The sequence below is a fragment of the Planotetraspora mira genome, from assembly GCF_016863275.1.
In the GTDB taxonomy this organism is placed as follows: domain Bacteria; phylum Actinomycetota; class Actinomycetes; order Streptosporangiales; family Streptosporangiaceae; genus Planotetraspora; species Planotetraspora mira.
The window spans coordinates 57,672-101,404 of sequence record NZ_BOOO01000047.1 but is presented as its reverse complement, the minus strand read 5'-3'; the positions used below and the strand labels follow the sequence as shown (position 1 = coordinate 101,404).

Sequence of the window (43,733 nt, the reverse complement as noted above, 5' to 3'; positions counted from 1 at the left end):
GGGCCACCTCAGGACTCTCGCTCAGGTGTCAGTGTCCCAGCGCTTCTTAGTTATCTCGATTCTTAGGCGCTTGCGGAGAGCATCAACTGCGGGGACGAGCGAGATCAGCATCCCGACCACGAGAGTGACCGCTGTGGCGATACCGGTGTCGTCAGCGGTTTCTACGCCTGCCCACAGAGACCCCGGGGCGGCGTGAGCTGCCAGGCGATGGCCGCTCCGGGGTCTCTACCAGGCGGTAGTCGCGCTGGCAGCTGGGGCCGGTCTGCGCTGGGGTGAGTGTGCGGGCCTGCGCTGGGATGCGCTCGACCTCGATACCGGGACGGTGAGAGTGCTCCAGGTCGCTGTAGAGGTCAACGGTCACGTCACCATCAAGCCATACCCCAAGTCCCGCGCAGGACGGAGGGAAGTGCCGCTTCCCGGGTTCGTCGTCGATCTCCTTAGCGCGCATAAGGGCACCTATCCCGCGGGGCCGCTCGGAGAGGTCTTCACTACGTCCCGTGGCGGCGCGCTTAGCCGACACACCTTCCGCGCTCGTGTCTGGCGGCCGTCCCTCGTCCGTGCGGGACTCCTCGGCGCCGTCATGCAGATGAGTCCGGATGCATTCCTCGGCGTCTGGCCAGACAAGCAAGGCATTCAGCAGAGGAAGGCGTTTTGACCAAGGAGGAAGCGGTCTCACAGGTTGCAAAACACGCCGGCGAAGGACTCCGGTTCCACGACCTCCGGCACTGCTACGCGACCTGGCTCGTCTCAGAAGGCGTCCCGGTGAACGATGTTGTGGGCCTTGTTGGGCATGAGCAGAACTCGACCACGCTCAACCGCTACACGCACGCATCGCGGGACCGAAGCAGCAGAGCTCGTGCAATCTTCGCTGACTTTTCGCTGACTCCAGAGACCACAGGGCCGGCGCAAGATCTACCGTCCACCCCGGAAGAAGATCGGCCCGAGGCTCCCTGAACGGCTCCTGAGCAGCAAAAAGGCCCGCCAGGCGTTCACCTGGCGGGCCTTTCGTCATGGTGGAGCTATGGGGATTTGAACCCCAGACCCCTTCGATGCGAACGAAGTGCGCTACCGGACTGCGCTATAGCCCCAATGACTCGACTAGATTAGCAAACTCTTGGGGCTCCCCGCGCCATCCGGATCAGTCTCCGACCGCACGGCGGCCATCGGCGTACTGGTCGAAGACCTGGTTGCGCCTGCGGGCCTCAAGCTGGATGATCTCCGCCTCGCGCGCCATCTCCTCCATGGCACGGTGGTGTTCCCGCTGCCGGCGCAGATGTTCCGCCCGTGCCCGCGCGGCCCTCTCGCGCTGCTCGGCATCGGCCTTGACGGCCACGCGGAGCACGGCGAGATAGCCCACGAGCAGCAGGCCCGAGGGCGCCACGCCCCACCAGGGCATCACTCGGACGGCAGCCGTGACCACGGACGCCAGGACGAGCAGCAGGCTCCACAGCAGGCGCCTGCGCCTGCGGGCGACGATGCTCGCGCGCCGCTGCCCCTCCGTACGGCGTGGCCGTACCGGAGCGGGAGCCTCGGCGGTGTCGGCCTCCACCGCATCGCGCGAAGGCTCCACAGGAGCAGGAGCAGAAACGGCAGCGGGAGCAGGCACCGGGGCAGGAGCCGGCTCGACATTGGAGCGGTCCGGAGCCGGCGCCTCGATGATCGTGTCGGCTTCGGCCTGCAGGTCGTCATATATCTCGACATGCCGGTCCCTGCGGAGCCACATGGGCAGCAGGACGCTGAGCCACATCACGACGATGGCGAGGTAGAGGAGGGCGCTACCCATCCGGCCACCTCCAGGCATGGCGAACACATCCGGGGACTCGAGTCGTCGGAGATGTGCTCACGTCACGCACCGTAAGACGGTGTGTCACTGATTGACGAGCATTCGGTCCGGTGTGTCGCGAGATCGTCAAAGCTGTTCATGTAATTCGATCCCGAGCGCACCTTCCCGGAGATCGTTTGAGCTAACCCGGGCTGGGCTCGCTCCGCCGGGCGTTGGAACCCTCCACCGTCCGGCGCCACTGGACCAGAAGGCCTCGTGGCACGTCCTCCACCGTCAGCGCGTAACAGATGTGATCACGCCACGCACCGTCGATGTGGAGCTGGCGCCTGCGGACCCCCTCCTCCCGGAAGCCAAGTTTCTCCACCACCCTGCGGCTGGCGTGGTTCTCTGGCCGAATGTTTGCCTCCAGCCGATGCAACCCTGTGGTGAAGAAACAGTGGTCCACGGCCATGGCCAGCGCGGTGGGGATGATGCCCCGGCCGGCGAGGGCGCCGTCGATCCAGTACCCCACCTGAGCCGAGCGGGCGGAGCCCCAGACGACCGCGCCGACGGTGAGCTGCCCCGCGAACTTGCCCTCGTGGGTGACCACCCAGGGCAGCGCGAGGCCCTGGCGAGCCTCACGGCGAAGGGTCCCGACCATCGAGACGTACGGCCCGAGCCCCGTCCTGAACAGGGGCGTCTCGGGGTTGCTCGGCTCCCACGGGCGCAGCCAGTCGGCATTGCGCAACCGGGTCTCCCGCCAGTCTCTGACGTCACGCATGCGCAGCGGCCGGAGCTCGATGGGCCCCTCCGCCAGGATGGCCGGCCAGCCGCGAAGTCGATCCATTAGTCAATCATCCACCTGAGGACGGTCAACGCGCCACGCGAGGCTCAGTCTCCCTCACGCCCCATGGTCACCGCCGTGAATCTGGTCGACGATGTGACCGAGAATCGGGCCGAGGATCGCCATGCCGTCCCGGACCCCACCCGTGGATCCGGGCAGATTGACGATCAGCGTCGAGCCCGCCTGCCCGGCGAGCCCCCGGGACAGGATCGAGGTCGGGACCCTCTCCCGGTTCGCCTGCCGTACGGCTTCGGCGATCCCCGGGATCTCCCGATCGAGGACGCGGCGGGTGTACTCGGGCGTGAGGTCCTGCGGGGTCACGCCGGTGCCGCCCGTCGAGACGATCACGTCGTATCCCTCGGCGACACCGGTGCGGAGCGCCGATTCCACGGGTTCGCCGTCGGGGACGACACGCGGCCCGTCGACGGGCTCACATCCGGCCTCGGCGAGCAGAGCGGCCAGGAGAGCGCCCGAGCTGTCCTGGTAGACCCCCGCGGAGACCCTGTTGGAGACTGTGATCACCAAAGCGCGCAAAGTCATTCCCCTCCCACGTTCGGTCAGTCCCGGGTCCAGACGCCGGTCTTGCCGCCGGTCTTCTCCTCGACCCGCACGTCGCCGATGACGGCCGCCGGATCGACCGCCTTGACCATGTCGACCAGGGCGAGCGCGGCGACCGTGACGGAAGTCAGCGCCTCCATCTCGACACCGGTCCGGTCGGCCGTACGGACCCGGGCGGTGATCTCCACGCCGGAGTCGACGACGGACAACTCGACCTCTACGCCGTGCAGCGCGATCGGGTGGCAGAGCGGCACCAGGTCGGGTGTGCGCTTGGCGCCCATGATCCCCGCGACCCTGGCCACGCCGAGCGCATCCCCCTTCGGGACGTTCCCCGAGCGCAGTGCGGCCACGGCCTCGGGCGAGAGGGCGACCCGCCCTGTCGCGGTGGCCGTTCGGACGCTGACGTCCTTGGCCGAGACGTCGACCATGCGGGCGGCGCCGGACTCGTCGATGTGGGTCAGACCGTTCACAGCGGGATCACCTCCACCTCGGCCCCCGCGGGGAGCTCCGTAACATCTTCCGGCACCACGACGAGCGCGTTCGCGGAGGCCAGCGCCGCGAGCTGATGGGATCCCTGACCTCGGACGGTGTCGACCGTCGTGCCGGACAGCACGCCCCTCAGGTAGGACCGCCTGCCTGACGGCGAGCGCAGAGCGGCGGTCGTGGTCGCCCGCACGGTCTCCGGCAGGTTCGCGGGCAGGCCCTGCATCCTGCGCAGCGCGGGCCGCACGAACAGGATGAAGGACACGAACGACGAGACCGGGTTCCCCGGCAACGCGAAGATCGGCACTTCGTCCGGTCCGACCACGCCGAAGCCTTGGGGCATGCCGGGCTGCATCGCCACCTTCTCGAACGAGACGGTCCCCAGCGGCGACAGGGCCTCCTTGACGGGCTCGTAGGCGCCCATAGAGACGCCCCCGCTGGTGATCACCGCGTCGGCGCGCACGAGCTGGGCGTCCAGCCTGTCGAGGAACACCTGCGGGTCGTCGGTCACGGCACCGGCCCGGAAGCCCTCTCCCCCGGCCTCCCGTACGGCCGCCGCCAGCATGAAGCTGTTGGACTCCCAGATCTGCCCGGGGGCCAGCGGCGAGCCCGGCTCGGCCAGCTCCGCCCCGGTGGACAGCACGACGACGCGCGGGCGGGGCCGTACCGTCACGCGCCGCCGGCCGACACCGGCGAGGATGCCCAGCTGGGCCGCGCCGATCCTGGTGCCCTCGCGGAGCACGACGTCTCCGCCCTTCACGTCCTCACCGGCACGCCGGACCGCATGGCCCGGGCCCGCCGGCTTGTGGATCGTGACCCTGGTGGTGCCGCCGTCGGTCCACTCCACCGGGACCACGGCGTCCGCGCCCGCGGGGAGCGGCGCGCCGGTCATGATGCGAGTGACCAGTCCCGGCCCGATGGCCCGCAGTTCGCCGTCGCCGGCGGCGATGTCCTCGATCACCGGCAACGAGACCGGCGCGGCCGCCACATCCTCGGCTCGTACGGCATAGCCGTCCATGGCGGAGTTGTCGAACGGCGGCAGCGGCACGGGCGAGGACACGTCCTCGGCCAGCACGCAGCCGAGCGCCCGCTCCAACTCGACCTCGAGAGGCGCGAGAGGCTGGACGGTGGCGAGGATGTCGGCGAGGTGGCGGTCGACGGGCTTCATGACTCTAGGATCCGGCCTGGTCGAGGAACTCTCGCAGCCAGGGCAGGAAGTCGGGCGCCAGGTCGTCGCGTGCGGCGGCGAACTGGACGACGGTGCGGAGATAGTCGAGCTTGTTCCCGGTGTCGTAGCGGCGGCCGCGGAACAGCACTCCGTGGACGGGACCGCCCTCGTCGGGCGATCGGGAGGCCAGGGTCCGCAGGGCGTCGGTCAGCTGGATCTCCCCGCCGCGCCCGGGCGGAGTGTTCTCCAGCACCTCGAACACCGCGGGATCGATCACGTAACGGCCGATGATCGCCCAGTTGGACGGCGCCTCGTCCGCGGGCGGCTTCTCCACCAGGTCGGTGACGCGGACCACGTCGTCCTCCCCTGTCGCGACGATCGCGGCCGCGCCGTACAGCGAGACCTGCTCGTTCGGGACCTCCATGAGGGCGATGACGCTGCCGCCGTAGGTGGCGCGGACCTCGATCATGCGCTTCAGCAGCGGGTCACGCGGGTCGATGAGGTCGTCGCCGAGCAGGCAGGCGAACGGCTCGTCGCCGACGTGCTGCTTGGCGCACAGAACGGCATGACCGAGTCCCTTCGGCTCGCCCTGCCGTACGTAGTGCATGGTCGCGAGATCGACGAGATCCTGGACCTGCGACAGCCGCTCCTCGTCGCCCTTGGCGCGCAGGGCGTCCTCGAGCTCGTACGCCACGTCGAAATGATCCTCGATGGAGCGCTTGTTGCGGCCGGTCACCATGAGGACGTCGAGCAGTCCGGCGGAGACGGCCTCCTCCACGACATACTGAATGGCCGGTTTATCGACGATCGGGAGCATTTCCTTGGGGGTGGCCTTCGTCGCGGGGAGGAACCTGGTTCCGAGACCCGCGGCCGGCATTACAGCTTTGGTCACAGGATCGAAGTCAGCCATGGTTGAACATTAACGGAGCAGGCTATGGACAAGGCGAACCTGCGTCAGCGGATCTTGCGCAGCCGGGCCGAACTCAGCGAGGAGACCCTCAAGAAGTCCTCGGCCGCGGTGCGCGAACTGCTGCTCGACCAGCCATGGGTGCAGATGGCGGGACTCGTCGCCTGCTACTGGTCGTTCGGCAGCGAGCCGTCGACACACGGTTTGATCTTCGCGTTGTGGAAGCACGGCACGACCGTGATCCTCCCGGTACAACGCGCGGACGGCGACCTGGACTGGGCGGTCTACGACGGCCCGGACTCCCTCGCGCCGGGACCACTCGGGATCATGGAGCCGGTGGACACCCGCCGGGGCGTGGACACCATCCGCACCGCGGGCCTCGTGCTGGTCCCGGCGCTGGCGGTGGACAGGTCGACAGGAGTACGGCTCGGCAGGGGCCGCGGGTTCTACGACCGGGCGCTCGCCCGCGTGGGGCCGAACGTGCCGACGGTCGCGCTGCTCCATGACGGCGAGTTGGTCGACGGCGTGCCCGCCGAGCCGCACGACCAGCGGGTACGGTTCTCCGCCCTCCCCGCAGGAATCATTGAGTTGGTGCAAATGTGAAAAGATTGGCGTAGCGCGAGGAAGGGGGGCAGGTGGGTCTGAACGTCTGGCTTCTCCTGTCCGCCACCGTCGTCATCGCGGCAATCGCGTCCGTCCGGATCGCCCATCGCACCGGCCTTCCCAGCCTGCTGATCTACCTCGGCCTCGGCCTTCTCCTCGGGGAGTCGGGCCTGGGCGGCATCCACTTCGAGAACGCCGAGATCGCCCAGCAACTCGGCCTCATCGCGCTCGCCGTCATCCTCGCCGAGGGCGGCCTGACCACCAACTGGAACCACGTCCGCACCGCCGTCCCCCTGGCTCTGGTCCTCGCGACGGCGGGCATCGCGGTCAGCATCGTCGCACTCGCGGTGGCCGTGCACGCGCTGCTGGGCATGGACTGGCGGTTCGCCCTGCTGCTCGGCGCGGTCCTCGCCTCGACCGACGCGGCGGCGGTGTTCTCGGTGTTGCGGCGCCTGCCCCTGCCTCCGCGCCTGGCCGGCATCCTCGAGGCGGAGTCGGGCTTCAACGACGCACCCACGGTCATCGTCGTGATGATGCTGAGCACGGTCACGCAGCCGATGCCGGCGGTGTCGTCCGTACTGATCGAGACCGCCTACGAGCTCGTCGTCGGAGCGGCGGTGGGCCTCGTGGTCGCGCCCGCGGCGGCCTACGCGCTGCGCCGGGTGGCGCTGCCCGCCTCGGGCCTGTACCCCATCGCGGTGCTCGCCCTGGCGTTCGTGGCCTACAGCGGCGCGACGCTGCTGCACGGCAGCGGATTCCTCGCCGTCTACATCGCGACGCTGATCCTCGGCAACTCCCGGCTGCCTCACCGGGCGGCGACCAGGGGCTTCGCCGAGGGGGCGGCCTGGCTCTCGCAGATCGGGCTGTTCGTCATGCTGGGCATCCTCGCCAGCCCGTCGGAGCTTCCCGGCGTGGTCATCCCGGCCATCGTCTCGGGGCTGGTGCTCGTGCTGATCGCCCGGCCGGTGTCCGTCGTGGTGTGTGCCGCACTCGCCCGGTTGGTGGGGATCGGCAGCGTCTCGTGGCGCGAGCAGGTGTTCCTGTCGTGGGCCGGGCTCCGCGGCGCGGTGCCCATCGTGCTGGCCACGATCCCCTGGGCCGCCGGGATGCCCGACGCCAAGGGGCTGTTCAACGACGTCTTCATCATCGTCGTCGTGTTCACGGTGCTCCAGGGCCCGACATTGCCCTATCTCGCGCGCATCCTCGATCTGTCGGCGGAGGGCGAGGCCCGCGATCTCGACGTGGAGGCCGCGCCCCTCGAGGAGCTCAACGCCGACCTGCTCCAGGTCCGCATCCCGCCGGGATCGAAGATGCACGGCGTGGAGATCTTCGAGCTCCGCCTCCCCGCGAACACGCTCGTGACGATGGTCGTGCGGGGCGACCGGTCGTTCGTGCCGTCGGACACGACAAGACTGCGGGTGGAGGACCAGCTTCTGGTCGTCACGACCGCTCCCCAGCGGGAAGCCGTGGAGCGCCGCCTGCGCGCGGTCAGCCGGCGCGGCAAGCTGGCCGGCTGGTACGGCGAACGCGGCGGTTAGCCGTACTCGGCCGGCCTGTTGATCGATCGTGGATCGGCCACGGAGCATGGGCGTGCTGATCGGTTTCGAGGGGCACTGTGGGGCGGTGGAGTGCTGTGGGACGGTACGGTGCGGTGTGCGCGGCTTGATGCGGCGGCGCAATAAACCGGGCTTGAGTGGCGTTTCAGCTCGTTGACTGCTTACCATTAGCAGTCGAACGGGTCGAGTGCCAGTTTCAGGAGGAGCGCGTGCCCACCTACCAGTACGCCTGTACCGTCTGCGGTGAGCAGCTGGAGGCCGTCCAGAAGTTCACCGACGACCCGCTCACGGAGTGCCCGCAGTGCCAGGGCAAGCTGCGCAAGGTCTTCTCCCCGGTCGGCATCGTGTTCAAGGGTTCGGGCTTCTACCGCACCGACAGCCGGTCGTCGAGCTCGTCCACCGCGCCCGCGTCGACCTCCACGAGCGACTCCAAGAAGCCGGCGGCCGACGCGAGCAAGACGTCGAGCGACACGGCCAAGAAGGAGCCCGCGGCCGCCTCCGGGAGCTCCTCGTCCACCACGTCGACGACGAGCTCTTCCACCACCTCCGCCGCGTGACGACGGGCCCGGCATCGACCGGGCCCGCACGGGTTATCCACAGCCTGCAATCGCAGCCGATACGGATTCGTTAAGGTCGGCCGCATGACGAATCGCGCGGAGATCGGGGTCATCGGCGGCTCGGGTCTCTACTCCCTGCTCGATGACGCCGAAGAGATCAGCGTGGCGACGCCGTATGGCCCGCCGAGTGACACCGTGACGTTGGGCCGGATCGGGGACCGTTCCGTGGCCTTCATCCCTCGCCACGGGCGAGAGCACGTCTTTCCCCCTCATCGCATCCCTTACCGGGCAAATCTGTGGGCCCTGCGCTCTCTTGGCGTCCGACAGGTGCTCGCCCCGAGTGCCGTCGGATCCCTGCGCCCCGAGATCGGGCCGGGCGCCCTGGTCGTTCCCGACCAGCTTGTGGACCGTACGACCAGCCGTGTGCAGACCTACTACGACGCCGGCGGCGCCGTCCACGTGTCGTTCGCGGACCCCTACTGCCCCTCAGGCCGGGCCGTCGCCGTGGCGAAGGCGCAGGAGACGGAGTGGAACACCGTCGACGGAGGCACGCTCGTCGTGATCGAGGGCCCTCGGTTCTCCACCCGGGCGGAATCGAGGTGGTTCTCCGACGCCGGCTGGTCGATCATCGGCATGACCGGCCACCCCGAGGCGGTGCTCGCTCGCGAGTTGGCCCTCTGCTACACGTCCCTGTGCCTGGTGACCGACCACGACGCCGGTGTCGAGGCCGGTGAGGGGGTCACGCACGAGGAGGTGCTCGCCTTCTTCGCCGCCAACGTCGAGCGGATGCGCACGCTGGTCAGCGAGGCCGTCGAGGGCCTTCCCCTCGACCGTCCCTGCTCGTGCGGAGACGCCCTGGACGGCCTCAAGCTCCCCTTCGACCTTCCGTAGCCCGCCGCGCGTGCCTTCCGGACCGGGGGCCCATATGCGGCCTTCGGCGGGTCGGCATGGATCGGCGGCGCACTGAGCCCGACCCACGGCGGGCAGCCATGCATGTGATCTCGAGGATCGGAGGGCCACGATGCCCGCGATGAGGCGCGTCCTCGCACGACGCCGCCGTTTGATCGCCGCGCTACTGGCAGGCCTCGCGATGGCGTGCGTGCTGATGGCCGTCCGGCAGCCTCAGGGCGTGCCGGTCCTCGCCGCGGCTCGCGATCTGAGTGGCGGCCGCCTGGCCGCCACCGACGTCATGACCGTACGGCTCCCGCCGGACGCCGTGCCCGACGGCGCGTTCCCGGCGGGGTCGGCGGTGACGGGACGGGTGGTCGCGGGGCCGGTGCGCCGGGGCGAGCCGCTCACGGACGCCCGGCTGCTCGGCCAGGGCCTGCTCGCGGCGCGGGAGCCGGGGATGATGGCCACTCCCGTGCGGATCGCCGACCCCGACGCGGCGAGGTTGCTCTCCCCCGGCGACGTGATCGACGTGCTGGCCGCCTTCGAAGGGGACGCCCAGCAGGCGCTCGCCGTAGCGCACGAGGTGAGGGTGCTGGCCCGTCCGGTGGAGGAGACGACGGAGGGGTCGGAGTCCGGCGCGCTGCTCGTGCTGGCGACGAGCCCGTCAGAGGCGGCTCAGCTCGCCCAAGCACAGGCCCAAGCCCGGCTCTCCGTCACCATCCATCCACGATGAAAGGCCGTGTCCTCCACGGGGGTTCTTCACGGGGCGATCTCTGTTCTTGGCGGGGCGATCTCTGTGATCAGACGCGGGCACCGAGCTTGGGGTCGTACTCCCAGTGCCACGGCTCGAAGGGGTTGCTGTAGGCCCACGACGGGTGGATGAACCCGAAGCGCTTGCTGTTGGCCTCCAGCCAGTTGAACTGGGCCGACCCGGAGTTCTGCACACCGCCGCAGAGGTCGACGGCCAGGCCCAGACCGTGGTTGCTCCGGCCGGGAACGGCGGCGAACCCGGGGCGCGAATAGTAGACAGCCTGTTGCGAGGCGAGACTGCGGTAGCTGTCGGTCACGCACATCTGCCTGCCGAACTGCTTCTGGTAGGACAGGTTGAGGTCGGCGAAGGCGATCGCCGCGTCGGCCCGCAGTTCCCTTCCCGCCTGGGGCAGGGGGCAGAGGCTGCTCTTGGGGAGCAGGCCGTTGGGGTACTGCGCCGCGGTGGAGATCCGAGTGGGGTCGCAGGCGCCCGCTCCACGATGGCCCTGGTTCACCTTGACGCCCATCTTGGTCAGCGTCTGCGTCAGCGACTTCACCAGATCGGATGACTTCGCCCGCAAGCTGTCGACCTGGTGGTCGAGCTGGGCCTCTTCCAGGAGGTTGGCCGATCGAAGATCCTGAGCCTCGGCGGCGAGCTTCTCCTTGTCCTTCAGCAGCCGCGCCGCATCGTCGAGGATCTTGTTGCGTCCGACGGCCAGGTGGTCGACGTCGCTCATCGCGCGCAGTGTCGCGGTGCCGTCGCCCTGGGCGAAGAGCGGCCCGATCCCGGTGGCGGAAGGGTTCTGGTAGACGGACTCGACCAGATCCGAGAGCGGCTTGCGCATTGACGCCAACTCCTGGTTGGCCTTCCCCAGCTGCCTCAGCTTGGACGCCAGCTTCTTCTGCGAGGAGTCGAACTGCTTCTTCCTGGCGTCCAGCTGCTTGGACGCGTCACCGATCGCCTTGTAGGCCTCTTGGGCCTGCTTGCGGAGTGCCGTCAAGCTGGGCTCCTTGGCCGCTTCGACGGATTCGCCGGCCGCTTGGGAACCTGTCTCCGATGTGGAGGCGGCTTCGCTGATGGCCGTCTCTGAAGCCACAGGGACGAAGCGGGACGTGCCGGACGAGACCCCTACGACAGAGGCCACCGCCATGACGGCCGCGATCAGACCAGCCGACCGAGGAGACGGCACGATCAACTCCTCTTTACGAACTCGTGACTTCGGTCAGGCACGCACGTTACTACAGCCGCCCGAGTCCCCGGGCTCGGTCGCCGAATGCGATAGGTACCGATCACGGTCCAATTTGGAGACTTGTCCGGTCAGTCGTTAATGGCCTTTATGGGTGGCCGCCGCGTTCCTTGCACAGGTCCCACAGCCAGGTGTCCTGCCAGTCGAGGGCACAGGTGAGCTCGGCCTGCTCCTTCTTCTCGACCGGTGGCGCCTTGGCCACCGTGGCCGGCCGGGCCTTGCCTGCAACAGCCTGCGGTGCCGCCGCGGGCTTGCGAATGATGATCAGCTGGCCGTACACGCGGGAGGGGCCCGAAGGTGGGGGCACAGCCGTCGGCTCCATGACCTGCCGACCCGGTACGGCTCCCGCCGCCGGAGCCGTATTGGCCGCGTCGGACGACGCCGAGCCGGCCGCATCGGCTGGTGCCGCGCCCTCGGCGGCAGCATTTGCCGCTGCGTTTTGGCTGGCGTCTTGGACGACGTTCTGTGGGGCGCCTTGGGCGGCGACTGGTGCGGCGGCACCAGCGGCGCCTGGCCGTACCGCGTGGCGACCATCCGCCAGGGCGCCGGGCTTGTTTCCGCCCGCCACGTCTTGAGTCTCGGCGTTGGCCACCGACTGAATGTTGGGGAGGCTCTTGGTCTCGGCACCGCGGGGATCCTGGGCCATTCGCCCGTGAGGATGACCCGTGGGGAGACCAGGCATGGAGACGTTCTGGATCGTCCCCTGGGAGAAGTCGTACGCCTCTCCGTTCCTGGCCGTTGAGGCCTGAGGGTGCAGAGGAGATCTCGCCTTGCCGGCCGCTTGGATGGAGCCACCAGTGGCCCCCCGAGCGGTTGCCTCGTAGCCGGTGATCTCGGCCATGAGCATGCCCGAGGCGAGGACCGCTGGCGCGGTCAACCCTACGACGAGCACCACGAGGCGCAGCCTGCGGAAGTATTTGCGTCGCAATCCGGTCACGAACAGTGACGGTAGCCAGCTCCGACACGGAGGAACTCGCCCACTTGCCAGGGCTTTACCGCAGTTCAGCCACGCGATGACCTATCAGCTTCGAGCCACGCCCCTACTGAGGCGCGCGCTGTGCCAACTCTTCGCTAGGCTTACAGAGCACATCACGCCTCCGTAGCTCAGGGGATAGAGCACCGCTCTCCTAAAGCGGGTGCCGCAGGTTCGAATCCTGCCGGGGGCACTTTTTCGACCTTGAGATCTAGGCTCTGACCTGGGATTCTCCTCCGTGATCTCTCACACTTCGATGCAGCTGTAGGTCACCGGAAGCAGCCCCATGTCAGGGGTCGCGGGATATCCGCGGGATGAAACCTGATAGGTAGCGCGAGGTCGAGGCTCGGAACGCGGCAGGACGGAGCCGCGACCAGGAGCAGCCGGGCGGAACGTTGATCACCTTGTGTCCCGTTTGGCGACCATGGACGACGTCGACCCTGCCTACGAAAGTTCGGTGAGCGGCGACATCGCTACACCCTTCGGTCTGTCCTCATCGAGACCGAGATTGCAGACTTATAAGCGCAGCACAGGGATAGAGCATGCCCGAGGCCTATCGCAACTTCCTCACCGTCGTCGGCCCTGGAGGAGCCGGCCACATTACGCGAACGAGATACCTTATGCCGGATTCGGGCATGCCCCTGAGTGCACCACTGCCTCTACATGCGGACACACTCGCCCGCCAAGCACGTAGGCCGGATATGACGATATCTCGCGACTTAGATGTGCTTCGCTGCCATGTTGGCCCACAATCGTGTTATGCAGCTCACGGACGTAGACCTTGCATCGCTCATAGGCCGGCTCATCAACGCATTTCGGCGACAGGTGCCCCTAGGGAAATTATGGATCTACGAACGCACCACAATGAAGGTACGAGAGGAGACGAAATTCATCAAAAAATGCGTTGATCAGCTTCCAGCCCCATTCAACAGTCCGACGCTGCGCAGGAGGATGTCCATAGCTGCGGGCCGCAGGACAGTTTGGCGGCAAATATCACCAAAGCCCAGTGAAACCTTCGCACTTATTCTAATTTTCTCATTCTTGACGTGGTCTGGCACGGGCGCCATCCTAATCTATGGGGTCCAAGCCAACTCTAACACTAGGGCCCTCATACTCTCTCTCCTGATTTTTGGCGGAACACAATTACTCATAGCCACGTCCATCCGCCCTTATGTTCGACGCCTAGACCATAGGGCACTACATTTAGATCTCGACAATCCGCGGACTAGAAGACATTTTCAAGGGTTACTCCTCGGCATACTCGCACTGTCTTTTTGTCTGGTACTGATAAGTGCAGCCGGAATTGACATAAATGAATACGCACAAGCTGCACAGCTGCTTGGCCTATGCATGTCAGCAGCCGGTCCGATCACGTTGGTCGCGGAACACTTCAGGAGTCGATGCCTGCGTCGCAAACACACACCACCCACCCCTTTAGATGCTGTAGCTTTAGACCTGCTAGTAATTAGCTATTGGGTTAATTGGTGTCGCACACATCGACGTTGGACACGCCCATCGAACACAGTAAAGCTTATTGCAGAGCTGGAGAGAGTTAGTCGCGAGGCCGAGAACTTCGCTGTAGGACGAGTTCCATTGTGGGATATCGAAACCCGAAGGAGAGTGCGCAGGACTGGATTACAACTTGCGTCGATAATTCGGTCCCACAAGCCAGCCTTGGCCCAAGCTATCTCCGCGACCGACTTCGAAAGAGTAGCTATCTCGATGTGCGAATTATTAGATAAATGGATGTGCGGACATCTGGCTACTCTTTGGGAGTCGGCGCCAGAGATACCATTGCGGGACCGTTTGCGTCGAATCATCGAGCGCGCATGGCCGTCCGTTGTCCTTCTAGGACTGGGCATCGCATTGCCCATGTTGCCTGTTTTTACAGGCGCCGAGCAAGCTGCCCAAAGCGTCCGAATAACACTGATTGTTGCTGCCATTGTTGCGGTTGCTACCGGTGGGGTTAATGTGGCCGAACAAGTAAGTTCGAGCCTCGACAAACATATACCCGCCGCCAATAAATCCGAATGACGCCAAGCTCCTGACTCTCTTGCACCCAGCAGGCGCATGCGACATAAGCGGTTGATCTGCCAGCCAATCGTCTCGAAACTCACAAGTTGCTGACTGATTATCCGTGGCCAGACTCTATGGCTCTAAACAATGAGATGGAAAGATCCTCCGCTGCGTCGACGAAAGAAAGCGCAGCACTATGAGACGGTTTACTGCGGGGATCGTGAAGCGCTTCGTTGCGAATTCTATACAATTCCAAAATCTGTGGTGCCACTTCGTTGATTGGCCTTGCTTCTTCGAGTGAGCGTATTTCTCGCAGCCTTCTCATGAAACTAGCGCCGGGCGAATCTAAATTTCCCAACCCCCGTAGGTCTAGCCGCTGCCCAGCTTCCCGTAGCGTAATTGTTACTCTGGACCACGCAAATGCGATTGCTATATCCGGCTCAGTTCGTGCATAGCTTCGCGCATGCTGGAATGCATGTATTAGATTTTGCTCGCTCCACTGTATGACCGCTTCTGCCGGGTCGACACGAGCAGATGTAGGGGAATTGTCCTGAGGCGGGACTGGAGAAGCTTCCAGAATTGCGGCCGCCTTTACCGCAAGTTCTTCCACCTTCTCCTCAAATTTTGCGGACACCCCTAAGCCGTTGATCTCTGTGAGACGCTCCTCCAGAAGCCTCCGGATTGACTTTCGGAATCCCAGGCTCACGATGCCGATCAGCAGTGGCCATGCCATGACCTTCAGATACTCCAAGAGGAGCTTTGCGACTTCCACGGATAGATCATCCCGCCTATATGACACGCAGCTTTGCAACGCGACCAAATCGATATCAGCCAGGAGGGCGCATCAACTGGCGATCCTGTGTCCATCGGCAGCTCCGTGCCACACCAAGCTCTACATGCGCTGCGAAGGGTTAACACACAGTTGAAGGATGGCGCGCTGCCCTCGCCCGGGTCAGGTCATCGAAGCCATCCTTGTACTCCAACGCCGAGCTGCGGATGAAAGCGATTCAATAGACACGCTCAAGTCGACGTGTTCCCCTTCGTCGCGTGACGCCATCATGGCCGTTCTTCGTCACGCGTCCAGGTCGTACGTCCTCGCTTCGCTCCGGGCGCTCCACCTGGACCCACTCCTCAGCCCGGCAAGTTGGCGGCTGTCGAGGAAGGTCGCCTTATGCTCGTGGCCGAAAGACGAAGGCCCCAGCATCGCCAGGACCAGTTCGTGAACCAAACTTAGTCGTCTAGGGCTTCATTAATCTTGCTGTTGATGCTGTCTTGCTGACCATCCATACACTTTGCGTAGACCCGGAGTAGAACGTCCACGCTGTGACCTGCGCGCTTGGCCACTTCAGCCGGCGATACGCCCGCGTTCAGCCACAGCGACACGGCCGCGTGCCGCAGGTCATACGGCCTGGCTGCCAGTGGGGACGCAGCCTGTGCTGGCGTGAGAGCAAGCCTTCGGGCTTCCTGCCAGACATAGGAATGAGCGGAGCTGGAGTAAGTCCCGCCAGTGCTGGTCCGGAACAGTCTGCCGTCCTCCGCGGTGCCGTACTCCTCGACGTGGATTCGTAGGACCTCGACGAGGGCGGGCGGGATGGGAATCTCCCGAGTCTCCTTAGCGGCACGATGCTTCAGGCTTCTCGGCTCGTGGGTCTCCCCCGTGTTCGTCCACCGCTTGGTGCTCTGAGGACGCGCCTTCTCCAGAATGATCAATCCCCATCCCGCGTGTGGCAGCGTGCAGTTCTTCAGACGCAGGTCGCTCGCTTCCTCTGGGCGCAGGGCTGCGTAGTACATGCATGCGAAGAGGGCTCTAAGCCGCGGGCCGCGTTTGCGGCCGACCATGGACACGGCATCCAGCAACTTCCGTGCCTGCGCAGGGTTGACGACCGTACGTGGGTCGACCGAGGTGACAGCCTTGGGAGGCGTCCACTTGATTTCATCGAGCGGGTTACTCACGAAGAGCTTCTGCTCTACTGCTTGCTCAAGGAGATGGTGAAAGACAGCTCGCTTGCGCCTGACTGTGTTCGCCCCGGCTTCTTTGCCAGCGAAGGTCTCTGCGATGGCGTCGAGGGCGATTCGGAGCAAGCGAGCTTCCCTCAGCTCCGACATCGGGAGTGACGCCTTCTCCAGCCAGCGGAGCGTGACAGCCTGCCTGTTGGTGAGGTCGGCCCGCCTCCCCTCCGGTAGGAGCGCGTGGCTGCGGAGAACATCGCGTATCTCCGAATCACTTGGCCGGCTCGGCAGGTCCGCCACAAGAGCGGGAACCAGCGACAGCATGGCGTAGGCGTCTGTCTCACGTGTCTTCGCCGCCGAACTACGCCAACGGCTCATGAGGTACGACTGCGCGAATTCCAGGAAGGTAGGGCCAGACGGCTTCGAGTTGTCTGCTGCGAGCATCGACAGTGGAAGACCAGTGACGACGTCGAATGCCTCCCCCAGCTTGGCCGCTTGCCGCAGGTCAGACACGAAGTTGTCGGCAAGCGCCTTGGTACGAAACGTCTTCGACTTCGCCTTGCCGCCGACCTTCCACCGGGCTTCATACGACGATTTCTTACTGGAAGCGTTCCTCCGCGTATCCCAGAAGCGGACGTCATAGGTGGTCGTCACGACGCCTCCCTACGTGCGTCAAGCCAGGCGTCTAGATCGCTTCGCCGTACCCTCAGCTTGTTGTTCGGATACCGGGTGCAGACGGGAGCCTTGCCGAGTTCGCGCCACCGATAGAAGGTGCGCAGAGAGACACCATTCAGTTCGGCCAGCACCTGGGGCAGCGTCAGCATGTCGTCGGTCGACATCACACACCACCCCCGTCACCTGGGGACGAGACACTGCCTTTGGTGATGGAGGCCGCTAGGAGCGCGTCACCAGGCGTGAAGCCGCGTCCGGCGTAGTGCCAGTCGCTGACGACAAGGGCGGTGTCCTCGTCGAAGAGAAGTAGGCGTCCGGTCGAGACGGCCTCGGTTCGGGCATGTTCAGCGCGGTCGGCGCGGATGTCGCCGAGGGTGATGGAGAAGCGGCGACTCCGGGTGGAGAAGTGGCCCCCGAAGCCGAGCATGTGCGCCCAGTGGATGAGCCGAAGGCCGGCCAGCCCGCTGATGGCGCCCAGGCGGAGGCATTCGGCGATGAGACAACGCGCATGTTCGCGGACAGGCAGCAGAGCCAAATCTTCGGTGGGGACGATGCGCCGGTCGAGGGTGCCGACGCATTCGGCCGCTTTGGTGGCGTACTTGGCGATGTAGCCGGCCACAGCCTGTTCCGTCAGGTCACCTCGCAGGGTGATGGGCCGGACGTCGATTTCGCGTCCCCACCGCAGAACTCGCGCTGAAGTACCGGCAGCCGCAGGGGTGGTCGCGGTGACGGCGTCTGCGGCGTGCTGGACGGCTTGCGCCAGGACGTCAGCCGTGGCCCAGCCGGGAGGGTCGAGGCCGGGACCGCTGGGACCGTCGAGGCGGATGACGGCGTGGAAGTGGACGACGCCGCGGCGTTGGTATTCGGCGACTTTGGCGAACGCGACAGTGAGCTGTTCACGCATGTCGCGCAAGGTGAGATCGCCGCTCTTCGCGAGGTGGCGACGCAGAGCGTCGGTGAAGCGTTTCCACAGCAAGGGCGCGAGGGCGTTGAACAGGACAGAGCCGGTGTAGTCGTAGCAGCCGGGGCAGAGTGGTTCGCCGAGGCTTTCGGCATTCGGCTGGTGTCGCGCCGTACACGACGGCACGATCCCGTGCGGGCACACCTGGGCGTCCCGACGGGGGTGGCAGGGCAGCATCTTGCCGTTTCGCTCCCTGCGGGTGTGGACAGCGCCGAAAGGCGGCGCGGTAAGGGTGACGAATAGGCACGGATGTGCCGTCACCGACTCCGGGACGCCTTTACCGCCGACGAGGCCGGTGCGGATGAGGTGGTAGGTGTCGGCACGGTAGACCTCTGCGCAGGACGGGCAGCGCGAGGCGCGCCGGGTCTTGCAGGGGACGCGTAGGACGCCGTCCGGTTCGAGGCGGGTGCTATAGCGGTGGAGCAGGGTGCCGGTGGCGGTGTCCCAGTGTTCGACTTTGCCGCGGAGGTGGATCGGCTGTCGGCAGCCGCCTGAGCGCCGGATCTGGGATGCCCAGCGGGTGTAGTGGGGGTCGTTCAGGCGGCTGATGGCGCCGTGGATTGCGTGCGCGTTAGTGGTGGATGCGGGCAAGATGGTGTCCTCCTTTCGCTCGTTTCGGGTGGAGGGATGGCCCTCGACCTGGCGTGTGTCTTGGCGGATGTGCGGCCAGGCCGGGGGCGCTCACGGGGTCAGCACAGGCCGAGCCCGTTGCAGTGGCGGCAGGTCTCGCCGTAGGAGTCCAGGCCCGTCCCGCCGCAGTGGCAGCACTGCCACCGCAGAGGTACGGCCGACTCGGTTTCCGGGTTAGGGGACTGCTCGGTGTCGTCCACGGTGATTCACCTCCTTTCGCGTGGTGTGGTTGTGACGAAGACCCGCCAGCGGTGCTTCTTGGCGCGGTCGGGGTAGGCGCGGGAGACGCCGGAGACGGTGAAGGTCTGGCGCAACCGGAACAGGGCGTCGATGATTTCGGCAGGGGTGCCGTCGAGGCGGATTCTCACGGTCAGGGCTCCTTTCGTCAGGTGGGCTCCGATGCGGCGGCGCGTACGGTATGAAGCAGGTCGGAGGCGAGTTGATTGGACACGCCGAGCCGTGAGCGGAGCAGGTCGCGAGTGATGGGTTTGCCGTGCTTGGCGTGATGGTCGTCAGCGACGCGGCGGGCGTAGTCGACAAGGGCTGTGGAAGGTCCGGGCCTTTCCGTCCTGCCGTCCTCACCTGCTAGGACGGGGACGGAGGACGGCACCACCGCGGACGAGGACGAGGCGGAGACGGTCCCGACGGGTGCCGAGGCCGCAACGATGGCGGGTTCTGGGGACGGTTGAGGGGCATGTGCTGCGCGGCGTTCGAGCATGGATACGGCGATGAGAAAGGCGCCGGCGGGGACGGCGGCGGTGAGTCGGCCCCAGATGGTGGGTTCGGCTTGCTGGAGGTTGGCGGCTAGGGACAGGACGATTCCGGCGACCAGGACGAGGGTCGGCCAGGAGACCCAGCTAGTGCGCTTACGCCCTGTCTTCTTGTCGCGTTGGCGTTCGCGGGCGGCCATGACGCAGGTGAGGTCGACGCAGACAGCTACGGCCCAGGACATCCAGCCGGTTTGCCCGTGGTCAGTGGCGGTGTCGCGGATATGGGTGAACGATCCGGCACCCGCGATAGCGGCCAAGATGAGGACCGGCCCTGTGTCGACCAGCCATGAGGCGAGGCGTCGCATCGTTCCCTCCCTTCTGTCGGTCAGGCGGTGAGAAATTCGGACAAGTTAGTCCCGGACACTTCGGAGGACCGGCCAGGACGGGTGATCTCGTCCCAGGACGGAGCACGGTCCTCGTAGGTGGTCGCGGCGTGTTCGGCGGTTTGCTCGGAGACGTAGAAGGACCGGGCGCGGTACCACTGGCCGTCCTGACTCGCGACGATCGCGACCCCGGGAGTCTCGGACGGGATGGCGCGAGCAGAGACGAGGGCGGCAGGGTCGAGGTCGCCGAGGGTCATGGTCGCGGTTTCGGGGTCGTTGACCCGGTGGCAGATCCGCCCGGAGCACTGGGCGCGTAGGGCGGTGACGCCGGGTCCGAGGTCGGAGCCGATGCGCTGGCCGGAGCAGAACAGGTAGATGCCGAACGCTCGCCCGAGCTGGGCCGCCCGCAGGAGGGCCGTGGAGGTCTTGGCGATCTCGTCTTTCTCGGACTTATCGGCCATCAGGTAGAGCTCGGCTAGTTCGTCGACGAGCACCACTACCGGCACGGGACGGACGGCTGGTGGGAGTTGCCAGATGTTGCGGGCGCCGGCCGTACGGCACACACCCATCCGGTCGACCATCAGCGCGACCAGGTCATCCAGCAGGCCCACGCTCTCGGCCCGGGTGGTGGCCAGGGCAGACAGGCGCGGCGCATAGGGAGTGAACTCGACCCCGCCCTTAAGGTCGAACCCCACCAGCGCCACCGGTTGCGGAGCGAGGCCGACGATCAGCGCGTTGGCGAGATTGGATTTCCCGGATTGGGTGGCGCCGGCGTTGAGCCAGTGCGGGACGGTGCGGAAGTCGATAGCCCACGGTCCGCCGGTCTCCAACCGCCCGACGGTGACCTTGAGCAGTTCGCCCGATGCGGGGATGTGGTCAAGGCGGATCAGGGGGTCGCGCATGGTCGCGGCCAGGACGACGCGGCCGGGGCGGGGTGAGGAGACGCGGACGGCGTAGACGCCCCAGGAGTGCGCGATCCGTTCGGCCGCCTGGGCGTAGTCGGCGGGAATCTGCCCTTCCAGGGTATGGACGGTGACGCGCCACCCGTGCCGTGTCGGGCGGGGCAGCCACATGAACGGTTTGGTGTCGACGGCGACCCGTTGGAAGCGTCGCCGTACTTTGACGATGCCGGTCGAGGCGATCAGACGGGCATTTGTGGTGAACCAGAAGCGCTGCCGCTTCTTGGTCAGTCCGCAGCCGAGGGCGACGGTGCGCCAAGTGGCGCGGATGGTGACGGCCATCAGCGGGAAGCCAATGGCCAGCCAGAACGAGGGGTAGTGGTAGCGGCGCCAGACCCAGAGCCCGGCCGCCAGGACGGCCAGAGCTATGAGGGCGATCCACCAAGTGTCAGGCAAGCGCGTTCACCCCTGTGGGGACGAGCGAGCTGGCGCGGTAGCTGATCCCCCATCGGGTATCGCCAGCGCGGGAGATCTCCCAGACGTAGCCGAGAAGGCCGATCGGGGTGATGTCCTGCCCTGCGGCGATCTGGGGTTCGCCGGAGGTGCCGACCTTGACGAGTTCGATCCGGCCGAGGTCGTCCTCGACAGACAGGACGGTCTCGTAGACGGTCTGGCCGTTCTTGTCGACCTTGATCTCGCCGGTGTCCTGGTTGAGGATCCGCGGCCGGGGTGCACGGACGCAGACGAACTGCAGCTTGGTCACATCGACCGGGATCGGGATGGTGCGCATGTGGTGACCTCCTTAAGCTCGCGACCAACATGGTTAACCTAGTTGGCCTGGTTGTCAATTGCCTTAGTTGGCTTGGTTGCTTGTCCGTGGTGAGATAGGGGCGCCAGCAGCGGAAGAGGGTGCATGGTCAAGAAGACGGGGCGGCCCGCCTATCTCCAGATCGCCGACGATCTGCGCGAGCAGGTCCGCGGCGGATCCCTCGCGCCCGGGGCGCCCTTGCCGTCGACCGCGCAGCTTGCCGAGCAGTACGACGCGTCGCTGAGCGTGGTGAAGATGGCCGTCGGGATCCTGCGGAACGAAGGCCTGCTCATCGGCCAGCAGGGCAAGGGCGTATTTGTTCGGGACGACGAGTCCAGCGAGTCGGGGCAGGGGCCGGCGGTGGATCTGGTCAGCGAGGTCATCGAACTGCGCACCGCCGTACGGGACTTGTCGGAACGGCTCGCCCAGGTCGAGTCGACGCTTTCGGAGCGATCCGACCGGTAGGCCCGCCCCCGCGGACGTGCAGCCCGGTGACGTGCCGGGCGAGCCGGGCCGACTGGCCGTCCGGGGCGGATGTGAGGCTCATCGCCTTGTCCTCGCGCTTGATGCCGACGAGGACCGCGATGTAGCCCACGAGCACGCCGCCGGCCAACACAAGGGCGATGATCAAAGGAAGCGAACTCATGCCCAGCTCACTCCCCTCGCGGCCGCGGTGTGGGGGTCACGCGGAGGGCGCCGGGTCGCGCCGCGCCGGCGCTGAGCCCGCAGGCGGGCGGCCTGACGGCGGGCCCAACGGTCACGGGCGAGGCACTTGCGGCAGCGAGTCTGCCCGTCGTCGAGGAGGGCGCCGCACTCGCAATCGGGGGTCTCATCAGGCGGGGTAACGGTCGTGTCTGTCATGATCACCTGTCCTTTCGTCGCAGTCGGTGTGGCGTACGACACCGAGAGTGCGGCCAGAGGGCAGGACGAGATCACTACAGGACGGGACATGTTCAAGACGTCCCGTCTAGGATTGCCACGTCCCTGGACGTCCCCGAACGTGGCAGGTGAGATGGCCAACGAGCGACTACGCGCGGTTCTGCTGGAGCGCGGGGTGAGCATCGCGGAGCTGGCTGACGCGATCCAGGTGGACCCCAAGACGGTCGAGCGGTGGATCACCAAAGGCCGCGCACCGTACCGAAAGCACAGGTACGCCGTCGCCGCTCACCTAGGGACGGACGAGACTTACCTTTGGCCGGAGGCGTTGACGCGGGAACAGGTCGCCTCCGCATCCGAGAGCGAGATCGTCACCGTCTACCCGCACCGCTGGGCCGTCCCACGGGACGCATGGGGACGTCTATTCGCTCAGGCCGACGAGGAGATCGGAATCCTCGTCTACAGCGGCCTGTTCCTCGCCGACGACGCTGGCATCGTCCGCATGCTCGGCGAGAAAGCCGCAGCCGGAGTCCGGGTCCGGATCCTGCTCGGCGACCCCGACAGTTCCGAGGTGGCCCAGCGCGGCGCAGACGAGGGCATTGACGACGGCATGGCCGCCAAGGTCCGCAACGTCCTCGTCCTCTACAAGCCGATCCGAGGACGGAAGAACGTCGAGATCCGACTCCACCGGACCGTGCTGTACAACTCGATCTACCGCGGGGACGATCAGGTTCTCGTCAACACCCACGTGTACGGCACGCCCGCCGGCAACGCACCCGTGCTGCACCTGCGGAGAGTCATCGGTGGCGACATAGTCAGCACCTATGTCGACAGCTTCGAGAAGGTGTGGGACCAGGCCGCCCCGGTAGAGTCGTGATCATGGCACGCCGGATCGACTTCTATGACGACCCCAAAGCCCCCGTCGCAAACAGCCTGGTTCCGTCCGTCAACGTCGTCGTCACCAACGACGCCGGCGACGTGTTGATGATCCGTCGCAGCGACAACGACAACTGGGCCGTCCCAGGCGGCGCGATCGACCTCGGCGAATCCCTCCCCGAGGCAGCGGTACGCGAGACCCTCGAAGAGACCGGCATCAGGTGCGAGATCACCGGAATCGTCGGCACCTACACCGACCCCAAGCACGTCATCCTCTACACCAGCAACGGCGAAGCCCGGCAAGAGTTCTCCATCGTCCTCACCGCCCGCGCCGTCAGCGGAGCACCTACCCCGAGCAGTGAGTCCACCGAGGCGCGATGGGTGCCTCGCGACCAGGTCGAGGCATTGCCAATGGACCGGTCAATGCGCCTGCGGATCAGCCACTACTTCACCGACACGGCCCTGCCGTACATCGGTTAGGCGCTTGCAGAGCACGAAGGCGAACCAATGACCTTGCTTGTGCACCTCACCGCAGCCAAGAACATCCGCTCCGTGCGACGCGTTGGGATTCGCGCGGAAAGTCACGGGCGTGGCGGCGGGACAGGCGTTTACTGCGTGCCGGTGTTGCCCTCCTACCAGATGACCTACCAGTGGGGGCGTGAGCTGCGGCGCGGCGGTCAGCGCACCTTCGTCGCCGTGCACTTCCGCATCCCGGACGACGAGATGGTGTGGGTCGGCCACTACAACTCCGACCCCGTTCGACTCGGCAGTGCAGAGGCCGCCGCCCTGGTGGCCGAGCAGGACGATGCCCGCGGGTACGAACTGTTCATCCCCCGGCCCATTCAGGTCAGGGAGATCCACCGGGTTCGGCGAGTGAACCAGGTGACCGGATGGCGCTACATGCCCAACGCACACGGCAAACCGCCGTGCGGATGCCCGGTATGCATTCCTCCGGGACAGTACGGCGGCGCCAAGATCCGCAAAGCCTACAAGGACTCATTCAACATCTAAGCCTGCATTGAAGGCCTGGTTGGTCGCAGCGACTGTGACGATGTCACGGGAGCCGGCTATGGGCCGGCTACCGCCTTCCTCCGGAGACTCCCCGCCGTGCATGGTGGCGGGGGATCACACGGTGATGGTCTCCGCGAAGACGCACAGCCGGTCCATCTCTTCCTTCAGTTCGGCAGGATCCCGATCGCGCATTGCAGATCGGGCCCATAGGCCCTCGGGCGCGAGAAAATGGGACGCATGTTCGGTGCTCAGCCGCTCGTCGAGGTGGAGCAGCGCGCCAATCGCCCAGTGCTGGTCGTAGTAGCAGTCCGGATCAGGCAGGTAGCGACCCAGGTACGCAACGAGAGCGGCGGCGGCGGACTCGTCGGCGAATCGGGCGAACGCGAAGCAGTAGCCCTGGCCTGAGTACACAAGTTCGCTGTTCAACAGCATCTCGGCGAGACGGTCGCGGAAGTGGGTGCGACGACCGATGCCGATCAGCCACGCGGCCGTGAGCCGGGAGCGCCACTCACCGTCGAGGAGTAGCGCGAGCTCGTCGTCGCTGATCTGCCGAGCGGAGGTGGCCAAGTCTCTTCCGAACTGGGAGCGCTCTAGTTCCGGTAGTTCCAGGAAGTTGCCGTGAAGCAGGTTCAGGTACCGTCGCAATGCCCCTTCACCCGGCACGACGTAGCGTTCGACGGCCGCCACCATTTCGGGGTCATCGGGCGTGGGAAATCGCATCCCTCCATCATGCCAACCTCGATCATTTGGACATATCCCCAACTGAGGAGAGTGCGCTTTCGACTGCCCGCACTGCCGACAGGATGCATGGGGTCGAGGCGATGATTGAGTGACTGACCAGGTGATCGGGGCCATAGCGGGAATGGATCTCGGCCAGCCGCTCCGTGACGTCGAGGTGTGTTCCGTCCGGGCCGGTGGTCATGTCGCAGTAGGTCAGCGCTTCGACGAGTTCGGGGCGTTCCTCGTCGAACTCGGCAGTGAGCGCGTCGTGGAGGTCGCGTTCGGTTGCCTCATTCACGGCGCAGGAGTGGTAGGCCACCAGACGACAGAGCGTGTCATCGGCGTTCACCACGTCGCGCAGGTACCGCGCGCCGTCGAGGGGATGGAATCCGGTGTCGACCAACTCAGGCGAGTACCCGATGTCATGCAGGTAGGCCGCGGCGATCAGCTTGTCCGTCTCGTCGCCGAGGATCGAGGCTAGTGACACGGCACGGGCCGCGACTCCTTGTGTGTGTGCCCACCGCCGCGGCAGCGGCTCCGCCAGAAGTTGTTTGGCCAGGTCGTGTGCCCACTCAGCTTCCCCCACGCCATAGACAATAAGCACTCATGCCGCGAACCGACCTAGAGCGCGCGAAAGGACGTCCTAGGACGTCTCACTCTGGTGAGCGCACGAGCCGCCTCTTGCCTGGCCTCGACATGATCAACCCCTCCCGTTCCAACTCGCCGAGCGCTTGTCGGACCGTGTTCCGGGAGGTGTCGTACAGCCAGCGAAGCTCAGCCACAGTCGGCACCGTGTCTCCGGGTACAAGGTCGCCCCGCTCGATCTGTCGGCGGAGATCGCCCGCGATCATCTGATACCGGTAGACCGCCGTGATTTCTTGGCGCTCCGCTTTCACGATCCGTCCCTTGGATGGTGCTGTCACGATGAGTCCGTCCGCTTCCAGAGCGTGCAGGGCCCGGCGCACGGTGTTTCGAGCTACCCGAAACTCCGCCGACAGTGCAGCCTCTGAGGGTAGGGAGGCTCCAGCGGCGTAGACGCCGGCCGTGATGCGCTCCCGAACGCGCTCGGCAATCTGCGTATAGACGCGCCATCCCGTCAGATGGCCCCCGCGCACGTTATGAGCGGTGTGCATCGAGGATCTTCATCAGGTCGATGCCGAGTTCACCCTGTTCGCCCTCACGCCAGCCCTCACGGGCCGCACCCTCGATTCGATCCGCCGCGGTCGGCAGACGCAGACACGAAATGCGCTCGTCGCGCTCGTCGCCCCAGTAGAACCACAAAAACGCGAGATGGACGAATACGCGACGCGTTCTGGACTGACTGTCCACGACCTCCAGTGCAGGCCGCCCGTACTGATCGGCGATCAGAATCGCCGTGATCTCCCGTGACCCGAGCATGTCCTGCAGGTCCGTCAGGAGATCATGCTGAAAGGCCCGCTGCTGTTCACGGATGGTGTCCACCAGGGATGCTCCTTCGACTCGATGAACTGGGTATTCTGTTCACCCGCCCGATTTAGCCTCCGATGTGGAGCGGAACCTCTACACCACAACTTAGGGACGTCTAGGGACGTCTTGTGCTAGCGTCGCCGACAGAGCTGAACGCCCCCCGGGAGACCCCGTGAGCGAGAACCTCCGGCACGCCCTTGCAACAGCCCGACTCCAAGCCGTCGACATCGCAGCTGCCCTCGCCGTCGATCCCAAGACCGTGAACCGCTGGCTTAAGGGCCGCACCCCCTACCCACGGCACCGCTGGGCCATGGCCGATCTCCTCCAGGTCGACGAAGCCGATCTCTGGCCAGACATCCCTCAGCACCGCCGAGCCATCTCCAAGGACATCCACGCTGTCTACGCACACCGGTGGGCCGTCCCGCACAATGTCTGGCGCCGGCTGTTCGAGGGCGCAACCAAGGAGATCGGCATCCTTGGGTACAGCAGTCTGTTTCTCGCCGAGGACACCGGAATGATCCGACTTCTAGCAGCACGCACCCGAGCCGGAGTGAAAGTCCGCATCCTCCTTGGCGACCCCGACAGTCCAGAGGTCGCTGCCCGAGGGACCGAGGAAGGCATCGGTCCAGACGTGATGCGGGCCCGAATCAGGAACGCGCTCACCCTCTGCCAACCGCTTCTGAGCGTCGAGGGCGTCGAGATTCGTCTCCATCGGACCGTGCTCTACAACTCGCTCTACCGCGCAGACGACGACCTTCTCGTCAACATCCACGCGTACGGCACCCCAGCAGCCCAAGCGCCGGTTGTCCACTTACGCGGGAATGAGGAAGGCGCCGCAGGCACCTATCTCGCCAGCTTTGAACGCGTCTGGAGCACTGCCAGGCTTGCGTGATCATCGGTCCGGGTGCACAACCGAAAGCAACTTATCTTCTCGGTATTAAAGCGGCCCGCCTGCGGCGGTCCGCGTAGCGCTGGCCGGCCAGCCGGCCGGGCTGCGGCTCTTCGGCCGGTCCCGTCCGGCGCCGCCCGCACTACTGGGATCGCCTAGACGAGACGTAGTCGACGTAGAAGTTTCTCATTAGGGCGGCGACTGCCAAGCTAGGCCGTACAACTCGCCGTTGTTTCCGGTGTAGAACCGCAAGGGGGCTCCACCCCCTGCACCCCCGGCCTCCTCGGAGATGAGCCAGATAAGTGCGGCTGAGCGGGAGGTCATCTCCTCGCCCGCCACCACGAGGGATGCCAGACCGGCCGCCCGACGAGGAGATGACTACACCGCCAGTTCAAATTCTGACCTGGCGTTACCGATCCTCGGCTCTATCAACGAGGCTTAGTCGGCACGTTCCATTCCAGTTGATCGTGCTTTTTGATGCTCAAAGCATAGTGATAAGCGGGATGAATATAGAAGGCCTTGGCCTCATTGATGGATTGTGCGCTGTCGGCTAGCCCTGGCACGTCATGAGAGAACGTGACAGCCTCTCCGGGGCCTTTGGCGAGACCGATGAATCCTATATCGTAGAAAAGCTTAATTAGAGGCTGATATAGGTCCGTCCAGTTCGAGGCCTCTGAAGTTCCCAACATCGCCTCGGAAAGAGCAGTGAGCCATCGAACGCCTTCAAAGTCCCGATCGGCGAGCAAGATCATGACTTCGTCGAGGAGTTCGGCCAGCCGTGTCTTGTCGAGAGGGAGATCGACCTGCTTAAAGACGGACAGTGCTTTTTGTATGTCTGGATAGGTCGGTTTCCATTCGTCACGCAGAGCTAGTAGTCGCTTCTCTGAGTAGGCGCGCTCTGCTAGATGCACGTCGTTCCAAGAGAGCTTCTCTTTTCCGGAAGTTAGCGCAAAGCACTCATTAAAGAATGAGATGCTATCGCGAGGTCGCATTAAAGTCCGACAAAAGATATAGTGGAGCGCGTTGCCCCGCGTCTTGTTGGGGGTCGGCAATAAATCGCGCACCTGAGAGATCGGCAATCCGGCATTCTTTCCGGCGATCCGGGCGCGCTCGTCGAGCATCTCCTCAAGATCTTGGCTGTTCCAGCGCATCTGGAGAACTAGAGAGCGGAACTTTTCTTCCTGGCCGCCGGTTCTTCTTCCGAAGTCGAGTTCGCGAAAAATATTCGTACGCAGTGCCACCAGTACTTTTAGATGCCTAACCCGCTTAAGGTCGAGAACCGTCCTGAATAGGCATCTGATGAGATCGTTTGCAATTCTCTCATCGACCCAATCGCGGTCGAGATCATCTATTACTACGTACGTCTGATGCTGTGGAGAGTCGAGAATATCCTCGTCCAAAACGTTGAGCATCTTATTAAGGCGAGGGAGTTGTGTGTCGTTGACGATCCTCTGAAATCGATCCGCTTGCTCTCCACGAGACTCGTTGGCAACCGTAGTTCCGGTTCCAGCGTTCGCTTCTAGCGAAGATTTCGATACGCCTATATGGGCTTTCGCGGCGGCGTCAATTCGTTGCTCAAACTTTTGAGTGATTTCTCGGACTCTCTCGTCCGCCTCACACCAAAATTTTTCACCAAATTCGTCCAGATATTCCAGGGCCGCCCTTTTGCCGGAGTCTCTTTTAATCTTCTCGCGAAGATTTGACAGGAAGTTCTGCTTGGCCGCAGGGCTGTCTACCTTATATCTGTGGCGTATCAGTTCGACAAGCAGCACATGCTTCCATAGTGCAATGAAAAGTAGATCAAGATTAACGTCAAGGGAGTCAAGGTAGCGCATGACTTGAAGGTCGACGATATATGGAAGAGAGAGATCTTCTGGAGTAATTCGAATAACCTTGCCAGGGTATTCTTCCTCGAGATGTTGCAATGCGGCAGACTTGCCGCTACCGGTACGCCCAATAAGAAAGCACCGAGGGTCGAGTTTGGATGTGATTGCTGAATAATCTCCAGTCTCGTAGAAGGCGAGTTCCAGTAACGGATCGGCCTCTGCTTGCTCGCCCCCTAGGTTGAAGTTGCTTCTGATGCGCCGAGACTTAGTTGTCACCTATGGCTCCTTTTCGGCCATCCAAAATTGCCATTTTGGACTCTAGCGTCACTCGTTTGCGGATGAATAAGTGACTATAAGGCAGAAATTGGAGCTATATGCACAGATTTCGAAATGCTGCACCATGTGACCGTGCTGAGCGTGAGGCCGTTTGGTGTACTCGCTCTGTCGCTACGGCGGCATCTCTTCCCGGAACGACCCGGCCTCGACCACTCCACGCTGGCCATGCCGACCGGCACCTTATCGATCACTCGATCGATGGCACCCTCCTCCGGGAGGCGAGCCAGTTCCCAGCCCACCATCACCGCAACTACCAACCGGCCGAGGTCGAGTTCGGCGAGGACGACCAGGTGGTGAGATTCACGGCTACCTACGCGGTGGCCGAGGAGATCGATTACTGGGCGGAACTCCTGCCTTGGTGGGCGAACCAGAACCTTGGTAAGGAGCTGGAGGAGCTCACCGTTGGGCACTTCCGGGTAAGGGCCAACGGTCCTCAAGGCTCCGCGGTAGTGGAGCTGGTGCAACGTGCAGGTAGGTGGTTCGTCGATGGTGTCGAGGACTAGCGGCCCGAGTGCGCCCTCAGTAGTAGGGGTCGAGCCGCAACTGAACGGCCAGTGGCGTTAGTGAGTGACGCTACCCGTGTGCCTGCCCGGTCGAAGACGGCGAGCAGCCAGTCCATCACTTGCGCGGCCAGGGCCAGGAGCCGGCCCGTGACAGGTAGAACTCGATCGGCGCCACGATCCTGCATGGGCGCAGCACCGCGGTCTGGCGGCGGAGCACCGCGCTAATCGTGCGGCTTCAACCGCCTCAGTTCCTCGCTCAGGTAGACGGTATATGGCTGTATCGTCTGCCATTGTTTCGTTCCAAAAGTTCAGGTTGGAGGACTACACGCCATGTTTACCTACGGCCAGCTCACGCGCACGCCGGGTGTCGATCCACGGAGCCTGACCTTCGCAATTTTGGATGTGGAGACCACGGGGCTGCATCCGGGGAAGGGCTCGCGCGTTTGCGAGATTGGCATCGTGCGAATGCGAGGCGACGGGGTCATTCTCGACGAGTACTCCACACTCATCGATCCGCGGCTCAGAATTTCCAACGCAGACTTCCATGGCATCACGGATGCCGACGTCAAAGGTGCTCCCACCTTCGAGCAGGTCGCCGGGGACATGCTCGCCTATCTGAGTGGTGCGGTGGTTGTTGGCCACAACCTGGAGTTCGAGGAAAAGTTCATTGTGGCCGAGTTAGGCCGTCTCGGCATCAAGCTGAGCGGTCTTCCGGGGTTGTGCACGCTGGTGATGTCCCGTACCCACCTTGAGCAGTACGGATATCGCCTCGACAGCGTCGCGAGCCTCGTGACGGGAGAGTGGCCGAGCGCTGCGCACTCTGCTCTTGGCGATGCTCGGACCCTGGCATGGACGTTATCAAAGTTCATCGCCGAGGCGCCGCAGCGCCTCGCGTGGGCCGGTCCAGGACCAGTACAACTGCCTCCACACCCCCGCAGCGGATTCATCGCACCAAGAGCAGCCGGCTTGAGAAAGGGCAGCGATGGATGGCTGGCGACCCTGACCGCGCGGCTTCCCCTGATGGCGCACCCGCCTGCGCCCCGCCCAGCGGGCGTGGCCGCATATCAGGCCGTGCTCGGCCACGCACTGGCGGACGGCCGCATCGTGGGAGAGGAAGCCGCACAACTCGCCACGCTGGCAGCACGGGCAGGCCTCACACAAACCACAGCACGACAGGTGCACGAAGGCTTTCTCGCTGGTGTGCGCACTCGTGCGGAAGCCGATGGTGTGGTCACCACGGCCGAATTGAAGGAGTTGCAGCGAGCCGCCAAGGAGTTGTCAGCCTCCCATCTGATTGGGGACTTGGAGGAGGCGGCAGCAGCCGACCGCGCGAAGAAGAACGGCCCGCTTAAAGGCTGGCGACTGCTGCCCGTTGGAGACGGGCCGGCGTTGGTCGATGTCATGGACTACGCGGCCGCTCATGGAGCGACGGTCGCGGTCAACGTGACAAAGACGGTCCGCCTTGTGGTGGCCGTCGACGCGGACGGAGACCCCCGGATCGGCAAGGCAATCGCCGCGGGAATCAGCGTGGTCGATCCGGAGAGCGCGCAGGTACTTCTCCAGAAAGAGGTCAGTGCCAGCCAGGACGGCCTGTTCGCAAATAGCGAGGGACAGGCACTGTCGGAGAAGCTAACTGCCGAACGGCAGCGCACGGCAGGAGCCCGGCGACCAGACTGGCATGAGGCTTGGCGGCAACGAGAACTGACTCCAGCCGAGTACAAGTCCCTCTTCGTCGACCGCCGTTCAGACTGGGACGGGAGCCCAGGGGACTACTCCATTCGCGTGGAGTTGCAACCCGCGGCCTCCAGCCCTGGACGGCAAGCGGGGAAGAGCGCAGCCAAGCAGGGCAGCGGCTGTGCGGGAGCCGTACTCCTCATCGGTGGCTCAGGAGCAGTCCTCGTCGAACTGTTGCGCCACATTCTCACTTGACCTGTCCGCATCCAGTGGGCGGTCTCCTCCCGCGCCTGGGGATGGGGCCACACGATCCGAGAGGGCGGCGCCAACGGGAAATGCCTGATGGCGCCGCACCTCCGCTGTGATGTCTCCGTCGACCGGCCTGGCCAAGGGAAAGCCATGCGAGGTGACGGCAACAGTGGCGGCAGCCTCGACCACCACAGGCACACGCTGGGCACCGTAGGCACTATTCAGCCCCAGCTCATGGGTAGCCAGCAGGGTCCTGAAAAGCGGACGTCAGGCAGGCGAAGATCGGCGGTGGTCAGCGGCCTGGTGCCAAGGTCGCGTGCTGTAAGGCCTCGGCAGTTCACGCGTGCGAACCAGGTCGTTGGCTGTGAGCGGCGAGGTCCAGTACGGCGAGGCAGAGTGGGCCTTCGTGGTTGGTGAACGGGTTGTGCACGACGGTGTCGGGTGATGCGGATGCCAGGACACTACTGGCCGCTGCCGCGTCCTGCTGAGGTAGAGCGCCCGCTTGGCGCAGGGCGACGGCGAAGAGGTACGTGCGTTGTAGCGGTTGCAGGTCGGGACATGCGTCGGCAATCGGATCCCAGGGGTCTGCGAATATGGGGCTGTCCTCGCGGATTTCCATCGGTTTGCTGAGCGCAGCCTTGAACGCTTCGACGGCTTCGCCATCCATTCGCAGCCGCCGTACGAGCGGCTTGGTGAACATGGGCAAATACAGGTCGGACATGCCCATACGGATGCGGGTGTGGGCGCGGGTCACAATGGCGGGCAGGTCTCGCGGATCAGCTGTGCCGAACGCAACGGCCAGCGTGTCGGCCCAGCCGCGGTGCTCGCGAGCCGCACGGTCTGTTCGGAACCACGATTCGAGGTCACGGAGGGCAGCGATGGACACGCTGTCCGCCGGAAACAGCTGGGCATACGGGGCTAGCTTTTCGCTGACGTCGATGCGGCCTGACCCGGCGTCGATCGCGCCTTCAGTGAGAATGACCTTGAATGCCTCGTCGGACACATTCCAGCTGTCTCGGTCCAGCACTGAGTCGAGGACTTGGTCATGCCTGCGGAGCGCCGTGCCGTCGAGCCTGGCCACGAGCGCACGAAGGACTCCTTCGCTGCCCCGGTTCTCTTCCTTGGCCCACAGGAGGAAATGCCGATCTTGCCGTAGTGCGGCATCGGTGCCGGCCTCGCCGCGGAGCATCTCCGCGATGGCGGGGTACCGGGAAGCGACGGTTGCCAGCGCTGACATGACATGGCGGCGGCCCTTCAGGCGCTGGAAGAGGTCGTCGCCGAAGTGTACGCGCAACCGTTCCCAGTTCTCGGCGACCAAGTCGACCAGGATTTGATCCACGTCACCGTCGTAGAGGACATCCAGTTTGACGCCGGGTGCCTGCCCTGAGTGGCCGATGGTTTCCTGGATACCGTCGCTGAGCGTGAGGTCCTCGAGCATGAGCATGCCGATCCATGCCAGTTGCCGACGCTCCTCAAGTTCAAGGCCGTAAGCGCACAGCTCGTCCTTGATCTCCTTGCGTAGCCACTTCATTTCGGCGGTCAGTGTGTCGGCGCCTCCTACGTTGTTGTGGGCTTGCTGGTGACGCTTGATCGCTTGGGTGAGCCCGATGAAAGCGTTGCGGCGAACCTCGGTGTCGGGTTCGTTCCTCCACTCTGCCATGACGTCGATGAGCTCGTTCGCGGCGAGCGAGCTACGTGCCAGTCCGAAGGCCAGTACTTCGCGCAGCTCTGGTTCGATGTGCTTGAGCAGATTGAGGGTCTTGTCGAGGATTCGGCGGGAGGGATCGTCGGTCCTGCCGCAGTAGGCCCTGAGAATCGTGACCGGGATAGCGTCCGAAATGCCCGAGTTGATGGCCTTTGGGTCATGGAAGAGCTTGTCGGCGAACTCCTGGACCGCTGGTTGCCCGGGCCAGGCGGTGATGACGGCTGGGACGTGCCACATCAAGGGGCGGGAGTTCACCGCCATGCACAGCATCGACAGTTCGGCCGGGTCGTAGGTGGCGAGCACGTCCCGTGCGGCTTCGCCTTCGGTGCCTGCTTCCCGGGCGGCGTCCTCAAACCGCTTCCAGGCGTCGGCTACCGCCTGGGCCACGACGACCGGTTCTTCCCCACGTTTGCCTGGCTGGCGTAGCAGGGATACCAGGACGGCGAAGCCCTCTTTCGGGCCGAGCATGTCGATGGCAACGCCGGCCATGGGCGCGGCGCGCGTGTAATCACCGCGAAGTCGGCTGGTGAGGGCTGTACGGACGTGCTCATCGTCTGCGTACCGCTCGACCAGGTTGCGGGCCGCGGTGTAGGGGCGCCAGGTGTCCAGGCTGCGTAACAGCACCTTCCGGGCATCATCGGGTGGCATCGCGGTGGCGAGACCGGCGACGTTGTACGCCGGCTCCCTCAGTTTGGCGTCCACGTACGGATGGAGCGCTTGAGCGAATGCCGGATCGACGCACCACTGCTGGGGAATCATGCCGATGTCGTACAAGATCAAGCCGTGTCCCTTGGGCTCGGCAAGTTCTGCGGCCACCCATGCCTTGAAGCGGCTGTCGTCGGCGAAGGCGTTGCAGGCGAGGGTCCATGCAAGCCGTCGGGCGCCGCCGGTGCGTCCGTTCGTCGTCAAGGTCTCCAGCGCGAAATCGGCTGCCTGCGCGTTGCCGGTGGCCGCGATGTTGACGAGGTCCGCTACGGGCCACGGCCCCAGGAGGTGGTCCTCACGGCGGAGCAGTAAGAGCAGCCAGTCACGTTCTTCCGGGCGGAACAGCGCGGCGTCACCAGACGGGCTGCCGCGTTGTAGCAGGTGCAGGCCGACCACTCGGAGCGGTGTGGACGGCTGGCGGCGGGCCCAGTCGATCAAGCGGATTGTGTCGGGTGTCCCGGCCCAGCCGTTGCCGAGGGCGAGGATGGCGGCGGCCTGCGTTGCCGAGGATGGCCCGGCCTCAGCGAACGCTACCAGCCGGTCCACCAGGCTTGGCTGGCCGCCGAACCGGTGTGCGATGGACCTCGCCGCGTTGATCTTCACGTGGTCTTCGGGGTGCCGGATGCCCCAGAGCAGGTACTCGGCCGCGACCTCGTCGGCGATGTCGAGATCACGCAGCTCCCACATGGTTGAGAACACGGGGAGAGGTGCGGTGAGCCACCGTTTCATGATCGGAAGCAGGTGACTTCGGGCGGAGTGGCTCGCGAGTGTGCCGACGAGCGCGGTAATGAGGTTCGCCCGATGACGGAGCGAGGGATGGGTCTCGATACGTTCGACGAGGCGGTTCGAGTACGCGGTATGAGATTTCGGGGTGAGCTTGACGCCAGCGGCGAGCGCTTCGGCGAGCAATTCGTATCCGTCGACGTCTGCCCATCGGTGGCCACCCGTGTCGAGAGCCGCGGTGAGCAGTGATTCGGTTGCGTGAGGGCTGACCTGCTCGGCCAGCAGTGCGAGGAGCACGTCGCGCCAGGCCGGATCATGGATGAACTGCTGTACGTCCTTGACCTGCTCGTCGGCAGGCAGCGTAGCGAGGTACTGACCGGCCAGGTGGTCGAGCACTACCCGATGCAGGAAACCCAAGGCACCGGCGCCGTGCGAGACGATAAGGCCGAACTCGTCTTCTGCCATGGCAAGGACCGCGTCGGCGATCTTGCGGGCGTCGTGTTTCGAATAGCCGAGGACTTCGTCGTCCGTCATCGACTCGACTATGAGCCTGCGCATCTCCGGCTTGGTGACGGCACCGGCGGGATCCTTGACGCGAAGGCGGTAGGCCACAGCGGCGAACAGGGTGGTCATCTCGGTGGCTGTCAGCAGTGCCCCTCGCGCATGTGAGGCGCGCTGCCGCATCTGAGGATGCTTTTCGATGAGTAACTCGACGAGCCGGGCATAGATCTTGAACCGCTGCCGCGGCAAGGGCTCGCCCTGCCATGTCGCGGCCAGCAACGTCAGGAAAAGAGGGGACCGGGAGAGCTCGACGAGTTCGGGGGTGGCGGCGAGTTGGTCGAGGAACGGCTCGACACCGGCGCTCCACATCGGCCGGGCAGCCGGTGCGGCTTCCGACTGTGTGACTGGCAAGAGGATCCCGGCAGCGATGATGCGGCGTTGCTGGTCGGTCAGCGGCGTGATCTCCGCCAGTGCCCACCGGCGCGTCCAGTTGAGCCGGTCGACCGCGTACGGGCGCGTGGAGAGGATCGCCGAGGCGTTGGTGCGGCCGAGGAACGCCTCGAGGATCCCGAGAGCACGCTCGGCTGCGCCGACGTCGCCCCACTCATCGACTCCGTCGACGAGGAGCAGCAAGCGGTCGTCCTGCAGTGCGCGCTGGACCAGTGGCCAAAGGTGGGTGGCGCTCTGCGACTTCAGCCAAGCTTCAGCCGCCGAGACAAGCGAGTTCTCCGTCGACGCTTCGAGATGGCGGCACAGGAACCCGAACGGAAGCCAGATCGGCAGGTCGGAGGCGTGTTCCCGCTGCAGCGCGATCGATTGCGGTTGGGACGAGAGCAGGTCCGTTGCCGTGAACCGAAGGAGGCTCGACTTGCCCGCTCCTGGACGGCCGACAAGCAGCCGGTACTTGCCTCCAGCTAGCCACTCGTCGGCCGTGAGGGTGCTATCTGTGGCAGGCATGGTCCGGCTCGTCCGGTTGAGCAGGTGGCGGGCAGATCTGAACGACTGCCGGCGGGCGCCCAGCCGCGAGGCGATGAAGGTGTGGCCGTCCACCGGACCTTGCGCAAGGTTTTGACCTTCACCAGGCGGCTCAGGCAATTCGACGTCGAGGATCTCGGACTGCTGGCGGTTGGGATCGACATCCAAAATCACAAACTCGTGGTCGGGCGCTGTGTTCTCGACGGGATGGACCCCGCCCTGGGCGGAGAAAACGGCCTGATAGAGGTCACGCAGCCCGGCGCGTAGCTTGCTGCTGTCCTGGCGGGGCAGGTTGTTCGCGAGGGCTTGTGCTGCCTCCGGGCCGCAGAAGCGTTCCACCCAGGGCCGGCCGAAGAAGTCATCAACGATGCGAGGATGCTCTTTCAGCAGGCTAGAGACCTCCTGCACACCCCACGGGACAAAGGTGATCTCGAGTTTGGCCAGGCGTTCGGTCTGCTGGCGGATCGCGGCGTCCAGCTTCGTGTCCTGCAGGTCGAACGAGGTAGCGAAATGAAACGTTGACGTCTTGTCGCCCCATTCGCCCCCAAGCAAGTCGTCAACAGCCTTCTCAATCTTGGCTGCGGTTAGTGATTCGACCCGCCGCGATTGCAGGGTGATGTAATCCCGGCCGCCGGTTTCACTATCTGTCAAGTCCAGCGGGAGTCGAGCGTAAGCATCTATCCCAGCTTGGGCCTGACCTGGAACGCCGAAGAGCTTGGCATACTGAACCGGCCGGACCGTGTGCAACAGCTTGAGAAACAGGCGCTCGGCGTCAGACCAGTGCAGATCGCCGATGGGCAGCACCTGAGCCCTGGTATCGATGGGTAGTGAGGGAAGCGGCCCTGTAGGGGCAGCCCACAAGAGCGCTTCGGTGCGGTCAGCGCCGTGCCTCTCGTCCGCGTAGGCCATCGTCGTCGCTCCTTCGCCGTAACTCACCGGTGCTTCGACCGTCAGACCAGGCACGAGATCTGCTGCGCGCTCATGCCTTGGCTTCGGATGGCCCCAATTTCATCGCCTGGTGCAGGCATATAGGGAGGTTATCGGCGACTGACGCTCTGTCAGCCAGACAGCGGTGAGGCTGCACAATCGCCTCCGGAAGGCCAGGGGCGAAATGACAGCAGCGCTGACAGCAACGTCCCCACACGAGGGCACATGCCGACTACCGTCCACACCCTTCTGACCGCAGTTTTCTCTGTCCGAGAAGGGTGATTAGTCCGCATGAAAATCGGACGGTCGCAATCACTTAGCTCATTGACGGATGGCACCACCCCGCTCACTGCAGGTAGATGAAACCCACCATCGTCAAGATCTTTTCGAATCACGACCCGAACTGGTTCCCCAACGACACAGACGGGGCCGCTCACCGGTGCAGCGCGCACGGGGAGGCCGGGGCATGCGGCGGAGTCGGTAGCCATGACGTGCTACTCGAAGAGAGGGACGGAACCCCGGTACGTTGGGCGGGACGCCAGGGATTCGCCAACCGATGGCATCACCGTGGTCCGCTAGCCCTCGGACAGGCAGCCGCACTTCGTACGATCTTGAGCATCGGAGCGGCACCTTGTACTTGGTAGGTGAGACCTTCAGGAGTTTCGCCACGTTGTGACGGACTACCTCCTCGTACTCAGTTCGCGGAGCGAAGCAGAAAGACACGGTCGGAAAGGATTTCGCTGGCGTGCGCTTCGGCCTCTTTGAGGCGAAGTGCGACAGCTAGCGAGGCACGGCCATTGCTTTCCTTGGTCACAGGAGACATCACTACTCCGTTCAGCCCGAGTACCTTCCGGCTTCTCCCAGGAAAGATCAGTCGAATGCGGTCTCCACTTCTCAGCGTTCCGGCGAGCGCGCCGGCCCCAGGAACTGAAATGCCAGTGACGACCACCGCATGGCCGAGAAAGTCGGTGACCTTCGGAGACAGATCCGACGTGGCGAGAGCCTCGTCCCGTTGGATCGGCTTCAGAGTTAGCCTGCCGTCAATCGGCAGAGCGGCATAGTGTGCCTCTTCCTCGGCTGGTCGAGTGCTGAGGACCACATCGTCCATGGAGAGCAGGTGGTAGGCAGGTAAGTTCCGCTTGACGACTAGCACGGGCACCTGACGCGACTCGGACAGCTTCCACAGAAGCACCACGACGAGCGCGGTGATCATGGCCACGATGGCATATCGGGAGAACATCCCGAAGCTAGGACCGCGAGGTGGCTCGTCATCGACCCACTCCTTGACCGGTTCCCGGGTCGCGTCAGCGTCTGGCGCCACAGAGAAACCCGCGTCCGGCGGAAGATCCTCGGGCGTCGCGCCGATCGGCCGACCGGGGCCGACATCTGGTAGGTCGCCACTTGTCGTCATCATTGCATTTCCGTAGTGGAAGCGATGGATTGATTATCGTAGATCCATCCCAGAGCGGTCCCGCTGACAATGAAATTCATTAGTTCGGCCCACTGCTTGCGCTCTTCGTCAAGATTTCTGGGGAATGGCGCGCGGTACCTGGCCAATAGGTCGAGACGGTGAGCGTCAAACGCCGACCGAAGTTGTTCCCCGTATTCGACGGCCGCCGGAATGGCCGAAACATAAGTCAAGTACGAAAGAAAGGAGGCAATGCCGCACACAAGCACTGCGCCGAGCATAGTAGTACCCAGTACTGCTGCGAACACTACGTTCCCAACACCGACCGTGACGAACCAAAGGGAGAGAACCAGCAGGAATTCCAAGGTGGCACGAGCATCCTGAATGTCGCTTATCGTGCTCTGCGGAAGGACACGATAGATCCTCGGCCAGATGGTGATTGTATCCACACCATAGCGACGCCAGGGATATGTTTCAGCGGCGCGTATGACGTTGCCCAGTCGCGTGGGGAGGATATCGCTCTCCCGCGGATATGATCGGTACGTACGATAGTCAGCGCCTTGGGCATTAGACGCAAGCCGTCGACGCTCACCTCTGTGCCATCGCACGGCCGGTCGACTGATGGGGCGCCATCGCATCGTCGGGTATCCCTCGTAGAGTCGGATGATGTTGCGCCATTGACTCGCGACGATGGCCCCGCTAAACCAACAGGTCACGAAATAGCCAAGCAGAAAGAGGAACTGCACTGTCGTGGCCTGCCCATCCCACCACCGGATGAGCCGGGCCAACAGGTCCTCCTGGACGAGCGCGGGCGCCGCCGCCGCTGGAGCGACCAACAGGACAGGCAGGAAGGCGTTCTTCAAGAACCGCCGCTCAAGCAGTGAGGCCGCTCTGTCGAACAGGCCCTCGATCATGTAGGAGATACTCGCACAACTCGTAGCGGATGGTCGTTGGCCGCCTTGGCTCGTGAGCATCGGGGCGGCTTGCGAAACCATCCGTCCCAGATCACGTCACATGTTTCGCACTTTAACTTAACGAGAACCTGTTTCGTAGGCCGGTGGCTGGAGTTCTTCGGGCACTGGTCCGCATCCGACGCCCTCACATACACACGACCGCAGTCGTCGCACCATACGTACACGGAGACGGTCGGAACCTGTCGCGGGGTATCCCCGGGCGGAATCATTTCGCCAGGGCTCATGGCATGAACCCCCGCTCCACATAAAACCCTTGATGCGAGATTGGGTCTCGATCTGCGCCATGTCAACACGCGTTTTCCGTTCACCCGTCCGCGATACCTGAAGTACACAACAAGGATGATCATGGATGTGAATACATGAACTACGCATACATCCCAAAACGAACGATCGCACCGGGCCCGGGCGGTGCCCCCGGCACGAGTACATGCCGACTATTGCCAATACCACGCTGACCACGGTTCCACTGTCTGATAACGGTGATTGCCCGAGGTCCGGCGGGTCCTCGACGGCGGGTGATGTGGTCAGGAGTCGTCTCGGGAAGACGATGCTGTCCCACAATGAAGCTGTCGCGACGTATGCCTGTCACTGACGGCTTCATGCATTTACCGTCGGTACATGAACCCGATGGAAGCGGCCGTGTGGGGGCTCTCAGGCGGCGGGGCCGCCGGCCTGGTCGGGCTGAGCGCGGCGGTGGTGGCAGCGAAGTACAAGTTTCCCTGGCCCAGCACCGAGGAACGATGGGCCCGGCTTTTCGTCCTGGCTGTCGGGTTGGCCGTGGGGGCGGTGGTCGCGGCCGCAGCGAGCCAGCAGATGAGCGGTCCCTGGCCAGCGTTCATCATGGGGGTAGGGGCGCCGGCCATGGTGCAGGGGCTCCTAGCGCGCGTTGAGGTGACAGAGGCCAAACCCGGCGACGCGGCGCAGAAGGAGCTGGAGGGAGGTGACAAGGATGTTGCGGGTGCGGCCTGACAGCCTGCTCGGCCGACTGGCACGAGGAAACAGGCCCAAGCCGTGGCTGCGGATCACCGTGTCCCCACGATGGGCGCGGCTCCTCGTTGCTGCAGGTGCCCAGCCCGCCTCTACCGACACAATGACGGTGACGTTCACTGGGCAGACTGATGTGGCAGTTGGCGTCGGCATCACCCGTGTGATCAGAGTCCATGTTGCTGATGACGCTGCCGCGATCACGCCTCGGGCCGAATCCGAGCGCGTTGTCATGCTTCTCGAAGCACGCCGTGATGCGCGCCATCTCGCAGCGGTGCTTGCCCAGGTCGGCGCGCAGATGGAGCGTTTCGGCCGAGAGGCGGATTTCTCGCGGGACGCCACCATCGTGCGACATGTGTTTGCTCGCTACACCGGGGACCTGCAAGGAGCTTTGGAGATCGGTGACCGCCTGTACCGAATGCTCCGCAGACTTGCTGTCAGCGCGGATGAGGCCGCGTCGGTAAACAAGATGCTCGGGACTCTTCTCCGCAAGAATCTAGAGAGGCCGCTGCGGGTGACCTCCAGGAGTGCAGCGACCTGGAGCTTGAGCATCGACGTGGTGCTGTCGATGGTCGACGTGGTCAAGGGTCGCCTTGGCGGCATCTCGATCGATGCGTCAGGCCTGGATCTGTCCAAGCACATTGAGGCGCACCATCTGAAGGACATGCAGGGCGTCGTGTGGACATCCGAGACGCGCTGGCCAGCCGACCTCGCCGATAACGTGCGGGCGCAATCCCGCGAGATTCGGCCTGGGGTATTCGAGTTCGCCGGTGACCTCGGTGACCGAGTTCCGGAGGGCGTCTAGTCCAGCGCGAAGCCGCACCATCCTGGGTGGTCAAGCTGGAGGACGCACTGCTGGCTTGAGGTCGGGTCTTCGACCGCACGGCGGTAGCACCCTGAGGTCGCGCATGCCGTCATCGCCCCAGACCAGCCACCACTCGTCTTGGTTAAGCGCCTGGCCCAGGGACAGGTGCGGGAAATCACCGTGTATTTGCTGGATCTCGCAGTGCAGCGTGTCCTCGACCTGGTGATCACCGTCGAGTGCCTCCAGGGCGGCCCTCTCCTCGACCGTGAGGACGGTCGCGACGGAACACCACTGCTGTATTTGGTCGAGACGGCGCAGACGTTCCGCTTTGACGTCGAGCCGCCGATCGGTGCTAACGAGTGGGTCGTGCGCATGTGGCGGCGGCACTGCAACGCCGTCCAGGAGTAGTGAGCATCAGTGGCTGGGCCCTGCGTCCAGCCGGTCGGGATCGGCCGACCAGCCGTGGGGGCAGGTTCAGTAGGTCATGGAAACATCGGATCCCGCTGACAGCCGTGCATCCGGACCACCGAGCGGGGGCAGCCGGGCCTGCACGGGGATCTGCGGCACTGCTCGGTGAACGTCTGACGCGGGCAGGATGTCTGGTCACATCAATAGCGCCGCTTACGCCAGAGCAACGCACGCCCGCGGCCCGCCACCGGCAGATGCCGTGGACGGGTGGTCACCCATCCTTCACCCGGACCGCGGCGGCCCCGAACTGCGGGTCGTATCTCGCGCGTTGATCGGCGCCAGGTGCACCGCTGGCCCATTCTGCATTCCGTTACCTCCGGCGACGACCTTCGTGACGGCCAGGCCATCCAGGCCACGCAGCAGGCGGCTTCCCTTCAAAAGCAGCGCTGGAGTCGCCAATCCTTGCCTCGGATTCAGCGGCTGACCTAATCGAACGACGGCAGGGCGCGAATCAAATGACCGACCCTCATCTGATCAGGCATTGGCCAGTATGCGTAACGAGGTTCGAGCATACAGTGAAACGCTCCGCAGCCAATCAGTGCTTCCAGAAGATCAAGCGGCGACGCCAGAAACAACCCAAACGATCTAAACGCCTCGCGCTGCTTCAAAATACCCTTGTCCATTGTCATGAAGACATGTATCCCCATGCGAGCTGCAGACGCAACAAGTACGCGATCGAAGCCCTGAGGCAGCCCTGCTAACGCATCCTCTAGTAAGGAGTCCGGAAGAATCAGCAAACCTTCTCTGGAAGGAAGATCCATCCCGGAGGGCTCACTGCTTACCAAGCCCAGCGCCGAAGTAAACTCTTCAAACGCTCTGATCCGGTGAGCCTTACGTTCGGCCGAGAGGCGCTTCTTCGCATCGTTGATTGACGCAGGCAGGATAATAAATCTGATATCCCTTAGTACCCACAAGGCAATCAGCAGTTGGAGACCCTCTAGCTCGCTCGCATAGTTTTCGTCGGCCACGACCGGTAGATCGTTGCCCTCCCACAAGGCTCGCCCGTAGTTAAAGTAGTCTATAACCATATTCGTGTCCCACGCTATGAACAGTGGACCACGACCTCTGCGCGTGTGAAACAGACTAGGGAAATCTTCATAAACGAAGTGCGGACCCTCGGGAACCCATCCTTCAGGCGGCCAAAAACGAGAATCTTCTTGCCGCAGAGCGGATAGCTCCGCTCTCAGTCGAGCAGCCATCGAGTTGAAGAGATGGAGGCCCCATGCCTCAAGACTACGATAGTCGGCCGTGAGATCGACATAAAGAATTTGCGGATCAAACGGATGTCCGCCATGTGCTTCCATAAGCCCATTATGGCACTCAGCCGCGTCCTGACTCATAACCGAACAAGTTAGGAGGGGAACCGTTGAAGGCTTCGATAGGGAGTTCCTCCGGCGTCCCCATGCTGTAGTCAGGGGCGGCACGGCCAGACGCCTGCCAGGTCCGCACCCGCTACGGTGCTCAGGAAGCTAGCGGCCGCGCCGCGGACGCGGTGCTCGTGCCCGATTGGACATTTTGTCGTGGCAGCTAACACCATCCGGCACCTCGGCGCATATCCAGGCGCTCATGCCAGCCCTGGACGACTGTGCTCAGATCTGACCTTGCTACGGATCAGAAGGACTGGGCAAGACTCTCGGCCACGCATGGCAGAGGCACTCCGTTGTCAGTCGCCACAACGGCTTGCGGGGCAACGGCGGCCTGTCTCGAAGTCCGGAAGCGAGGCGTTGGTCTTAGGCCAGCCGTCACGCATCTCAGCTTTTCTTGAAGGACCAGACGCCGTCAGCGTGCACCGTGACGAGGATCGTCCCATCAGGGAGGGGGACC

44 protein-coding genes and 2 tRNA genes (1 of these 46 only partly in view) are annotated in these 43,733 nt (G+C 64.4%); 18 read left to right on the top strand and 28 right to left on the bottom strand.

Going from position 1 to position 43,733, the window contains the following annotated elements; genetic code table 11:
• Positions 1–651: 651 nt before the first annotated feature.
• Positions 652–954 (top strand): tyrosine-type recombinase/integrase, encoded by a 303-nt coding sequence (locus tag Pmi06nite_RS43130; protein WP_203958007.1) that lies wholly within the window; start codon positions 652–654, stop codon positions 952–954.
• 57 nt (positions 955–1,011) lie between these two features.
• On the opposite strand, the gene Pmi06nite_RS37635 is transcribed toward Pmi06nite_RS43130, so the two are convergent.
• The 7 genes from Pmi06nite_RS37635 to galU form a co-directional block, all read right to left on the bottom strand.
• Positions 1,012–1,088, bottom strand: a tRNA-Ala gene (locus tag Pmi06nite_RS37635).
• A gap of 50 nt (positions 1,089–1,138) precedes the next feature.
• The gene (gene sepX / locus Pmi06nite_RS37630) at positions 1,139–1,783 is read right to left on the bottom strand and encodes a divisome protein SepX/GlpR (protein ID WP_203958006.1); all 645 of its coding nucleotides are present in this window, start codon (positions 1,781–1,783) and stop codon (positions 1,139–1,141) included.
• Positions 1,784–1,964: 181 nt separating this feature from the next.
• Entirely contained in the window at positions 1,965–2,609 is a 645-nt protein-coding gene (locus Pmi06nite_RS37625; RefSeq protein WP_203958005.1) for a GNAT family N-acetyltransferase, read from the bottom strand.
• Positions 2,610–2,663: 54 nt separating this feature from the next.
• Positions 2,664–3,146, bottom strand: coding sequence for a MogA/MoaB family molybdenum cofactor biosynthesis protein (locus Pmi06nite_RS37620; RefSeq protein ID WP_203958004.1), 483 nt, complete (start codon positions 3,144–3,146; stop codon positions 2,664–2,666).
• A gap of 17 nt (positions 3,147–3,163) precedes the next feature.
• Complete coding sequence (moaC, locus tag Pmi06nite_RS37615) at positions 3,164–3,634, bottom strand: cyclic pyranopterin monophosphate synthase MoaC (protein ID WP_203958003.1); 471 nt, start codon at positions 3,632–3,634, stop codon at positions 3,164–3,166.
• The gene (gene glp / locus Pmi06nite_RS37610; protein WP_203958002.1) at positions 3,631–4,815 is read right to left on the bottom strand and encodes a molybdotransferase-like divisome protein Glp; all 1,185 of its coding nucleotides are present in this window, start codon (positions 4,813–4,815) and stop codon (positions 3,631–3,633) included. Before glp ends, moaC begins: the two co-directional genes overlap by 4 nt.
• Positions 4,816–4,819: 4 nt before the next feature.
• Positions 4,820–5,725 carry a UTP--glucose-1-phosphate uridylyltransferase GalU gene (gene galU, locus Pmi06nite_RS37605; RefSeq protein ID WP_203958001.1) on the bottom strand — a complete coding sequence of 302 codons (906 nt, stop codon included), beginning with the start codon at positions 5,723–5,725 and terminating at the stop codon, positions 4,820–4,822.
• 24 nt (positions 5,726–5,749) lie between these two features.
• Here galU and Pmi06nite_RS37600 point away from each other — a divergent pair, with 24 nt between their 5' ends.
• The 5 genes from Pmi06nite_RS37600 to cpaB all read left to right on the top strand — a co-directional run bounded on the left by Pmi06nite_RS37600 (position 5,750) and on the right by cpaB (position 10,062).
• Positions 5,750–6,325: a 5-formyltetrahydrofolate cyclo-ligase gene (locus Pmi06nite_RS37600; protein ID WP_203958000.1), complete on the top strand. Its 576-nt coding sequence runs from the start codon at positions 5,750–5,752 to the stop codon at positions 6,323–6,325.
• A gap of 32 nt (positions 6,326–6,357) precedes the next feature.
• A complete protein-coding gene (locus Pmi06nite_RS37595; RefSeq protein WP_203957999.1) occupies positions 6,358–7,863 on the top strand; it encodes a potassium/proton antiporter in 1,506 nt (501 codons plus the stop codon).
• A 227-nt stretch (positions 7,864–8,090) separates the two neighbouring features.
• Complete coding sequence (locus tag Pmi06nite_RS37590; protein ID WP_203957998.1) at positions 8,091–8,438, top strand: FmdB family zinc ribbon protein; 348 nt, start codon at positions 8,091–8,093, stop codon at positions 8,436–8,438.
• An 84-nt stretch (positions 8,439–8,522) separates the two neighbouring features.
• On the top strand, positions 8,523–9,329 hold the full coding sequence (locus Pmi06nite_RS37585; protein WP_203957997.1) for an S-methyl-5'-thioadenosine phosphorylase: 807 nt from the start codon (positions 8,523–8,525) through the stop codon (positions 9,327–9,329).
• Between the two features lie 139 nt (positions 9,330–9,468).
• Complete coding sequence (gene cpaB, locus Pmi06nite_RS37580; protein WP_239114472.1) at positions 9,469–10,062, top strand: Flp pilus assembly protein CpaB; 594 nt, start codon at positions 9,469–9,471, stop codon at positions 10,060–10,062.
• Positions 10,063–10,129: 67 nt separating this feature from the next.
• Here the strand turns inward: cpaB and Pmi06nite_RS37575 are convergent, their stop codons facing one another.
• A complete protein-coding gene (locus tag Pmi06nite_RS37575) occupies positions 10,130–11,080 on the bottom strand; it encodes a D-alanyl-D-alanine carboxypeptidase family protein (RefSeq protein WP_203957995.1) in 951 nt (316 codons plus the stop codon).
• Positions 11,081–11,414: 334 nt separating this feature from the next.
• Positions 11,415–12,263 (bottom strand): hypothetical protein, encoded by an 849-nt coding sequence (locus Pmi06nite_RS37570; RefSeq protein WP_203957994.1) that lies wholly within the window; start codon positions 12,261–12,263, stop codon positions 11,415–11,417.
• 156 nt (positions 12,264–12,419) lie between these two features.
• Here Pmi06nite_RS37570 and Pmi06nite_RS37565 point away from each other — a divergent pair.
• Both Pmi06nite_RS37565 and Pmi06nite_RS37560 read left to right on the top strand, forming a co-directional pair.
• Positions 12,420–12,492, top strand: a tRNA-Arg gene (locus Pmi06nite_RS37565).
• A gap of 1,481 nt (positions 12,493–13,973) precedes the next feature.
• Entirely contained in the window at positions 13,974–14,333 is a 360-nt protein-coding gene (locus Pmi06nite_RS37560) for a hypothetical protein (protein WP_203957993.1), read from the top strand.
• A 97-nt stretch (positions 14,334–14,430) separates the two neighbouring features.
• Here the strand turns inward: Pmi06nite_RS37560 and Pmi06nite_RS37555 are convergent, their stop codons facing one another.
• The 9 genes from Pmi06nite_RS37555 to Pmi06nite_RS37515 all read right to left on the bottom strand — a co-directional run bounded on the left by Pmi06nite_RS37555 (position 14,431) and on the right by Pmi06nite_RS37515 (position 21,310).
• Positions 14,431–15,087: a hypothetical protein gene (locus tag Pmi06nite_RS37555; protein WP_203957992.1), complete on the bottom strand. Its 657-nt coding sequence runs from the start codon at positions 15,085–15,087 to the stop codon at positions 14,431–14,433.
• 458 nt (positions 15,088–15,545) lie between these two features.
• Positions 15,546–16,919: a tyrosine-type recombinase/integrase gene (locus Pmi06nite_RS37550; protein WP_203957991.1), complete on the bottom strand. Its 1,374-nt coding sequence runs from the start codon at positions 16,917–16,919 to the stop codon at positions 15,546–15,548.
• On the bottom strand, positions 16,916–17,104 hold the full coding sequence (locus Pmi06nite_RS37545) for a helix-turn-helix transcriptional regulator (protein WP_308442560.1): 189 nt from the start codon (positions 17,102–17,104) through the stop codon (positions 16,916–16,918). The genes Pmi06nite_RS37550 and Pmi06nite_RS37545 overlap by 4 nt, the downstream gene beginning before the upstream one ends.
• Positions 17,104–18,489: a replication initiator gene (locus Pmi06nite_RS37540; protein WP_203957989.1), complete on the bottom strand. Its 1,386-nt coding sequence runs from the start codon at positions 18,487–18,489 to the stop codon at positions 17,104–17,106. Before Pmi06nite_RS37540 ends, Pmi06nite_RS37545 begins: the two co-directional genes overlap by 1 nt.
• A gap of 98 nt (positions 18,490–18,587) precedes the next feature.
• A complete protein-coding gene (locus Pmi06nite_RS37535) occupies positions 18,588–18,728 on the bottom strand; it encodes a hypothetical protein (protein WP_203957988.1) in 141 nt (46 codons plus the stop codon).
• Positions 18,729–18,734: 6 nt separating this feature from the next.
• On the bottom strand, positions 18,735–18,896 hold the full coding sequence (locus tag Pmi06nite_RS37530) for a hypothetical protein (RefSeq protein ID WP_203957987.1): 162 nt from the start codon (positions 18,894–18,896) through the stop codon (positions 18,735–18,737).
• A gap of 17 nt (positions 18,897–18,913) precedes the next feature.
• Positions 18,914–19,603 (bottom strand): DUF2637 domain-containing protein, encoded by a 690-nt coding sequence (locus tag Pmi06nite_RS37525; protein ID WP_203957986.1) that lies wholly within the window; start codon positions 19,601–19,603, stop codon positions 18,914–18,916.
• 20 nt (positions 19,604–19,623) lie between these two features.
• The gene (locus tag Pmi06nite_RS37520) at positions 19,624–20,976 is read right to left on the bottom strand and encodes an FtsK/SpoIIIE domain-containing protein (protein ID WP_203957985.1); all 1,353 of its coding nucleotides are present in this window, start codon (positions 20,974–20,976) and stop codon (positions 19,624–19,626) included.
• Complete coding sequence (locus Pmi06nite_RS37515; protein WP_203957984.1) at positions 20,969–21,310, bottom strand: SCO3933 family regulatory protein; 342 nt, start codon at positions 21,308–21,310, stop codon at positions 20,969–20,971. The genes Pmi06nite_RS37520 and Pmi06nite_RS37515 overlap by 8 nt, the downstream gene beginning before the upstream one ends.
• Before the next feature lie 123 nt (positions 21,311–21,433).
• Between Pmi06nite_RS37515 and Pmi06nite_RS37510 the strand changes: the two genes are divergently transcribed.
• The 4 genes from Pmi06nite_RS37510 to Pmi06nite_RS37495 all read left to right on the top strand — a co-directional run bounded on the left by Pmi06nite_RS37510 (position 21,434) and on the right by Pmi06nite_RS37495 (position 24,091).
• Positions 21,434–21,793, top strand: a complete 360-nt coding sequence (locus Pmi06nite_RS37510) for a GntR family transcriptional regulator (protein WP_203957983.1) — start codon at positions 21,434–21,436, stop codon at positions 21,791–21,793.
• Between the two features lie 547 nt (positions 21,794–22,340).
• Complete coding sequence (locus tag Pmi06nite_RS37505) at positions 22,341–23,081, top strand: DUF5919 domain-containing protein (protein WP_203957982.1); 741 nt, start codon at positions 22,341–22,343, stop codon at positions 23,079–23,081.
• 2 nt (positions 23,082–23,083) lie between these two features.
• Positions 23,084–23,560, top strand: coding sequence for an NUDIX hydrolase (locus Pmi06nite_RS37500; RefSeq protein ID WP_203957981.1), 477 nt, complete (start codon positions 23,084–23,086; stop codon positions 23,558–23,560).
• A gap of 27 nt (positions 23,561–23,587) precedes the next feature.
• Entirely contained in the window at positions 23,588–24,091 is a 504-nt protein-coding gene (locus Pmi06nite_RS37495) for a hypothetical protein (protein WP_203957980.1), read from the top strand.
• A 114-nt stretch (positions 24,092–24,205) separates the two neighbouring features.
• Here Pmi06nite_RS37495 and Pmi06nite_RS37490 read toward each other — a convergent pair whose 3' ends face one another.
• From Pmi06nite_RS37490 to Pmi06nite_RS37475, 4 genes are all read right to left on the bottom strand, one after another.
• Complete coding sequence (locus tag Pmi06nite_RS37490) at positions 24,206–24,811, bottom strand: DUF6000 family protein (protein WP_203957979.1); 606 nt, start codon at positions 24,809–24,811, stop codon at positions 24,206–24,208.
• A 22-nt stretch (positions 24,812–24,833) separates the two neighbouring features.
• A complete protein-coding gene (locus Pmi06nite_RS37485; protein ID WP_308442559.1) occupies positions 24,834–25,397 on the bottom strand; it encodes an HD domain-containing protein in 564 nt (187 codons plus the stop codon).
• A 67-nt stretch (positions 25,398–25,464) separates the two neighbouring features.
• The gene (locus Pmi06nite_RS37480) at positions 25,465–25,944 is read right to left on the bottom strand and encodes a winged helix-turn-helix domain-containing protein (RefSeq protein ID WP_203957978.1); all 480 of its coding nucleotides are present in this window, start codon (positions 25,942–25,944) and stop codon (positions 25,465–25,467) included.
• Complete coding sequence (locus tag Pmi06nite_RS37475) at positions 25,928–26,272, bottom strand: hypothetical protein (protein WP_203957977.1); 345 nt, start codon at positions 26,270–26,272, stop codon at positions 25,928–25,930. Before Pmi06nite_RS37475 ends, Pmi06nite_RS37480 begins: the two co-directional genes overlap by 17 nt.
• Positions 26,273–26,429: 157 nt before the next feature.
• Here Pmi06nite_RS37475 and Pmi06nite_RS37470 point away from each other — a divergent pair, with 157 nt between their 5' ends.
• On the top strand, positions 26,430–27,149 hold the full coding sequence (locus Pmi06nite_RS37470) for an XRE family transcriptional regulator (protein ID WP_203957976.1): 720 nt from the start codon (positions 26,430–26,432) through the stop codon (positions 27,147–27,149).
• A gap of 425 nt (positions 27,150–27,574) precedes the next feature.
• On the opposite strand, the gene Pmi06nite_RS37465 is transcribed toward Pmi06nite_RS37470, so the two are convergent.
• Entirely contained in the window at positions 27,575–29,248 is a 1,674-nt protein-coding gene (locus Pmi06nite_RS37465; RefSeq protein WP_203957975.1) for a P-loop ATPase, Sll1717 family, read from the bottom strand.
• A 350-nt stretch (positions 29,249–29,598) separates the two neighbouring features.
• Between Pmi06nite_RS37465 and Pmi06nite_RS37460 the strand changes: the two genes are divergently transcribed.
• On the top strand, positions 29,599–29,811 hold the full coding sequence (locus Pmi06nite_RS37460) for a hypothetical protein (RefSeq protein WP_203957974.1): 213 nt from the start codon (positions 29,599–29,601) through the stop codon (positions 29,809–29,811).
• Positions 29,812–30,141: 330 nt separating this feature from the next.
• Entirely contained in the window at positions 30,142–31,740 is a 1,599-nt protein-coding gene (locus tag Pmi06nite_RS37455) for a 3'-5' exonuclease (protein WP_203957973.1), read from the top strand.
• A 331-nt stretch (positions 31,741–32,071) separates the two neighbouring features.
• Here the strand turns inward: Pmi06nite_RS37455 and Pmi06nite_RS37450 are convergent, their stop codons facing one another.
• The 3 genes from Pmi06nite_RS37450 to Pmi06nite_RS37440 all read right to left on the bottom strand — a co-directional run bounded on the left by Pmi06nite_RS37450 (position 32,072) and on the right by Pmi06nite_RS37440 (position 39,592).
• Positions 32,072–37,252 (bottom strand): NACHT domain-containing protein, encoded by a 5,181-nt coding sequence (locus Pmi06nite_RS37450; RefSeq protein WP_203957972.1) that lies wholly within the window; start codon positions 37,250–37,252, stop codon positions 32,072–32,074.
• 712 nt (positions 37,253–37,964) lie between these two features.
• Positions 37,965–38,483, bottom strand: coding sequence for an SAF domain-containing protein (locus Pmi06nite_RS37445; protein WP_203957971.1), 519 nt, complete (start codon positions 38,481–38,483; stop codon positions 37,965–37,967).
• Between the two features lie 197 nt (positions 38,484–38,680).
• Positions 38,681–39,592, bottom strand: a complete 912-nt coding sequence (locus tag Pmi06nite_RS37440; RefSeq protein ID WP_203957970.1) for a hypothetical protein — start codon at positions 39,590–39,592, stop codon at positions 38,681–38,683.
• Between the two features lie 678 nt (positions 39,593–40,270).
• Here Pmi06nite_RS37440 and Pmi06nite_RS37435 point away from each other — a divergent pair.
• From Pmi06nite_RS37435 to Pmi06nite_RS37425, 3 genes are all read left to right on the top strand, one after another.
• On the top strand, positions 40,271–40,621 hold the full coding sequence (locus Pmi06nite_RS37435) for a hypothetical protein (protein WP_203957969.1): 351 nt from the start codon (positions 40,271–40,273) through the stop codon (positions 40,619–40,621).
• Positions 40,602–41,441, top strand: a complete 840-nt coding sequence (locus tag Pmi06nite_RS37430; protein ID WP_203957968.1) for a hypothetical protein — start codon at positions 40,602–40,604, stop codon at positions 41,439–41,441. Before Pmi06nite_RS37435 ends, Pmi06nite_RS37430 begins: the two co-directional genes overlap by 20 nt.
• Before the next feature lie 180 nt (positions 41,442–41,621).
• The gene (locus tag Pmi06nite_RS37425) at positions 41,622–41,849 is read left to right on the top strand and encodes a hypothetical protein (protein WP_203957967.1); all 228 of its coding nucleotides are present in this window, start codon (positions 41,622–41,624) and stop codon (positions 41,847–41,849) included.
• A 485-nt stretch (positions 41,850–42,334) separates the two neighbouring features.
• Here the strand turns inward: Pmi06nite_RS37425 and Pmi06nite_RS37420 are convergent, their stop codons facing one another.
• Together Pmi06nite_RS37420 and Pmi06nite_RS37415 are read right to left on the bottom strand one after the other, a co-directional pair.
• A complete protein-coding gene (locus Pmi06nite_RS37420) occupies positions 42,335–43,213 on the bottom strand; it encodes a hypothetical protein (RefSeq protein ID WP_203957966.1) in 879 nt (292 codons plus the stop codon).
• Between the two features lie 447 nt (positions 43,214–43,660).
• On the bottom strand, positions 43,661–43,733 hold the 3' end of the coding sequence (locus Pmi06nite_RS37415) for a hypothetical protein (RefSeq protein ID WP_203957965.1). The gene runs 623 nt beyond the window's last position; the window shows 73 of its 696 coding nt (coding positions 624–696); the start codon falls outside the window, past its right edge; it ends in the stop codon at positions 43,661–43,663.

Excerpts from the sequence above, each read along its gene's own strand:
- Pmi06nite_RS37500 (WP_203957981.1), top strand. The coding sequence starts at position 23,084 with ATGGCACGCCGGATCGACTTCTATGACGACCCCAAAGCCCCCGTCGCA.
- Pmi06nite_RS37545 (WP_308442560.1), bottom strand. The coding sequence starts at position 17,104 with ATGTCGACCGACGACATGCTGACGCTGCCCCAGGTGCTGGCCGAACTG.
- Pmi06nite_RS37455 (WP_203957973.1), top strand. The coding sequence starts at position 30,142 with ATGTTTACCTACGGCCAGCTCACGCGCACGCCGGGTGTCGATCCACGG.
- Pmi06nite_RS37625 (WP_203958005.1), bottom strand. The coding sequence starts at position 2,609 with ATGGATCGACTTCGCGGCTGGCCGGCCATCCTGGCGGAGGGGCCCATC.
- Pmi06nite_RS37515 (WP_203957984.1), bottom strand. The coding sequence starts at position 21,310 with ATGCGCACCATCCCGATCCCGGTCGATGTGACCAAGCTGCAGTTCGTC.
- Pmi06nite_RS37585 (WP_203957997.1), top strand. The coding sequence starts at position 8,523 with ATGACGAATCGCGCGGAGATCGGGGTCATCGGCGGCTCGGGTCTCTAC.
- sepX (WP_203958006.1), bottom strand. The coding sequence starts at position 1,783 with ATGGGTAGCGCCCTCCTCTACCTCGCCATCGTCGTGATGTGGCTCAGC.
- Pmi06nite_RS37450 (WP_203957972.1), bottom strand. The coding sequence starts at position 37,252 with ATGGCCTACGCGGACGAGAGGCACGGCGCTGACCGCACCGAAGCGCTC.
- cpaB (WP_239114472.1), top strand. The coding sequence starts at position 9,469 with ATGAGGCGCGTCCTCGCACGACGCCGCCGTTTGATCGCCGCGCTACTG.
- Pmi06nite_RS37525 (WP_203957986.1), bottom strand. The coding sequence starts at position 19,603 with ATGCGACGCCTCGCCTCATGGCTGGTCGACACAGGGCCGGTCCTCATC.
- Pmi06nite_RS37420 (WP_203957966.1), bottom strand. The coding sequence starts at position 43,213 with ATGGAAGCACATGGCGGACATCCGTTTGATCCGCAAATTCTTTATGTC.
- Pmi06nite_RS37480 (WP_203957978.1), bottom strand. The coding sequence starts at position 25,944 with ATGCACACCGCTCATAACGTGCGCGGGGGCCATCTGACGGGATGGCGC.
- Pmi06nite_RS37620 (WP_203958004.1), bottom strand. The coding sequence starts at position 3,146 with ATGACTTTGCGCGCTTTGGTGATCACAGTCTCCAACAGGGTCTCCGCG.
- Pmi06nite_RS37490 (WP_203957979.1), bottom strand. The coding sequence starts at position 24,811 with ATGCGATTTCCCACGCCCGATGACCCCGAAATGGTGGCGGCCGTCGAA.
- Pmi06nite_RS37510 (WP_203957983.1), top strand. The coding sequence starts at position 21,434 with ATGGTCAAGAAGACGGGGCGGCCCGCCTATCTCCAGATCGCCGACGAT.
- Pmi06nite_RS37440 (WP_203957970.1), bottom strand. The coding sequence starts at position 39,592 with ATGATCGAGGGCCTGTTCGACAGAGCGGCCTCACTGCTTGAGCGGCGG.
- Pmi06nite_RS37430 (WP_203957968.1), top strand. The coding sequence starts at position 40,602 with ATGTTGCGGGTGCGGCCTGACAGCCTGCTCGGCCGACTGGCACGAGGA.
- Pmi06nite_RS37600 (WP_203958000.1), top strand. The coding sequence starts at position 5,750 with ATGGACAAGGCGAACCTGCGTCAGCGGATCTTGCGCAGCCGGGCCGAA.
- galU (WP_203958001.1), bottom strand. The coding sequence starts at position 5,725 with ATGGCTGACTTCGATCCTGTGACCAAAGCTGTAATGCCGGCCGCGGGT.
- Pmi06nite_RS37435 (WP_203957969.1), top strand. The coding sequence starts at position 40,271 with ATGAACCCGATGGAAGCGGCCGTGTGGGGGCTCTCAGGCGGCGGGGCC.
- Pmi06nite_RS37495 (WP_203957980.1), top strand. The coding sequence starts at position 23,588 with ATGACCTTGCTTGTGCACCTCACCGCAGCCAAGAACATCCGCTCCGTG.
- Pmi06nite_RS37445 (WP_203957971.1), bottom strand. The coding sequence starts at position 38,483 with ATGATCACCGCGCTCGTCGTGGTGCTTCTGTGGAAGCTGTCCGAGTCG.
- Pmi06nite_RS37505 (WP_203957982.1), top strand. The coding sequence starts at position 22,341 with ATGGCCAACGAGCGACTACGCGCGGTTCTGCTGGAGCGCGGGGTGAGC.
- glp (WP_203958002.1), bottom strand. The coding sequence starts at position 4,815 with ATGAAGCCCGTCGACCGCCACCTCGCCGACATCCTCGCCACCGTCCAG.